This window comes from Helicobacter bilis ATCC 51630 (assembly GCF_000686565.1).
GTDB classification, from domain to species: Bacteria; Campylobacterota; Campylobacteria; order Campylobacterales; family Helicobacteraceae; genus Helicobacter_A; species Helicobacter_A bilis.
In genome coordinates, this window is the sequence record NZ_JMKW01000004.1 from 1 (window position 1) to 57,671 (window position 57,671).

Below are 57,671 nucleotides of genomic sequence, written 5' to 3' on the forward strand. Positions count from 1 at the left end.
AAGTGCTATCGCTTACTAATAAATCTTTATTTGCTTTATTATTAGCATTAGCTTTATTACTTGCTTTATTCATGCTATTTTCAAAGCTTGTTATAACCCTTTTTATATCATGTAACGTCGTGTATTGCATGTGTAATCATTCCTTATAAAATAGTCTTTGTTATCTACTTTATAAAGCATGTTAGTAGTGTTTGCATGTAAGGGTGTTATGCTTTGCATGTATATTAATGCTTTTGTATTGCATACTAAGAGCCGAGCATAAAAACACATAACATAAAAAGTAACACTAAAAAGCAAGTATTGCATACATATATACTTTAATTGCTTTATATGTTTTAAATATGGTAGAAATCCTAGTAGAAACTTAAAATCCACATAGATAATTAGAGTGCGGTATATAATGTTTTTGAAAAAATAGAAAGCAGTGTAGAAATACTTCCAAATTATAAAATGAGCAACACAATAAAGAAATATCAAACCAAAATTGAGATATTCCCTACAAATCCAAACATTACTAAGGCAGATATTTTAGAATTTTTTGAATTGAACATGTTGTATTATTATTGTGATTCCTATCGACATAGAAACAAATTTAAATATGATAAGTTTTTTTGGGGGATACTGGAGATCTAGTTTGAATGCCGCAAATCCTACCCATATCGGTAAACACATTGACATCATGGAAGAATTATTTCCAGCAGATTATATTGATCTTTTTATTATTGGAGTGATGATTTGGTAGGAAGACTACCCCTAGCAATCTATCATGTTATAAAGGATATAAATACCAAGCTTGGATATATTTTAGAGATAATTTCTTTTATCAAGGAAAATATAACGATAATTATATAGCAATTATACAAACTTCTTGGGATACACCTGAATTTTGGAGTGAATATAATATTTCAGTAGTTCATATATGAGGAAAGTATAAGATACTTCAATGAGATTTTAGCCCATAGATTTCATAAACTCACTTAGTTGAAAATTAAGTGGAGCATGAAGCTTATATACTATAAGACTGCTATGATTAAGGATACTAGTTTCTATCAACAAATATTCTACTTCTTCGTTTCCAAATACTCTTCATAGCTGCCGCGGAAGTCAATCATTTTTGTGCCGCCATTTTTAGAATCAATAACAAGTTCTATGATTCTATTTGCATATGCACCGATGAGTTCTCTATCATGACTTACACATATTACACCGCCTACATAGTTATAAAGGGCTTCGCCTAATGCGATGATGGCTTCTAGGTCAAGGTGGTTTGTCGGCTCATCTAATAATAAAAAGTTGCTTTTAGCAAGCATGAGTTTTGAAAGCATGATTCTATGCTTTTCACCACCACTTAATGCTCCCACACTTTTTTCTTGCTCTTCCCCATTAAATAGCATTCGCCCAAGTGATGTCCTAATCTCATTAGAATCTACACTCTTATCAAATGCCCTTAGCCATTCATATAGCGTTTCTTCACCTTTTATAATCTCGCTTGTATCCTGCGGGAAGTAGCCCATTTCAATAGTCGCTCCCCATTTTACCACGCCGCTATTTTGCTGTAATTGCTCTGCTAGAATCTTGCAAAGTGTGGTTTTGCCAACGCCATTTGCACCAATGAGTGCGATTTTATCACCGGGCAAGACATTGAGTTCTAGATTCTGAAATATGACTAAATCACCATAAGAGTGGCTAAGATTTTTAACATTTAAGACTTCATTGCCAATATTTCTTTTAATCTTAAAAGCAATGCTTGGGTCTCTTCTGCTTGATATTTGCAAGGCTTCAAGATTTAGTTTATCAAGCTGCTTTTGCCTTGAAGTTGCCTGTTTTGCCTTACTCGCATTTGCACCAAAGCGGCGGATAAAGTCTTCTAGTTCTGCTTTTTCCTTTAGCTTTTTATTTCTCTCCATTTCCTGCTGCTTTGCAATGAGTGTAGAAGCGATATACCAATCATCATAATTACCGCTAAATTCTCTCAGTGTTTTAAAATCAAGGTCTAAAATATGCGTGCAAACCGCATTTAAAAAGTGCCTATCATGGCTAATAACTACGAGTGTGCCCTCATGTCTTTTAAGATTTTCTTCAAGCCATGCAATAGCACTTAAATCAAGGTTATTTGTCGGCTCATCAAGCAGTAATACATCTGGCTTTGGAAATAAAACTTGTGCTAATAGAATCTTAAATTTATCCCCGCCTGTGAGTGTTTTCATAAGCTCATTATGTGTATTTGCTGGAAATCCTAAGTCTTCTAGAATCTTTTCAATCACAACTTCACATTCATACATAGGATCTTCTTCCACGCAAATCATCTCAAGCTCACCTAAACGAGAATTGATTTTATCATCGCTTAAATCCGCTGTTGCATAGAGATTCTCTTTCTCTTTTATTGCATCATATAGCCTTTTATTGCCAATTAGCACAGCATCTTTCAAGCTTAAATCTTCAAATGCGTATTGATTTTGACTTAACACACCAAGACGCAAACCGCTATTTAGCACAATATCACCACTACTTGCCTCTATCTCACCACTTAGAATCTTAAGAAAAGTCGATTTACCTGCACCATTTGCCCCAATAAGCCCATATCTCTTTCCACTATCAAGCTTTATATTTATATTTTCAAATAATGTTTTTGTCGCATAACGCATACTCACATTTATTGCTTGTAACATAGCATTCCTTAGTATTAATTTTAAATAAAGTTACAAAACTTAATACTTTAATGTAATTTTAACATTAAAATATGTATAATCATCAAATTAACCCAAAACTTTGATTCTAGCTATCAAAGACTATTTAAAGGATTGATTATGCAAGCCGCTTCAGATTCTAATACACAAAAAAATGGCGCTAAGGTTGAAAACTTTCGTAGAAAGCGACACATAGGCTACATTATACTCACAATCGTGCTTTTAGTCGTCCCTTTCATTCGCATTGGAGAAGCACAAAATCATATCTTTTTGCTCTCTTTTGACCATAAGGTATTGCATGTGCTAGGCATTGAGTATAGCATACAAGAATTTTATGTTATGACTTTCATGCTTATGGTGCTTTTTGTTGGTATCTTTTTTATGACCGTTATGGCAGGGAGATTCTGGTGTGGTTGGGGCTGTCCGCAGACTATTTTCCGCTCTGTGTATCGCGATATTATCCAAACTCAACTACTTGGATTAAGAAAGAAAATATCAAATAAGCAAGAAGTCTTAAAGCTTGACACACCGATGAAAAAGTTTAAATATGTGCTAGGCATTGTGCTTTTTGCATGTATTGCCCTTATTGCTACTGCTGACTTTTTATTCTTTTTTGTGCCACCAGAAGATTTTTTTGTATATGCTAGAGATTTTGGAGAACATAGAGTTTTGCTTGGATTCTGGCTTGTTGTGGCTTCATTTATGACGATTGAAGTCTGCTTTATTGCTGAAAAATTCTGTATCTACATGTGTCCTTATGCAAGGGTGCAGTCAGTCTTTTTTGATAACGATACGCTTATGTCTATCTATGATACAAAAAGAGGGGGATTGCTATATAATCCAAATGGCAGTGCAATAGGCATTGCACCCAAAAAGCAAGACCCGCATAATGAATGCACAAATTGTCAGAGTTGCGTAAAAGTGTGTCCAACACATATTGATATTAGAAAAGGCACACAGCTTGAATGTATCCATTGCTTAGAATGTGTTGATGCGTGTTCTGCTGTTATGGCGAAGTTTAATTTGCCAAGCCTTGTTACATGGAGTTCGCCAAATGCTATGGAGAAAAAGACAAAGCCAAGACTTTTAAGGGCTAAAACTATTGCGTATATGGTGATATTGACACTTATATTTGCATTACTTATTTTTGTGGGTAAATCTCATAAGAGTATGCTATTAAATATCACAAGAGCATCAGAGCTTTATATTGTGCGAGATAGTGGTGCAATCGATAATGTATATAAGTTTGTTGTGCAGAATGTCGATAAAGATCCACACACTTTTGCATTTGAAGTTGATGGCGACATGGCAGACAAATTTGAGATCATTATGCCAGATCATAGAGGTAAAAAGGAATTTTTAATTGAACCAAATGAGCCAAAATTCCTTGTTGTTATATTGCGTGCAAAAGGTGAATATAATGATTCCATAGACACGGATAAGAATATACCACTTACAATTAAGTCTTATGCGACCGATAATAAAGATAACATTAATATTAAATATAGCACGTTCTTTATATATCCAAGCAAAGCTATTATTGAGAAGAAGTTGCATAAATAGCACTAATATTTTGTTGCAGCCGGGATTCATAAACCACTTCTATAAATAGATTCCATAAATTAGAATCTATCTATATGCTAGATTCTAAAAAACATTCCACAAAATCCCATAAAGACCGATATTATAGAATCTACTTTTATAATTGCTATGACTATAGCATAGCAGGGAGTTTGTTTTGAGAGCATTTCTTATCACACGCTGTATTTATTTTTTTAAAAGGTTTTGTTTAGTCCTTTCTGTTGGCTTTATGCTGTGTTATAATTTGTATGCGTTTGATAGGCTAACTGAAGAAGAGTGGCATTATACATATAATTTTTGTATGCAAAATAATGCGAATGCATGTGATTATCTTATCGATAATGGCTTAGTTGGTCCGCAAGAATGCCTTGATAAACAATGTGAGATTGTAGGCATGATATACACACTTGCAGGCAGACACGATGAAGCACTAGCCTATTTTGAAAAGCTATGTGAGGGTGGAAATGTAGCAAGTTGTGGTAATGTCGGCGATATTTATTATTTCCATTTACATGATTATTTTCGGGCAAGAGACTTTTATGAGCGTTCATGTAAGCAAAAAAATAGCGCAAGTTGCTATGGTTTAGGCATTATGTATGGTAATGGAGAGGGTGTGAGACAAAGCTTTGATAAGGAGGATAACTTTTATAAACAAGCATGTAATGGTAAAGAGCCGCTTGGCTGTTATAATTTGGGCGTAATGTATCAGCAAAAAACAGATATGAAAAATCATCTAAGCATAGCAAAAGAGTTTTATGGCAAGGCATGTGATTATGGCTATCAAAGCGGCTGTGATAAATACAGAGAGTTTAATGAAGTAGGAATTAAATAGTCTTATTATAAGAGAAGCATTTTGAGACAATATGTAAAAAAATATATCGATAAAAGCACTATTATTTATGGTGTAGTGGGGATTATTAATACCATTGTTGGCTATGGTATTATGTTTGGCTTGACCTTTATGGGTGTTGTGCCAGAGATTGCAAATGCACTAGGTTATGGAATTGCTTTTATAGTTTCGTATTTGTTGAATAAAAGATTTACCTTTCAGTCAAAACACACTCATAAAAGGGATTTTACACGCTTTGTGATAGCAAGTTGCTTTGCTTATATGACGAATTTATTGACACTTATTATATGTTATAGAATCTTATCTTGGAATGAATATATAGCACTCATAGTTGCAAGTATAATGTATGTCATTGTTGGCTATTTGTTGCATAAATTTTGGACTTTTCGCTAAGATTATAAAGATTAAAATTGCTTTTAGATTCTATATCAAATCTAAAATAAGCTAATAATCTTAGTCCATATAGAGTGAGGGAAAAAATATGCGAGTTGATTTACATAATCACACCACTTACTGCAATCATGCAAATGGGAGTATGGAATCTTACATGCAAAAGGCAAGTAGTCTTGGTATAGATATCTTTGGATTTTCATGCCATGCCCCGATGGACTTTGATAAAAAATATCGCATGAGTTTTGCGGATTTACCAAACTATCTTGCACAGATTCCAAAATCTTATGAATCTATGGAAGTTTTGCGTGCGTTAGAAGTGGATTATATACTTGGTAGGGAAGATTTACTAGATAAATCTGTGCTAGATTCTGATGTGGATTATTTGATAGGTTCGGTGCATTTCTTAGATGATTGGGGCTTTGATAACCCAGAATTTATAGGTAAATGGCAAAAAATGGGCGTATTTGCCACTTGGGATAAATATCTCTCATCTTTGCAAGGCATGGCAAAAACAGGGTATTTTCAGATAGTTGGACATTTTGATTTACCAAAGCTATTTGGCGATATTATGCCGCAGAATCTCTACACAAAAATGGAAGAAACACTACATATTATGAAAGATATGGATATGGTGCTAGAGATAAATGCAGCAGGTTTGAGAAAAGATATAAAAGAGCAGTATCCTTCAAGCAAGATTCTAAAAAAAGCAAAGGAAATAGGACTTGATATAACGATGGGAAGCGATGCACACGATATTTGGCAAGTAGGCTTTGGTTATGAAGAATGTTTAAAGATTCTAAAAGATATTGGCTTTAACAAACTTACAATTTTTCGTAAAAAACAGAAGTTTTTGGTTGATTTAGATTAATAAAAATATCACTTGAAGTTTGCTATAATTCACTAAAAACAAGGCTATATAATGGAGAAAATTTCACTATTAAATAACGAACAAACAGAACGCATAATCGCTGGTGATAAGAAGACAATAGATTCTCAAAATGAAAATACCCTGCGACCTATATCATGGGAAAACTATATAGGACAAGACAAGATTAAGAAAAATTTGCAGGTATTTATTGAAGCAAGTAAGAAGCGCAATGAATGTTTAGACCATATTCTATTCTTTGGACCGCCAGGACTTGGCAAAACTACGATTAGCCACATTATCGCACATGAAATGGGGGCAAATATTAAAGTCAGTGCAGCCCCCATGATAGAAAAAGCGGGGGATTTAGCAGCAATTATGACAAATCTTAGTCATGGCGATATTTTGTTTATCGATGAGATTCACAGGCTAAGTCCTGCTATTGAAGAGATTTTATATCCAGCTATGGAAGATTTTCGCCTTGATATTATCATAGGGCAAGGGGCAGCCGCTCAAACTATAAAGATTGATTTAGCCCCATTTACTTTAATCGGTGCGACAACAAGGGCTGGTATGCTATCAAACCCCTTGCGAGATAGGTTTGGAATCAGTGCGAAACTAGAATTTTACAATGAAGATGAGTTAGCCTTAATCATCACAAAAGCAAGCCTTAAACTAAACACAAAGATTAATGAAATGAGTGCAAAAGAGATTGCAAAACGATCGCGTGGCACACCGCGTATTGCCCTGCGACTACTAAAAAGGGTAAGGGACTTTGCTGAAGTGCAGGATAAAAAGATAATCGATGAAGTCATCGCAAAACACGCATTAAATGAGCTAGGCGTAAATGAGCTAGGCTTTGATGAGATGGATTTGGGCTATTTGAAGATTCTATCACAGGCAAATGGCAGACCTATTGGCTTAAACACAATCGCAGCGGCAATGAGCGAAGATGAAGGGACAATAGAAGATGTGATTGAACCATACCTACTTGCAAATGGCTATATTGAACGCACTGCAAAAGGCAGAATCGCCACGCCTAAAACCTATACGCTTTTTCCACATTATGCTAAAAATGATGGTTTAAGTTTATTTTAACAGGGGGGGGGAATTGCTTTTGTTAATGTTAAAATCGGTGTTGTATGCAATACTTGAATAATACAACACTTTTCAAGCTTCAAACGCCCAAAATACCGATACTCTAAACACTAAGCAAAAAAAAACCCTTTTTACTTTTTATGTATCCTTTTTTAAAATACATTCAAAAACACACATAAGATATAAACAAAAAATCATGTGGAAGTAAGAAAAAGGAATTATAACATATAAGCATATTATTAAAGTAGCTTGTTATAAAACCCTTAATTTAAGGCTTTTGTGTGTTGGTGTGTTTATGTGTGTTAGAGAGAGTTGTTTTATGAGTGTTAAAAAATTTAAGTATTAAGCATGGATTAAAATCTAAAAAGACAATATAGAGGGTTGTGTTAAGAAGCATTTTAGGGAATGAAAAATGTTATAGGCTTTTTAAATTCTAATTGTCTTTTTGTGGGGTTTGGTGTTTAGGATTTTGGGGAGATTGGAATCTTATATTTGCTTTATAGTTTAGAATCTTGATTCTGTGTGTTGTCTTTTTGCGGGTTTGGACTGGTACTTCGCACAAGTGGCACTTTCAAAGAGAGTTGCTTCTCATGCTTCGTCATTTATATTCAATAAGCTTATTACATAAGAATCTACACAACCCTTGAATTATTTAAAAATACTTCTGCAATGGGTGTTTTAGATTGTTGAGATTCTAGTGTCAATTATGCGTTATCTTTAATGTTTAATTCTCTAAAATCTTTTATTATGGAATTTTTTGGATTCTACGCCTTATTTTAGTCTATTGGATTTAGGCATTTGTCATGTTAGATTTAGTTTGTGTGAATTTTATCGGGTTTTATATATTTTTGATTTAGATCTTTTTGTATTTGCATTTTTCAAACTTTAATATTTGAGATTGATTTAAAAGACTTGGTTGTAGTGATTGTGTTGTGTAAGATTGCAAGTTGCACAAATGGTTAAATTCCAGTCTAACATCTTGCTAATTCAAACCCCAAATCAACAAAAATTTAGCCTTACTTTGCCTTTTCTTTCTTCTCTTTATCCTTTAGGCTCTCGTATTTTTCACCACTTAGATATTCTAAAGCTTTACGCACGACGGTTACAACCGTGTCGATGCCACCTGCAAGGCTAAATAGCCAATATCTATGATGATATAGCCATTCTAGCTCTTTGCCCCTTTTATCATCTTCGTTATTAATAGGTCGCACTAGAAGCTGTGCTATGTCTAATTCTTGATGAAAAATATAGGATTGCAAGGCATCTGTGAAGTAGTCATGAAACACTCTTGAGTTAAAAATATCTTTAATCTCATCTATGGAATCTATTAATTTATCCATTGTTTTATAGTTAAATTTTTCTAGCTCATTCTTGCGATTTAGCTCTTCTATCTCTTGTAAAAACTCAACTAATTCTAAGAATACACTCTCAACTTTTTCTTGTTGTAACTCGCCATAATCAATCCAATTTTGACAAATCTCAATGGCTTTTTCCATATTCTTTTTTGCATGTGCTTTACTCGGGGCTTTAAGCTTTAGTGGCTTTTTCTTTACCTTTGGCACCAAAGCACAAGCTTCTTTAAAAGGCATTTCAATCGTCCCTCTTATCCTTGCTCCACCTTCAGTCGCATTAATCACTTCTATTTTATAAGGTGTATTTGCTATGTCTTTTTCATAGAAGTTTAAAAAGAGTTTCCACACTTCTGTGGTCTCTACTACACCACCACCGCCATATTTTTCCACATAGATTTTATCTTTTTTGGGTTTAATCTCATTTTCACCATATACCGCACCTTTAGAGTGACTTGAGCCATCTTCACCAAAGGCTAAATCCTGCCCTATGATAATGCAGCGTTTAAACTGCGAATGCACGACTAATTCATATGCCATATTTGCCGCACTCATGCCAATGCCAAGATAGCCATATTCATAGAAATTAAAAAGTGTTGTGTAGCCAAATGGGCGGAAGCTAAACTGCTTTGTGCCTTTTTGTATCGCATGTATAGTGTCCTCATGCACGATTGAAGTAAGGGAGAAAATCACATCTTCTTGTGCCTCCATAGGTGTATCTGTGTAGAATTTCGCACTCTCTTTCACTCTCTCTAAAGAGAACACAATATCTGGCTTTATACCATGCTTTGTAAGCACGGGAAAACTCGCATCAATGCAAAAAAGTGTCGCATAAGGAGCGATTTCTTTCAATGTATCAAGCTGCTTATAAAGGCTTGGTCCTGTGGAGACAATGATGGCTGTATCTCTGCCTTTAAGCTTACTATGGATTTCTACAAGGCTTGGGGCATAGAGTGAATATTTCATATTTTCAATATGCTGCTTTATCCCAACGATAGCATCTTTTGTATCATTGCCTACACTTATTACACCATGCTCGATGGCGGCTACAAAGTCCTTATTTATCCTTAGAATCTCTTCGCTATATTTTTCATAATAGCCATTTGGTAGCAACAAATCATAGACTTTAGAATACACTTTAGAGAATTTATCCATATCAAAAAGGGAGTTAATCATATTGAAATTACATTGTGGAGAATGAAGTAAAATCAGTCGATTGCTTAGAATCTCTTCACTAAAATCAATGAGATTTAGCACAATATAAATAATCTCTAATTCTGGCTCAATCACTACAATGCGTTTTAGAATCTCGCTGCCAAGCATCATGCGATATAAGATTCCATTCCCTAAACCATAGGCGTATAAATAGGGATAATAGCGATATATTTCATAGCTTTTTAGCACCTCTAGATTCTCTTGCAAGGGATCGCCTTTATAAAGCGGGATATTATTTTGCAATTCAACAATATTAAAGTTCGCACTATCATTTCCCATAAAGACTTCATATTGCGTATTTGTTTCTATTTTTAAGAGATTGTAGAAAAGAAGAGGATCGCGTATGCTTAATGCGTGCAGGTTTCTCTCATAAATGGAGTTTTCATTAATTTGTGTTTGTGCTTTTTGTGGCTCTGAATCTTGCATGATTGTGCTAAGTGGCTTACATACTGCTTCTTGTAATTCAGTTTCTTTTATTTCACTTTTTTGTGATTTGCTTGCTTGTGATACGCCTTTTTGTGACTCAGTTGTTTTTAACTCGCTTGCTTGTATTTTGCTTGTTTTCAACTCATTTGTTTGTGATTTAGCTTTTTGTGTTTTAGCCGCTCTTAACTCACTTTTTTGTGATTTGTTTGTTTTTAACCCACCTTTTTTTGACTCGATTGTTTTTATTTCGCTATTTTGTGCTTTGGTCGTTTTTAGCTCATTTGTCCGCACCTTAGCGTTTTGTGTTGTCTTGCTTTGCACTTCTTTTTTTGTGCTTTTTTGCGTGTCTTTTGTTTGCCCTTCTTTTGCCATCTCTTCCTCATTGCATGATTTTATGATAAAACAAGATGATATTATAATATATTTTTGTAGATTATCAAATATAGGCTTTTAATGATAGCTTATGCACTCTTATCCCATTTTGACTTTTTGTCGTTTCAAAGATGGAATCTAGTTTATATTTTATTCTTTAAGCATATAGAATCTATATATTAGATTCTATAATCTCTACTCAAAATATCGCATAATCGTATAGCCACCATCTTTTAAATATTTATCCTTTTGCATCAGCTTTAAATCGCTTTGCATCATATCAGCAACAAGCATTGATAAATCATATTTTGGACTCCAGCCTAGAATCTTTTGTGCCTTGCTTGGATCACCTAATAATAAATCCACTTCAGTAGGTCTAAAATAGCGAGAATCAATCGCTACGACTTCCTTACCAATAGGCAGCTTATAATCACCACTACATTTTGCTACAATGCCCACTTCATCTACACCACTACCCTTAAACTCAATATCTATGCCAAGTTCTTTAAAGCTTAATCTCACAAAATCTCTTACTTCTGTGGTAACACCTGTTGCGATAACAAAATCTTGTGCCTTGTCTTGTTGCAAGATAAGATACATCGCCTCTACATAATCCTTTGCATGTCCCCAATCTCTTTTTGCAGAAAGATTCCCTAAATAGAGTTTATCTTGCAGTCCAAGTGCGATTTTACTCACACCGCGTGTGATTTTACGCGTTACAAATGTCTCACCGCGAATAGGACTTTCATGGTTAAATAAGATCCCATTACTAGCAAAAATATTATATGCCTCCCTATAATTGATCGTAATCCAATAAGCATAGAGTTTCGCACAGGCATAAGGTGAGCGTGGATAAAATGGCGTATTTTCATTTTGTGGGACTGCTTGGACTAAGCCATACAGCTCACTTGTAGAAGCTTGATAAATCTTTGTTTTATTTTCCATGCCTAAGATTCTAATCGCCTCTAAAAGTCTAAGCGTGCCTATACCATCGGCATTTGCGGTATATTCTGGCGTCTCAAAACTAACAGCTACATGACTCATTGCGGCAAGATTATACACCTCATCTGGCTTTACAAGCTGCATAATGCGTATAAGATTTGTAGAATCTGTCAAATCCCCATAATGCAGGTGAAATCTCACATTTTCTGCGTGAATATCTTGATATATGTGATCGATTCTATCGGTGTTAAAAAGCGAACTTCTACGCTTTATGCCATGCACTTCATAGCCTTTATTGAGCAAAAACTCTGCTAAATATGCCCCATCTTGCCCCGTTATCCCTGTGATTAATGCGACTTTTGCCATATAGATTCCTTTAACTTTGAATAAAGCCTTGATTATATCGTAAAAAGATTGTGTTAATGGCTATTTAAACGATTTCATCTAAAAGTCCATATAAAACTTTATTAAGATTCGCACTTTGCGTATAAACTCATACCTTTAAAACTACATGCCAAAAAATGCAAGAGGCTGACACTCTACTGCGAATACACGCACATCTTTAAACTCTTCTTTAATAAGACTTGCAAGCATACCCGCAGCAGTGTCGTTTAAGTAAAGTTTAATAATAGCATAGTTTTGCCGCCCACTTACTTGCTCTTCATCGCTTAAAAGCATATTTTTTGCTGCATACTTCTTTGCCTCAATGAAAAAGAAATCATCATAGCCATTTGCAAGTAGCAAATCAATAACATTATCCTTTATCTCAAAACGCATATAAACATCAAGCACTATCATTTTATTTTCCTTTTATTGTAGTCGTATCGTATTTTAACAAGATTCTAACATTTTAGAATCTGTACTTTTTACAAATCTGCTACAAAAAAAGTTTGTATAAAAGCTAACAACCCACAATCGTAATTTTCAGATTGCAACTTCTTGCCTTATCTTCGCCAAAAAAAGACTGGGCTTTATCTTTCAAATCGTTCCCAAAAACTCTATTCCTTCATAGAAGCGATCTGTTCTTTTGTGATAAGCGAGATATTTGCTTCTTTATTATATTTGGATTCTTTAGTGTCAGCCAAAATGCGTTGCAAGGCGGTTTTATCCAATCCTGTTGTATCGATATAAATACCCTCAAACTTCTCTTTATTTACTGCGACAAAAAATTGTGAATCTTTTTTAGCAATCACGACATTATGATTTTTACTTTGACTCATAATGTCAATTTTTACATTGACTTCTACTTTTGGCTGATTTGTTAAAATAAGAAACTTTTTGACATAGTTTTTTTGATGGCTTGTATAGTATTTATACATAGCCTGTTCATTTGCTGCAGTGATTTTTCCTTTATCAAGCTTTTTAATCGTTTGTCCTAAGAATGTCATCATGCAATAAGGCTCATTAATGTCATGCTTGAAAAACACATTGCGTATAGAGACTGACTTCATGCCAAGTTCCCATATTTGATTATCAAGCTGTGTGGCGGTAACATTCAATGCTTCTTCTGTTTTTTCTCTTAGCATATTAATAGTTTTTCTAAACACGGCTTCAAATATCTTTAGATTTTTTTCTGCAAAACTTTTGCATAGCCCTTCTAGATTCTCATGTGCTTTTGTAAGCGTTTTTGTCTCTTCATGTGCTTTATCGGAGTTTGCCCTCATTCTTGCGATTTTTTCTTTTATCTCGTTTTCATCGCCCTTTTTTGCTTCAAGTCGTTTATAAAGGATTTTTAGGTCATGTGCGGTTGTGCGGATTTTATTTTGAAGTTGCATAATGCGTTCTTTTATGCCATTTGCAGCACGCACCGCCCCTTTATAATTAAACTGATATTCAAGAAATGCTTCTTCAAAGATTCTCTCTGGATTAAGCTCATTTTTTGTAAAAAAGTTATGGGAATATTCAAGTGTGCCAAGCCTTGAGTGATACTCTGCAAACATATCAATATTGAGTTTTCTATCTGAAAAGATAAGGTGATCTAATGCCTTATTTAAGAATCTTTTGCTAATTGAGAAATTAATGAGTGGCGTTAGCGTTGATAAATCAAGCTCTTTTAAAAACTCTACACTTCTAAGCTCTGTCCCAAAAAATTCCTTGATACAATCTTGCACACTGCGATTGATTTCAATCTCTGTTAATTTCAAATAGTTTGTTTGTGCGAAAATCTTTTGCACTTCTTTTGCGCGCAATTCAGATTCTTTATTTTGCAACTCTTCATCAGTATTACTTTTCCAAAAGTCTATCTCTCTAATAAGCGCATCAGGCGGAAAAGATTGATATTTTGAAGCACGCGCATCGGTTACTTGAATGCCACCATCATTTGTTCTAAATTCCACATACATACCAACGGCTGGACGATTTCTGCCATCATGCCAACTATCTTTTTTTAGCTCAAAAATCTTTTTTGAAGCATTCATAATGACGCCTGAACCAGTCGTAGCGGTATAGCGCGTTATTTTTCCGTGCATCAAAACTCCTTATCAATCTAAAAATCGTAAATCATTTAAGACAAAAAATTGCTATAATTTTAACAGAAAAATTACATTTTGCAACAAGGATTTATCATAAAAAAAATCTATATATTCGTTTTCATTAGCTGTTGTGTGTTGTATTTATGGTTGGCAACTATCTTTGGTTATACCCCGCCTGATGCGGCTTTGAGTGGAGCTGCAGTGTCAAATAGTTTCTTTAAAATAGGTGGCTTTGGCAATAGTTTTGCAAACTTTAATCGCGGTATGTTTGGTTATCTTGCTTACATTTATTTGCCTTTGCTTTTATTGCCTATTTATAGATTCCATGATGATACAAGCTATTCTTTTCGCAAGATTCAGTTAAGCTTTGCATATTTACTGCTTTTTATCGGGCTATTACTCTTGCAATCGCTTGTATTTCACAGCGGTCAGTTTGGCAACTATTTGCAAGAGGTGCTTACACCTTATATTGGTCTATTTGGGGTTGCGATACTTACATTTATTTGTATTAGCACTGCATTACTACTTATTGCTGAACGCACAGCGACTTTTATTTTAGGCTATCTTGGCGGAAGTTTGCAAATGGCTTATTCTGCCACAAGTAATTTTGCAAAAAGAGCGTTTCAGCAACTCAAATCAAAATATACTGATTTTAAATTAGATTCTATACAAAGGGAAAAGAGAAAGATAGTCAATCAAGAGTTAAGTGAGAAGGCCACGACGACAAAAAGTAAATATATAGATCGTGAGCCATTACTTGAGACTGCCCTTGATGAATATCCACGCACAAATACCAACAATGGTTACACAGATACAAACATGCAAAATCTAGCAAGAAATGAGAATCTAGTACACAACAAAGATATGCAATCTAGCAACACACAAACAACAAACAAACAAGAAGCACCACAAGATTCTAAAGAATTTAGTATTCAAGTAAAACCTAGCAATAACATAAATACGACACAAACACTCTCATATCAGCAATACGATGATAGCAATATCTCACCTATCACACACACACCACGCACACAAATGAAAAATAATGATGAAGAACTTCTAAGGCGATTCCAAAAAGCAAATCTCTATCCAAAGCAAAAGGACCAACAGACATTTCATACAGACTCTCCAATGACTTTTAGACTAAAACAAGAAATGGGTGAAGCAAATCCGCTTGAAAGCTTTGCAAAGACACAGCAGCCAAAAATACTACCTACAATAGATGACTGGCAAACCACAGATATGCCACCACGAGAAGTAAAGACTACAAATCTAATCAAACCAAAAGCACAAGGAAGAGAGCAGCCAAAAACAGAGACTTTTAGCGTAAAAGAGGGTATTACAACACAAGATAATGCAACACCTACTACACCAAAAATCTTAGAAACTTTTAAGGAAGATAGCACAGCCCAAATACAGCCAAAAACCATCACGCAAGAATCCCCTACTATACGCATAAAAGAGTCAGAAATAAAAGATAGCACCAATACTCATTTAAACACGCCAAAGTTAGAAATAAATCCAAATCAACAGCACACCGAGCAAAAAAAAACGATAAAAATCCAAGCGATTAACACACCAAAAATAGAGCAAATGCCAGCACAAGCAAACTACAAAACACTTGATATGAGCTTTACACAGAAAGAATACAAAACTACAAATCCTAGTATTAATGAAAGCACAATAACGCTAAGTCAGCCTAATAGCACAGACTTTAACCAAACTACACAAGAGACTACAAATTTTAATCAAACACAAATTACAGAATCTAATCTCAATGTAGCACAGACTTTAGAGTCGCAACATATAGATTACACTTCACAGCAATATGATTTAAACACACAGACTCTACAACAAAACACATTAGATTCACAACCAAGTGAGCTAGTTTTACAACAAGATATACCAGAAACAAATAATCTACAAGATAGCCCTTTTATAACACCTTTAGAATCTACCCAAAACAATATAGACTATACAGAAACTACCACGATAATAATCCCGCCTTTGCTAGATTCCAATGAAGATTCTAGAAATGATTTTAGAGAGGAATTTCGGGGGGATTTTAATACACAAGATTTAATTATACAAGATTCTATAAGCAAAGATTCTAATATAAATAACTCACAGGATTCTATAATTATAGAATCTATCCCGCAAGAATCCACACATTCACTAGATTCTACAGAATCTAATCATACTTTACAAGATGATATAAGAGAAGAGATAAAAGAAATTTTTATTGAGCCATTAGAGTCGCTTGAAGCACACACACAAAGCATCTCGCAATCTAGCCAAATAGATTCTAAACAGACTGATTTTATATCAACAGAATCTAATATGCTAAACTCCAACAAATTAGACACTATTCACATAGATTCTATACCAACAGAATCCAATGTATCAAACCTTAATCAAATAGAATCTAGCTATACAGATTCCATAGATTTGCTTAAGACAAACTCTAGCGTAGAATCTAAACAGGCAGAATCTATCCCACAAGATTCCATATTAATAGAAACTACTCAAATAGAATCTAATATCCAAACACAGCATACACAGGATTTTGAGATAAAAGAGATTACACAAGAGAATACAGAACATGTAGAAAATATAGAATCTAGCATTACAGATTCTAATCTCACAAAAGAGCTAAAAAATAAAGATTATTTACAACAAAGCACTATGCAGGATTTAGAGCAAAATCACACAGGCAGCAAAATCGCACAGGAAATAACACCAACACAACAAAACATTACAATCAATACATACACACCACAAATGACACATTCACATTTTCCAACACACACAAACCCGACAAATTACTTCACAGGTATGCCAACGCACTCTCAAGCACAACCTATGAATTATATCTTTGATAGCACGACACATACACAAACAAGCACAATAAAGCCAAATGTAGAATCTAGCACAATAGAATCTAATAACCAACAATTTCATAACACAGAATCTAATCCTGCACAACCAAATAACACACAATCTAACGAAATAGAAAACAACACAACACAACACAATCTAGCACAATCAAATAATATAGAATCTACACATACAAACCCCACCACACAACCAATAAAAATAAAACTCTATGATGACAAGCAAACAAGTCGCACAATCACACATAAAGACATAATACAGAACAATATATCTACACAAACAAAAGACACAGCGCATTCTTTTACAATCAAAGATTCATCACCACATATAGAATCTAAAACAACACAAATCACAGAATCAAACGATAATGAAAACAGAGAAGATATGATTATAAGGCAAATCGCACAGAAAAAAGAAGAGGCAAGGCAAGAGAGCAATATGCTTATTGCAAACCACGACACAAATATAGCACATCTAGCACAAAGCACAAATCTACCGCCATTCATACTTCCACCGCTAAAGCTACTCCAAGAGCCAATCGCCCAAGATAGCATACAAGATATTGAGCTAGATTCTAAGATTGATAAAATGTTGCAAATCTTTAACGCACACAAAATTCGCGGTGATATTATCGCCACGCTTACAGGACCGGTTGTAACAACCTTTGAGTTTCGCCCAGAAACCCATGTAAAAGTCTCAAAAATCCTAAGCCACAAAAATGATTTAGCAAGGATTCTAAAAGCAAAAAGCATTAGAATCCAAGCCCCGATACCCGGCAAAGATGTCATCGGTATCCAAATCCCAAATAGCAAGGTAGAGACGATTTATCTGCGAGAGATTTTGCATTCACAAGCCTTTTTAGATTCTAAAGACCCACTTACTATTGCTTTAGGCAAGGATATTAGCGGCACGCCAATTGTAGCAAATCTAGCAAAACTGCCCCATTTACTTGTAGCAGGGACCACAGGTAGCGGTAAGTCAGTCGGGGTAAATGCGATTATCCTTTCACTTTTATATCGCAATGACCCAGATAATCTAAAGCTTATGATGATTGACCCAAAACAAGTAGAGTTTGCTCCTTATGAAGATTTGCCACATTTAATCACACCTATCATAAATGCCCCAAATAAAGCTATAAAAGCCCTGCAAGTCGCAACGATTGAGATGGATAAACGCTATGAGCTATTCTCACAGATTAAAGTCAAAAATATCGCTTCATATAATGAAAAAGTAAGTATCAAAATGCCAAATTTTGTAATCATAATCGATGAGTTAGCAGACTTGATGATTACAGGTGGCAAGGAAGCAGAAGCCTTTATCGCAAGAATCGCACAGATGGGAAGGGCTGCTGGTATGCACCTAATCATTGCTACGCAAAGAAGCAGCGTAAATGTTATCACCGGACACATTAAGGCAAATCTACCCTCACGCATTAGCTATCGTGTCGGCAGCCGCATTGATTCTAAAGTGATATTAGATGAAATGGGTGCTGAAGACTTGCTAGGCAATGGCGATGGGCTTTTCACAACGACAAATGGGCTAATGCGTATCCATGCCCCATGGGTGAGTGAACAAGAAGTAGAGCATATCGTAGATTTTATCAAGGCACAAAGAGAGCCACAATATGATGAAAGCTTCCTTAGTGAGACAAAACCCGGGGCAGTTTCTGGTGATAAATTTAGCGGTGATGGCAGTTTGCTTGATAAGGCAAAAGAAGTTATGATGCAGGATAATAAAACCTCTATTAGCTATCTACAAAGAAAGCTTGGTATTGGTTATAATAAATCCGCATCACTTGTAGAAGCACTAGAAAAAGAGGGCTTTCTCTCTCCACCAAACAGCAAAGGCGAGAGAAATATCTTAGTTTAAACTTGCTTGTATCTTAATTTTATTTGAATTGCAATTCTATTTCATTTTTATTTGAAGTTGAATTTTAATTTCATTAGCTTCTAAAGAAATTTTGAAAATAAAATGTAATATGAATTTTTAGAGTCTGGCTAGGAAAATCCATAATCGTTTGTAGTACAATCTCATATCATCGCATTTTGTAATTTTAGATTTTATGTGTTGTGTTTTTTTAGAGTGTAGAAGAAAACTTAGGGATTTTATGTTTTCAATGTGCGAATTAAGAGATTTTAGACAGAAAACTCACATTCAACATTTAATATGCCTTTAGCATAAAGTGGAGACAAGCGAGTGTTTAATTTGTTTTTTCAATTAATTGTTGTGCGATTAGCCCACGCCTTATCTTGCGTGTAAATCTTTTGCATACTTTGCGACACTCTAATAACTTAATATAAATATTGTTTATTTGCTTCCAAAGTTTATAAAATGATTAAACTTTCATCATTATTCTTAATTATGTATTGTTATTTGTTTCACACATATTCACCTACAAATATATTAAGGTGTAAAGCTTGTTATAATCTATTGCTTCTAAAGGATCAAGACTTTAAGAGTGGTTCTGTCTGTTATTTTTCACCATATATTGTAGATTATGTGCAGTTTTATGGGGCTTTTGTAGGCTTAATTAATCTTACAAATGCCCTTTATCTCAATTCTTACAACATATCAATATTGAAAATATTAGTAACACTATACTTATATTTTATTAAGTTTGTATTGAGTTTTTCACGATTCTGCATTGTGTGTAATTCTAATTTGTATCCAAATCTTAAAAGTTTGTAATTTTGTATTACTTAGTTTGTAACATATTAATGATGGCAGACCGATTATCTTTGCTAAAGACTATGGACTGAAGGGCTTTTGCACCATTATGGGCGGAAAGATTGATAATATTTATGAAATAATGGAATTACTAGATATGGAAAAATTCTAAAAATTACAAAATCTACCACTATATATTAATATAGAAAATTTCAATATTCTTAATAAAATGTAAAGTAATCATTACATTTTATGTAGTTTTTTACTTAAAGTAACGATAATTTAAGAATTTTGTATTATTTTTGTTTTTTTTTTTTTGGTTTTAAGTTTGAGTTAAATTTTTTTCATTTACAATACGAACAAGTTTATATTTTTTGACAATTAGTCAATCAAATATAAACGAAATAAATTTTACATAAAGGAGGAAATCATGAAACAGGTGATTTCAGTAAATACATATAAAAAATTGGGTTTAAGCTTCGTATTAGTTGGGGCTTTGGGAGTGAGTGCAAATGCAATATGTGCATCGGAAAACTACTGCACAGATTTCTATATAGGTGCTGGTGGATACTATGAAAAGATAGAGGGAAATGGGGCAAACATAAATAACGCTTTGGGCTTCTTGTCTTTGGGTGGGGCTGATATATTTTTTAATCGAGTGCAATTTGGTCTTGATGCAAAGATTGGCTATGGTAGCAATAGCGTGAGTGGGAATAGTCTTAGCACACTTAGCAAGGATAATAGATTATTTCAAATCGATGGGATTGCTAAACTTGGTGTGAATGTAGCGGGAGTAAATTCGCCTTTGTTTATCAACTTTCTTTTAGGCTATGATATGGCAAAGACTAATGGCGGTGTCGGTAGGGATTTTATGATAATTGGAGCGGGGTTTGATGGAAAAATCGCTTTAAGTGAAAAAATGAAGCTTATATATAGTGCTGGATATGGCTATGTGTTTAATGGAGCGTATTCTTTTGGTAAAGCTTATGCTGATATTAATGAGAAAAGTCATGTCATTATGTTTAGTCTTGGGACGTAGGCTAAAGTGAGTGAGCATGTAAGTCTTTATTTCAAAGGTTTTGGTAAGTATTATAATCTCAATGCAAGTAATACGGCAAATAATGTAAGTATGCCAAAATCAAATGGCTGGCAGGCTGGATTAGAAGCTGGTATTGCGTTTTAATGTTTTTACACCAAAAGGTTGGCTTAAGCTTAGCTTTTAGATGATAGAAGATTTCACCCACAAGGTATGATGTCTAGGCTCTTAGGCGTTGGTTTTTGTCAAGCATGACAATTATTAGAATCTAAACCTTATAACCTTACACGCAAAAAACTAAAAGGCGGTAATTTAAAAGGCAATGCAATGGGGTTTGTATTGCCACTATGTATAGAATCCACTTCTTTTCCATTTTGCAGTAAGATTCTATGTAATCGCAAATAATATCTACCATCAATGCAACAAATAATGCCATTTTCATTACTTTGTGCAGTAAGCTTTTCTATCTCATTAGAATCTAATGAGATAGAATCTTGTGTGCTAAGATTTTCTGCCAGATTAGAATCTTTTGAGATAGAATCTAATGGCGTAGAGTTTATGGGGGCTTGTATATCTAAACTAGATTCTATACTATTTGGGCTTTTGGAATCTTGTATATGTGATAATTCATCTAACTCCATAGATTCTGCGTTATTTTGTTTTGCCACTGCATGAGAGTGTATCCCAAACTGCGTATTTGGATAGTAATGCAATGGGGCAATAATCTCTAATAAATCGCCTTTTCTTATCGTATGCTTACAAAGGCAGTAAAGCCCACTAGAATCAACCTCTGCACACACCTGATAGCTGCCCTCACTTATCGCACTAAAATGATTCTGTGTATCAAGCCGCACAAATGGGCGATGAATGATATATCCATCAGTAAAGCCTCGATTTTTTAGCGTATGCAGCTCGTATTGATAGAGAGTCAGACGAGAAACTTGCCTCTCATAATCCTGCAGGGCAAGGCGATATGTGCGCGCTGTGATACCCGCATAATATGTGCTTTTTGTGCGACCCTCAATCTTTAGGGCGTCAATCACGCCTGATTGCATAATATGGTGCAGATGACTTGCTAGATTCAAATCTTTTGCATTAAATATATGCGTGCCAACACCCTCTTCTTCTTGCAAACGCAAAAACACATTATTGTCTGGATTCTTTGCATAAAATTCATTTGGATTAAAGCGGATAAGCTCCCCACTTGTCTCATCACGCACAAAGTATTCATAATCAAAGCGGCAGTCATTCGCACAACTCCCACGATTAGGCACTCTGCCATGCTGCAAGGCAGAAATCAAACAACGCCCAGAAAATGCAAAGCACATGCTCCCATGCACGAAAATTTCAATCTCTAAGTCTGGCAGCACCTTTTTTATCTCTTCGCAATCACTAAGGCTTATCTCCCTTGCTGCGACAATCCGCTTCACGCCCATATCATAAAACACCCCTGCATCAAGCACATTCAGCACATTTGCCTGTGTGGAAAGGTGTATGGGGATATTTGGGGCAATGCTTTTTGCAAGTTTTACAACACCGGGTGCTGCTACGATGAAAGCGTCTGGCTCTAAATCACGCATTTTTGCGATATGAGTTTTTAAAGATTCTATCTGTGAGTTAAAAGGGAAGCCATTAATAGTAACATAGACTTTTTTGCCAAGATTGTGCGCATAGACTATGCCCTCTCTAAAGTCGTCATAAGTGAAATCTTTACTTGCGCGATTACGCAGTGAAAAATGACTTACACCGCCATATACCGCATCTGCTCCATATTGCAATGCGATTTTTAACTTTGTGAGATTACCTGCTGGTGATAGTAGCTGGACTTTATGTTTGATGCTATTTGTATGTGTGAAACCTAGCGTTATGTCTTTTATGACTTCATCTTGTTGCATAGTTTTACCTTTTTTATTGAATCATTTTTTATCTGTGATATTCTATCTAAAACTAAATAATGTATTGTATTGTGTGTGAAGTGCAAGGGATTAGATTCTGATATTAACTCATAAGTTTATAATGATTTTTTTAAATTATATGAAAATTTTGTAAGATAATTATAGTTAAATGCAATGATTTCAGCGGTTAGCTTTATTGGTAATCCTTAAAAATTCTCTTACCCGATCTTTCCTATACAACTTTGTAGTTTGCTAAGTTTTGCGTTATATAAATTATTATGGGGTATAAGCTAAATTACTATTTATTTTCAGTTATATTTCTTGGTTGAGTAAGCTTTTTCGTGCTATATAGAATATGTTTTTTTAACGCGATAAAATCATAGTCACTAATACCTTTTCTACATATAAAAACAAAGGCATATCCCCTGTATTTTGTGCCACATTCCTGCATAACTGCCTTAATCCTGCGTCTAATGAGATTTCTTTTGTATGCTTTTGCTACTTTTTTATTAATGCTAAATCCCAAAAGCATTTTAGATTCTATAAAACGATTGTATTGTTTTTTTTTGCGTAAATGAAATATAAAATCACGCAAAGGCATAGCATAAATTGCCATGAAATCCCTATTAAAACGCAAACCATTTTTAAACACTATATCAAACTCATAGGAATTTTTTAGCGTGTCTGTTTTCTTATGTTTTGTATTTGTAGATTGCTGCATGAATATCGCTTAATATTATAGATGTGAATCTTGCTTATTAAATACCCAATGATAAAAATAAACCGGGATTTCTTTATCTTGTGTCGCATTTTTAACATTAATCTTAAATCTAGCTTGATAATACCCTTGCATAGGTAGTGAAAAAGTTTTAGTGGAATATATATTTTCCTCACTCTTTTCCATAGGAATGGTAAGCACACTCACTTCCTTTTCACCTTGGTCAAGTCTTACAAACTCTAATCCGACAGATTCTATAGGCATATCTTGTATATTATTGCTATCTTTTTTCTTTTCAACATATATTGTGATTACATTATCTTTACTTTGCAATAAACCCTCTTTTTCTGGTGTGTCTCGTGGAACGGGGGTTACATAATAGGGATTTTTCATAATCACTGCATTCATGCGATCTCCAATGGTGCTGATACGCACATTATAAAGACTTTCAAAGGCATTTTGTTGTTGCATAATGGCATTAATTTTTTCATCTAGCTCTATGCGTTTTAGGTTAAAAGTGCGATCTGTATCAATGCTTTGCTTACTTGAAATCCTAATGCTTATCACAATGAGAACAATGCCCAATGCGATAACAAGCAAGATCCCAAGTGGCCATAATGTGCGTTTTTTTTCCGTCATTTTTATCCTTTTTTCTTAAATGCAAGTAGCCCAAATCGCACTAAAATGAATAAGCCGATGAGAATGAGTAGCATGGCGTATATGACAACTTTCGTTGCATCGCTTTGTTTTTCCATAGGTTTTGGTGCGTTAAGCTCGAAATTATAATGCTTTGCAATTTTATGTGTTAATGCAAGATATAGATTTGATACCCCTTCATTTACCCCATCATTATATCGCAATGTCCCAACGGAATCAGCGGGTAAATAAGGATAGGCATAGTCTTCTAGTAACTCTGCTGCATGAGTATCGTTTAAAAAAGGCAAATTGCTTTTTAGCGTTATGGCATGGTCATTATAGAAAAGAAATATAATAGCATAATTACCCTGTATTTGTTCTGTAATGTGAGTCTCATAGGATCTTCTGTTTTGAAATTTTGCATTTATATCTGTCTGTGTATCATTTTGCGGCGTATTTTTAACAACATGTAAAAAGACTTTTACGCCTGTTTTTTCATATATAATACTAGAGAGTTCTTGCACGATTGTAGGTGCATTTTGCGAGAGTATATCAATATCCCCTTGCAAATATGCACTAGCACCTTGTGCTAATTTTTCATTAGTTTTAGAATCTTTGCTAGATTTATCTAGCAGAGTAGATTCTATATTTGCAATGCTAGATTGCTTACTACCATTTGCAAACATAAATGTTTGCAGTATGGCTAAATGAATAATATATATTAAAATATATGCTTTATTCAAACTGCAACTCACTTCTTGCTTCATACTGCATGCAAAAATTCATAAGGCATAAGCGTAAGCGCGATAGTAAGTAAGCCAAATCCAACAAGCACAAGTGCTACAAATTTTTCAAGTCCTGTAAATTTCATCATAAACTCCTTCCTATTCCTTGCTTTCTACAATTTTAAACGCATCACGATTTGCAGTGTCATTCTTTTTTAGATTATGTGAATCAATGCTATAAAATGTCGTAGCACTTGATTGCTGAATCTTTACAGCATTATAACCGCCAATCGCTGCTGCAGCCACTACAAGCAACACGGCAAGTAAAAAGCCAACCAAACTATTTAGAATATTTATAATCGCTTGCATACATTCTCCTTAGATTACTGAATCTTTTGCTTTGCTGCGATGAATGACTGCAAAGCTTCTACTTCTTTTTGACTTAGATTAAGATATTCAAAAGATGGCATAAGTCCTATTTCGCCTTTTTTGCCATGCTTCAAAACATTTGCTAAAAACTCAGTTTTTCCATAGGTTTGAAGTGATGGACCCATATCTTCTACACCCTCGCCATTAGCACCATGACATTGAAAACATGTGCCATTTTCTTCACTATGATAGATTTTATTTCCAGCTTTTACTAGCTCTTCATCATATTTCATAGAAGTGTCTTTAACGATTTCACTCATTACATAGTGAGCAACTGCTTGAATATCTTTTTCTTCACTTAAAAGACCCGGAGGCATACCACCAAACTCTTCGCCATTCTCTTTTGTAAGCCCTGTGCTACCATTGCGGATAGTATCCATAATGCCATCGATCTTGCCCCAATGAGTAAGATTCTGTGCTTTACCATCATTGCCTTCAGCTGTTAAACCATGACATTGTGCGCATTGCACAAGGAAGATTTGCTCACCCATTTCACGCAATTTATCTGAATCTAGATTTGCATGCACGGTTTCAAACTTTTGATTATAGGCATGAGATTCCTGATTGTATTCACCAATTTGTGAGTAAGCGTTCAAAGGATAGCCAAAAAGGATATACCAAACAGCCCATATCATAAGTCCCAAAAGGGATAAAAGCCAACCTGTTGGGATATTATTATTAAACTCTTTAATACCATCCCATGAATGCTCCGTAAGCTCTCCACCTACACTCTCTGTCTTCATCTTTTGAATGTAAAACCACGCTATTGCAATGGTTAGCAAAAGAATCACCACAGCACCAATAAAGCCAAGTAAATTGACATGATCGCTTAACCAACCCATTATTATCTCCTTTCTGCTGTCTTGTCGTTTTTGTCATCACAAGATTCTATTAACGCATCGTCTAAAGAATCTTGAAGTGCAAGTTTGCCATACTTTTCATAATCTATTTTTCCAGTCGCTTGAGAGCGATAAAGATGATAAATGTAAGCATATAGCCAAACTGCTAGAAAAATAGTAGAGAGCAAATAAGCCCCCTTTAAACTCAATAAATCAAAACCATATATTACAAGACTCATACAAATCTCCTTTTAGATTCCAATCTATTTAACAATTCTACTTGAACCCAAACTATTAAGATAGGCAATGAGTGCGACAATCTCAGTAATCTTACCATTGCCATCATCAAACATTTGAGCGGTTTGACTATGCTTCATCTCTTCTACAATCTGTGCTGCATCAGTCTTAAATTGCTCTTTTGCCTCTTCTATAGTCCCAAGCTTAACGCTAGTCTTTAAGCCTTCAACATCATAAGGCACATTAAAGACTTTCTTTTGAGTTAATGCTTCTGCATACGCAGTTTCAAAATCTATTTCCTTATCATACAAATGTTTATAAGCTGGCATAATAGACTTAGGCACAACAGAGTTTGGATCATACATGTGATTAGCATGCCAGTCGCTACTGCTTCTATCGCCAATTCTATGTAAGTCAGGTCCAGTTCTCTTAGAACCCCATAAGAATGGTCTATCATAAGCATACTCACCACTAAGGCTATACATACCATAGCGCATTACTTCGCTTTTAAACTCACGGATAAGCTGTGAATGGCAGTTATAACAACCTTCTTTAATATATACTTGTCTCCCAGCAGTCTCAAGCACTGTTAGCGGACGCAAACCCTCTATAGGTTGCGAAGACTTTCTAAAGTCAGGGATAATCTGCACCAACCCAGCCACAGAAAACACAACAACAAATGCAATTGTGAAAAAGAAAGGATTTTTCTCTAACCAAGCAAACATAAAGCCTCCTTAAGATGCCATAGGTGAAGCATACTCAGGCTCTTTATTAAGAGTTCTAGCAGCCACCATAGTCATTACAACATTATAGATAAACATTACAAAGCCAACAAGATATAGCAATCCACCAATACCCCTCATGATAAAGTATGGTTTTAACACCGCAACAGTATCAATGAAAGAATATTTAAGCTGACCTAAAGGTGTAATATCTCTCCACATCATACCTTGCACTATACCTGCAATCCACATGCTCGAGAAGTAGAATACAATACCTATTGTCATAATCCAAAATTGTGCTTCAATAATCTTTTTAGAATAGATTTCTCTACCATAAAGACGAGGCAACATGTGATACACACTAGCAATAATAGTGAAAGCAACCCAGCCAAGTGCCGCATCATGCACATGCCCTACAATCCAATCAGTAAAGTGTGCTAAAGCATTAACTGATTTAATAGACTGAATAGGACCCTCAAGTGTCGCAAGCATATACCAAGTAGATGCTAGAATCAAGAATTTGATTAATGGTGACTCTTTAAGCTGATGCCATTGCCCTCTCATGGTTAAAAGCATATTTACAGCAGTTCCCCAAGAAGGTAAAATAAGCACAACAGAGAATACAGACCCAAGAGTTTGCACCCAATCTGGCACGGTTGAGTAAATAACATGGTGTCCGCCGGCCCAAATATATACAAACATTAAACTCCAGAATGAAAATAATGTGAGTTTATACGAGAATACAGGCTGTCCAGATTCCTTTGGTAAGAAATAATAAATCAAACCAATAATACCAGAAGTGAAAACAAATGCAACCGCATTATGCCCCCACCACCACTGAATCAGTGCATCATTTGTCCCCGCATACATAGATATACTATGCCAAAAGCTACCATAACCTGTAACTAATTGTGTAGGAACAGAAAGGTTATTAAAGATATAAAGCACAGAAATAGCAGTAAAAGTAGCAATGAAATACCACAAAGAGATATAGATAACCTTCTCTCTTCTAACTGCCATAGACCCAAACATACTCATACCCCATAGCACCCAAGTAACTACAACCAAAAGATCCACAATCCATGGAAGCTCTGCATACTCTTTTGATTGAGTAATCCCAGAAAACAATGTATAAAGTGCTAGCACAAGCACCACAAGATACATGAAAAAGTGCAACATACCAACAAGTTTTAAAAACGGATGGTCATGATATGTGATTTTAAGCACCCTTTGCCCTAAATAATACCAGCCAGCCCAAATACCGCTCAATGTAAAACCATAAATAATCACATTTGTGTGTAATGGTCGCAATCTACCAAAAATAGAATATTCCCCAGCGATATAGTTTAAATCTGGAACTGCCAACTGAAATGCCAAAACCACACCTATCAACATACCTAGAAAGCCCGTTGCTATACAAACAAGCAAAAAAAGCTTCGCAAGTGAGTAGTCATACTGCTTTATGTCCTCTTGCATACAAGTCTCCTTCTTCCAAAATTTTGAGTCACATGAACACGAGTGTAATTTTAGTATTCATTTTATTAGTAATAGCTTAAATAAAGGAAATAGTTAATAAAAAATTAACGACATTACACTACAACAATTTAATGCAATGCTTTGAGATAGTTATGGCGTTACCTATTGCAATAAAGTTACTTGCTTTACACCACATGCTAATGCAGCTAGAATCTATCATCTAAAACACAAAAAGGTAATCCTAAAAATCACGCACATAATAATTGATGAAACCAAATGTATCTAGATTATGTTGCACAATGTATAAAAATAAACAGCAAAACTTAAAAATTGAGTAAAAGCTTAATGTAGCAAGATATGCTAGATTCTGTTATCCCAAGAAGATTTGCTTTTCAAATGTCCTGCAATGATCTCAAAAAAACATTAGAATCTAACTTGTAGTCATAAGGCGTGATTAAGATAATATGCGATTACACCTTATCTTTAATATTCAACGCTTTAATAGTTTTAATGTAGCTTTCATATTTATTTTTCTTTAAATACTTCAGCAAACTTTTTCTTTGTCCAACAAGCTTTAAAAGTCCCAATCTACTTGAGTGGTCCTTTGGATTGCTTTTTAAATGCTGTGTGAGATTTGCAATCCTATGCGTTAAAAGTGCGATCTGCACTTCACTTGAGCCTGTATCCTTAGAATCTCTAGCAAATTGTGAGATAATCTCTTGCTTATTTGCCAATTCAGTAGCCATGATGACCTCCATAAATGGTAAAATGAAATTAAAGATTGGATTTTAACATATTTTTCAATATTTTTGGTAAAATATGCAATTTATTTCTAAAAACTTAAAGGAAACTAGATTCTAAAATAACTTGTTTATGCTGAGCGAAGTGGAATATCCGTTTATGGATTTATAAGGTAGTTCGTCTTTTTCAAAGGATCAATATGACAAGAAACAGGAATTTAAGGTAAAAATTATTATGGCAGACAAAGAACAAAATGGTGGTATTCTACAACGAGCTTTTCCGTTTCTAAAGCTCATTGGGAAGTCAAAGGATCTTGGTGTTGTGGTGTTTGTAGTGATGATTCTAGCAGTCATCATTGTGCCACTACCAGCACCTATGCTTGATTTATTATTAACCATTTCTATTGCCCTATCTATTCTTATTATCTTAATCGCACTTTATATTAATAAACCTATGGATTTTTCTACTTTTCCAACTCTGCTTTTATTTGTAACGGCGTATCGACTCGCCCTAAATGTAGCTACAACGCGTATGATTCTTAGCGAGGGTAGCAATGGTGCAGCACATGTGAGTCGCATTGTAGAGGCATTTGGCGAGTTTGTAGCAAGTGGTAGTTATACGATTGGTGTTATTATCTTTGTGATTCTTATTATAGTGAATCTGCTTGTTATCACAAATGGTTCAACGCGTGTAACAGAAGTTAGAGCGCGTTTTGCCCTTGATGCGATGCCCGGTAAGCAAATGGCAATTGATGCGGATATGAACGCAGGGCTAATTGATGAGAAAGAAGCAAAGCAAAGGCGTGAAAGTCTAGCACAAGAAGCTGACTTTTATGGTGCAATGGATGGTGCGAGTAAGTTTGTAAAGGGCGATGCTATCGCTGCTATTATCATTACCATCATTAATATTATCGGTGGATTTTGTATCGGTGTATTTCAAAATGATATGACAATGGCAGAAGCGGCAAAAGTATTTACCATTCTTACTATCGGTGATGGTCTAGTAGGACAAATCCCAGCCCTAATTGTAGCCACTGCCACAGGTATCGTAGCGACACGGACTACAAAGGGTGAAGAAGAAAACTTTGCAAACAATCTTGTAAAGCAATTAACAGACAAATCAAAAACACTCATTATTGTAGGTTTTATCCTATTTATATTCTCACTTGCTCCAAGCTTTCCTACCTTACCACTTGCATTTGTTGGTGCTGTGTTTTGGTTTGCTGCATGGCTTATTAATAGGGATAATGAATATTCTGTATTTGCGAAATTCAATCAATTAATAGGCGGTTTTGGCAATAAAAAAGCAAAAGAAAAACAAGCCGCAAAAAAAGCAGCACAAGCAAGCGGGGAAAAAGTGCCGATACAAGAACCAGCACCAAAACGACCACCAAAAACACAAGAAGAAATCAAAAAAGAAGAAGAAAAAGCAATTAATGAAGTGCTAAAAGTAGAATTTTTAGAGTTACATTTAGGCTATCATTTAATCCGTCTTGCCGCAGTAGATCAAGGCGGAGATTTACTAGAGAGAGTGCGTGGGATTAGAAAAAAGATAGCAAGAGACTATGGCTTTTTAATGCCTCAAATCCGCATGACAGATGACCCGGGCATTGGACCTACAACTTATCAATTTTTCTTAAAAGGCATTGAAATTGGTAGCGGTGAAGTCATGCCTGATAAATTCCTTGCCATGAATACAGGCATGGTAGCAAAAGAGATTGATGGTATCCCCACAAAAGAGCCAGCCTTTGGGCTTGATGCTATGTGGATTGATGCGAATTTAAAAGAAGACGCGATTATTCAAGGCTACACGGTTATTGATCCATCAACGGTTATTGCAACTCACATGAGTGAGCTTGTGAAAAAATACGCTGAAGAGTTTATTACAAAAGATGAAGTTAAAAAACTTATGGATAGACTTGAAGAAGAGTATCCAGCCGCAATAGAAGAGGCAAAGAAAGTGCCTTCCAGCGTTATCCGCAGCGTGCTACAAGCCTTGTTGCATGAGGGCATACCGATTAAAGATATGCTTACAATCCTTGAGACAATCACAGATATTGCCCCAAGCGTGCAAAATGATGTGGCAATTATCGTGGAGCAAGTAAGATCTAAGCTTTCACGCGTTATTACAAATGTCTTTAAATCTGAAGATGGTAACATAAAGCTTGTTACACTCTCTCAAGATTCTGAGCATTTCTTATTAAATAAGCTAAAAGACCAGCATGGTGCGAAATTCTTACTACTGAATACAAGTGAAATGCAAAAGCTAATTGACGCAGTAGAGCAAGAAAGCGTAAAAATCCTGCAAAGAAATATCACGCCTGTTATTTTGGTGGTTGATCCACAATTACGCATGCCTTTAAGCATTAAATTAGAGCAATTTAAGCTAGATTCTGTCGTGGTATTAAGCCACGCTGAAATCGATCCAAATGCTTCATTTGAAGTGCTTGGGACTATTGAAGTTGGATTTTAGAAACTCAACCATTTGGGCGGGTGCAGGGCGTAGGGGTGCAAGATAATGAGAATTTAGAATCACTAGAGACTAAGCATTTGAGCTTAATATGTGCTATAATACGGAGTTGAATTTATGAGAAAATTGCGTTTAAATCCATTAGGCGGTGTGAAAAGAAGATTAAATGGCGTTAATGAAGGTTTGCATGCTTTGCAGAGACTTACTAGCACAAGCCATGCGATACAAGCTTGTGTGAAAAATGAAGAACATAAAGATTTACTCTTTGCAATGCTTCAAATGGGATTATGGGTATCAGTAGATTCTCGTAAGTCTTGCATTGAAAATACAAAAAAATATCTTAATGCTGTGCGTCCTGCAAAACTTGATAATCTTGTGCGAATAGGTGGCAAAATGGATGGTGGATATGTGATGTTACCCCCCCCCCCCCATTGTCAAACTCACAACCAAAGGCAGTCTCTCTAGGCGTTTCCGACTTTTCCCCTTGGGATTTAGAAATGGCAAATATGGGCTATCAGGTATTGCAATATGATGCGAGCATAGAAAAAGCCCCAGATACACATAAAAACATGATTTTTCATAAAAAATTTGTTGGAGCGACAAGAGATCATCAAACAATAACTTTTGATGACATTATGCAGCAATATAGCTTCAATGAAAAAGATCATAATATATTGCAAATAGATATTGAAGGGGCGGAATGGGAGATTTTTGAAAAGCTTGATTTTAGCATACTTGAAAAATATTTTTCACAAATTATTTTAGAATTCCATGATTGTGATCCTAGAGCCTCATTGCAAACAGAACGACATGTAGCCATACTAGAAAGGTTTCATCATGCCTTTCAACCGATACATTTACACTTTAATCCATATGGACATAATTTTTATGTCAAGGATCGTTTTATGGCAAATGTGTTTGAGGTGAGCTACGCAAGAAAAGACTTGCTACCAAATGATTTTATCTTACGAAATGAATGTGGTGATATACCAAATCTTGATTATCCAAATGGTGAGAAATTGCCAAATATTCCAATTTCATTTTAATAATCTTTTACCATAGAATAGGCAAATAGGGCATGTGAAATGTAGTGCGTTAAAAGCAATAAAACATGATTACGATACAATCCACGCGGAACTGAAATCTGTTTGCATGGATATGAAAAGTTTAATCTTGTAAATTAGGGTCTTTAACAACAAAATTTTTCGTTGTTGATTATTGCATATTAAAATCTTTTTGATTTCGAAAGCTCTACGCCTAGCGTTCTAAGAGAAAATTTTCCTAAGTAAAATGCGGTGTATATCACACTTGACTTAGTATATAGCAGTCTCTTGAAAGGATAAGGCATAAGGGAGAAAAATGCCCCACTTATAAACATGATGGATATATCTTGCAAACTTTTAGGGATATTCACAAGTGCCATTTCTGTCATTTCAATTTTAAGTGAGAGTGGGGGCAAGTGTGCATTTTATAATAAATCTAATATAGTTGCTATTGGGTTTTACGGAATCAAAGTGTGTCCATATTGAAATTAGATGTTCTTTAGTTGGTAAGCCCACAATAAATATGCTATAATTAATCTCATTATTATTCTAAGGATATGCTATGACAAGATACATGCGGATATTTGATTCTTTTTATTTATTATTGCTTGGTGTTGGGGTTGGCGGTATTATCGCCTGTGGGGCGTTTGCTGCACCGATTATTTTTAATATTGATGAGTTTATCCCCACATTTTCAAAAATGGATAGTGGGCTTGTTATGGGGAAAATATTTGTGCGTTTGAATGCGTATTTGATGTTTTTAGCGATTGTTATGGCGTTATATGAGGGCTTTAGTTTCTTTGCGAAGATTCTAAAACTTGATATTTTGTATTCAAATTTTTGGCTTATTTTAGGCGTGTTTAATATTGTGCTTATCGCCTTGTTTGTGTATTATTATACGCCTTTTATTTTAGACACCCAGAATCTTTTGAGTGATAATTTTGCGAGTATGCACGAACAAAGTGTGTGGGTTTTTAAAGCTTTAATGTTTGGCTTAAGCGTATTGCTTATATGGAGGGCTTATCTTCTACACTATGTTCCACAAAGCCCTAAAAAGTAGCTTTAATGTTGTAGCTTATTAATTATTTTATTCTACAATATGTGAATTTAGATTTAAGGAGAAGTCATGTTTCATGAATACAGAGAAGAGATCACATATCTCAAACAGCACAACGCACATTTTGAAAAGATTTTTAATGAGCATAATGACTTAGACCAAAAGATACAGAATGCGGAAAATGGTATAGAACATCTAAGCAATCAAGAAATCGAAGTGCTAAAAAAGCAAAAATTGCATTTGAAAGACCAAGCTTATGCAATGATACTTGAGCATAGAAAAGCCCATCCAAAAGCCTAGCATACGCAACACACAACCATAAGATAGCAGATCTGCTATCGCCCCGTTTTATTCCATAACTCTCGCACAATATTTAGCTTTTATGTAATGTTAGCTTTCATACAACACTAAGGAAAGACATGAACTTTATCATTTTATTTAGTCCCAGTGAAGATAAGATTCTAGAAAAAGATAAGATTCTAAACAATGATGATTTTCTCAAAGAAGTATCTATGCCAGAGATAATGCCACCCGCTTTTTTAGAATCTTTATGGGAAAATGAGATATTAAATACTCATAGAACAAATATTATGCAATGCTACTATGAAAACTTATGTAAGATTTTAGAACATAGAGATAAGGCTTTGCTAGAATCTATGTATGGTGCAAAAGGATTTAATGATAAAAATATTTTTGATTTATATGCTGCCTTGCATTCTAAAAAACTATTAAAGGCGATAGAGCTTTATAGTGGCGTAGCATTTCAAGGATTATCTTTTAGCACATTAACACAGAATGAAAAAGATTTTATCTTAGAAAATGTGCTTATTTTTAGCAATCTATTTGGTGTGATAAGGGCTAGTGATTTGATCCCCTATTATAAACTAAAGCAAGGCACAAAGACAAAGTCTCTCACATTAAAAGACATTTATACCCCATTTATCCTACCTTTAGAAAAAGCAATGCAAACAAAAGATTATGTGATTGATTTGCGTGCTGGAATCTATACGAAACTTTTTAAGCCAAAGTTACCCCATTTCTTTTTTGAGTTTCAAAAAAATGGAAAAACCATAAGTCATTATGCAAAGCTATATCGCGGAAAAATATTGCACTCAATCGCACAAGATGGGTGCAATCAATCTGCATTAGAATCTTTTGAAAAGTGCTTTGAATATCTTTGCTCTCTACATAACACAGACTTTAGATTCCATAGTCATACGCAAAAGGCTAATTGTTTTACTCTGTGTTATGAGATTCTATCTTAAAGAGAGATTATATAGTCTTACTAAACTGCTTTGTGATATTTTTCACAAGATAAGTATCAAAAACCATTGCGATATTTCTAATCAGCATTTTTCCCGTTGGGCTTATTTGAATGCTATTAGAATCTATTGTAAGCAACCCAAGCTCACACATAGGCTTTAAAGATTCAAATTCACTTGAAAAATGCGTGATGCAATCAATACCAAAATTCTCATTAATCGCTTTAAAATCAAGCTTTGCATTATTCATCAAGCTCATAATCACTTCTTTACGCAATATATCTTCAGGGCTTAAGAGAATGCCTTGTGCTACAGGCAAAGTGTTGTTATCAAGGCTATTTTCATAACTCATCATATCCTTATGATTTTGCGTATAGTAATCCACCCCTTCGCCAATAGAAGTCAGCCCAATCCCAATAGTCTGTGAAAAGCCCTTTGTTGTGTAACCTTGAAAATTCCTACGCAATTCCCCCTTATTTTTTGCGATAGATAGGCTATCACTCTTTTTTGCAAAGTGATCCATACCTATCATTTCATAGTCATTAGCATGTAAAAATTCAATGGTGTTTTGCAATATCTTTAGCTTCTCTTCTGGGCTTGGCAGAGTTGTCTCATCGATTTTACGCATAGTTTTTTTCACCCATGGGACATGTGCGTAGTTAAATATTGCAAGTCTTTCTGGGCTAAGTTTTATAACAGATTCTAAAGTATTTGCAAAGCTTTTTTCACTTTGATAGGGCAAACCATAAATAAGGTCAAAATTAATAGAATCTATACCATATTTTCTAGCCAACGCCACGCTACTTTCTACAAGGCTAAAGGGTTGGATTCTATTAATATGCTGCTGCACTTTGTCATCAAAGTCTTGCACGCCAAAGCTTATGCGATTAAAGCCACAATCCTTTAGCACACGCATTTGGTCTTCACTAAAATGGCGAGGGTCTATCTCACAGCTTATTTCACAAGATTCACTAAAATTTGGGAAAGTATGTCTTATCATTTGCGTAATAGTTTGTAACTGCTTTGCATCAAAAAATGTCGGCGTGCCACCACCAAAATGAAATTGTGCCACCTTTCTCTTTGTATCCATAGAATCTTTAAGCAAAGCTAGCTCTTTTTCTAAGTATTTTATATAACGCTCTTTTTTATCCTCTTTGCTCGTATATATCACATTGCAACCACAAAAATAACACGCGCTTTTACAAAATGGCAAATGCGTATATAGCGATAAATCCTTGTCTTTATACTTAGAATCTGCTCGACTAAAAGATTCTAAAAGAGTGGTTGCATTAAAGTCTTTGTGAAACTCATTTGCAGTAGGATAGCTTGTATATCTTGGTCCGGGCTTTGAGTGCTTTGCTAATGCTGAAAAATCAATAGATTCATACATATTTTTCCTTTATTTCCTTGATTGCCTGTTGAATACTTTTTGGGTATTTAAGACTTGTAATTATATCCAAAGCAAAAAGGAATGTGTTAATACACAAAAGAAACATAAGAAAGCATTGGGGTTTTGTTTTTTAGTTTCTGTGTAGTTATTATGTCTTATAAAAATTGCAATATTTACAAGCAAACGACTCGCGTTAGCTATTCTAAACACATACTATAATCTGCCTGTTTTATCTTATAAAAATCTTTGCTTGAGACTAGTTTGCCATTACCACATACTGCTTGTATTATCTCATTATTTTCATACAGAATCTCAATGTTAAGTTTTTCATTCTCATCATAAGATTTTGTAACGCCATTTAGTTTTCCGTCTTTAAAAGTTTGTTCTATTATCATCTTTGCGTTTTCATCATAGGTTATTGTAAGCCCATGTAGTTTATCATTAGAAAATGTTGCACTCTCTTGTAAGATTCCATTTTTATAGTAACTTCTTCTCACACCTTCTGCCTTATCATTCTTATATATAGTTGTTTCTTGTATCTCTCCATTTTCATAATAGAGAGTTTCAATACCTTCTTTATTATTATCTTTATATCTTGTTTCACTGGCAATATTACCATTTTCATAATAGCATGTCGCTACACCATCAAGCATATCATGATGATAAGTAGCCTTGCATTCGATATTCCCATTTTCATGATAAAATATTGCTTCACCATGCAATTCGCCATTGCGATAGGGTATCATGTCTGCCAACTTCCCATTTTTATAATATGCTTTAAAAATGCCATTTACTTCATTGTTTTTAAACGGCAATTCTTCCTCAAGCACACCATTTTCATAAAATTTTCGTTCAATACAGCCCATCTGTTTATCATTATCGCTTTTACATTCTTTTAAGCTGTGGTATTCTTGTTGGTATTCGTTTAAGTTTTGATATTCCCATGCGCTTGGGCTTTGTAAAAACAAAAGTGTATAAAAAGCCTTTAGAATTATGTGTTGCATTGTAAATTCCTTATATTAAATGGATTTAAATTATAATGAAAGATTCTAAAATTTCATTTATTTTTCACATATATCATACCAGTAATCACCACCAGAACTACCTTGATTTATTTCGTTTGTTAATCTTGTAAGATGTGCATTTGTTAGGGCTTTACCATTAGAGCATTTCCCACTAGTAAGTTTTCCATTTTGTGCGTTTGCTTGCCAAATAAGCTTTTTTCCTTTATCATAGAGTTTTACAATATCATTAACTTTACCACTTGTATATGGGATTTCTGCCGCCAGTTCTCCAGTTGGATAATAATGTTTTAATATGCCTTCTATTTTATCATTTTTAAATGGTATTTCAAGCACAAGATTCCCATCTTCATAGTATCGCCTCGCAATACTCTCTTTCTTTCCATTTTTATGTGGTATTTCAAACTGAAGATTCCCGCTTTCATAATAAACTTTTTCAACACCATGCTTTAAATCGTTTGTATATGGCGTTTCAAACTTAAGTTTTCCGCTTTCATAGTATTCCTTATAGATACCATTTTGTTTTCCATCTTTCAATGACATTTCATATAGAATCTTTCCATTGTCATAGTAATGTTTCCACACACACCCGTTTTTCATATCCTTTTCGCTTTGACATTCCCTCAAATTATCCGCATGTAAGAGTGAAAAAGAAACAACACTACATAAAATCATCGATAAAATCGCATTTTTGCTTTTAAACTTTTTAAATCCCATGACTATCCTTTAAGCTAAAATAAAACTAGATTCTACAAAAAACAAATATCAAGCAATATATAGAAACCAAAAGTTTAGAGTCTAAATTTTATTAGATTTTTAGATTTTACATAAATTAGATTCCAAGTTACTTAAATTTAGACACTTAATTTTAGATTCCCTAGTGTTAGATGTTTCGCTACGCTCAATATGACAATTTGTTATAGAATCAAAATATAGCCTACTTTTTAGCTATGAAAGCTTTTTACTCATTCTACTTTTTCGTAATAATATACCCATCACCAAAGAGACCGGGCTGCATAGAATCTGGCACAATAGCTTCAGCACTCACTTTTCTTGTATTCACATCAACAGCTGGGTATATCTTATAAATCTTTGCTTCTCTCTCCACGCCCTTACCATCGATTTTATAGCGATAAATATCACCGACTTTTACATCTGGTAAATATTTAGAATCAAACTGGATAATCATCTTTTTTTCATTGCTAATCAGGCGAAAAAGCTTCGTTTGATTTGCCCCCACACCATCGCCTAGCTCGATATTGCGACTAGCGATCACCCCATCAAATGGTGCGATAAGCGTTGTCCGCCGTAAAAGCTCACTTTGATATTTAAGACTATATTGCAGGTTGTTATAGGTGCTTTCAAGATTCTTATAGTTTGAGTAGTTTTGATCTAGCGTATTTTTATCGATAGCATTTCCACTCTTTTTGAATCTTTCATATTGTTTTTTTGCAAAAATGTATTGTGCCTTTGCGCCCTCTAGCTGTGCTTTTTGCATATTGACATTTTGTATTTTATCTTCATTTGAGAGTGAGAGAAGTGCATCATCTTTTTTGACTTCTGTCCCCACATCGACATAAATATTTGACACAATGCCACTTGTATCCATCATGAGATTAGAATCTCTTACTGCTGCCACATTAAACACCCCATAAATCTCTGCTCCAAGCATGATCTGCATACTTACAAAAAATGTGATAAATAACCGCATACTATTCCTTATGTATAGAATCTACTTTCATTCTATTTATGTCTTTGAAGGTGTTATTATATACAAAAATTTGCGATAGATTTTAAATTTTAGAATGTAAAAGTTATGCTAAAGTGTAGTTCGAATAGGGTTTGTTTGATAGCTTTGCGTATATGTTTAAGCTGTGCTGTCTCTTTATGCGAGTTATTGTATTGCATAGATTCTATTTTTTAGCTTTCTTCTTTATGTGATAAGTTTGGATTATTTTTTGCTTGTACGAGTGAGATTTTATAAACAAGGATATGTGATGAGACTACTTTTTATTATTGGTTGTATTGCAAGTGTTATAGCACTCTCTGGTTGTGCTGCAAAAAAGCAAAAGCCCTCTGGTGTGTTTGTCAGCACAAAATGCGATATGGTATGTAGCAACACAGAATGTAATCAAGTTTGCACACAAGTTGAGGGTACTTTGAAATAGAGAATATTTAAGTTCTGTGCTAGAAACATGCTGTCTTGTGAGTAAGGGTTTTAGATTCTATACCTTTATGGGTGGTGTGAGACTCCTTGTGTATTTTGATAAGATTTTAGAATAAAATCCTTGAATTCAAATGAGTTTAGAAAATAAGCTAGGAGTTGCATATACGAGCTTACGCAATCTAAAATGGGTGCATATTTAGAATCTTAGATTTTTCCATTTTGTATTAATATATCTCGACATTCATTTACTGCTGATACAAATTCATTGCCATTGTGTATATTGCTGATGAAAATTCTGCTAGATTCTGTGTATTTATTATTTATTGAAATCTTGTAAGCATGGAATATATAAGCAAAAAATCCTTGATAAAACGAAGCACCGCCAAAATCACTCCAAGTAATACCACGAATGCCCTTAGTCCATGGTAAAAAGCCACTATAATACCACACACCCCTTGTGTCAAAATAGACATACTGCACACGATATGATATAAAACATAAAGCAACGATAATAATTTGAACAACTAGCACACCAATAACAGCAACCATGTTTTTCTGCAATATAGACGATAAAATGAGAAACAAAAAGGCATGTATAAGACCAACTTTAACATACGCAATAAAAGATATGCCATACTTTTTAGAGACAAAATTATCTAAATCAAATGCTTGATTTGAGTTTAGTGCTTCTGTATTTTCCATGCTTTAATCCTTGTGTTAAAATATTAAAGCAGCGATTTTACAAAAAAAACAAGTCAAGCGATTTTAGTCGTTATCTTCTGGTTTCAATATATTTGTATTTAAATTTGTTGTTTGCGGGATTTTGGTATCAATAAGCCATACATAACTCAAGCGATTGCTGAATCTATGTGGTTTTAACTCGGCGTGTAAGTAGCCATTTTCTGGTTTAATACTGCCGATTGTGCCAACTTGCACATCTTCAAAAAAGATTCCATCTAGCCCACTTGTTACCACGCTATCCCCACTTTTAATGCTCTGCCATGCAGGGATATAATCAATGACAATCTCGCCATTCTCCATTGTGCGTAGTGTCCCCGGGACTCGATTTTCCCCAATATATACGCTATAACTGCAATCTTCATCGCCATTTAAGATTCCAAGCATGTGATTATCCACCATTTTAGCAATGCCGATTGCATAGCCATCTTTTACAAGTCCAAATATTTTTGGCTCATCGCTTATATATGTATAATCCATCCAAATCTTTGTATATGTCCCAAGTGTCTTGTAGGATAGCACTTTTACTAAATGCACATCTGGGTCTAGATAATGCCTTTCACTCTCAAGGGCGTAATACAGATTATCAAACTCTGCTTGCAAGGCTTTGTATTTTATAGAATCTGTTTCTAATTGTGTGATTTTTTCTCGCATATCTTTTATTTGTGCGGCTTGATTCATATAATCATTAATAAAGAGTGTTATGCCCTCTTTTTTATCATTGTAGTATTTTTTGATTTGTAGTGAAACATTAAGGGTGTATTGTTGTAAAAATGGCACATATCCAAATGCTATGGCTATAATAAGGCATAGTGTAGCAATAATAACATAGAATCTTCTCACACTACATGCCTATTTTAGAATCTAACTTCTTGCTGCAATCTTTTCAAGCATATCTAAATTGCCCATCGCTTCACCCGTGCCTTTTGCCACAGCGAGTAGAGGCTCATCGCCGACATATACAGGAAGCTTTACAATGTCTGAAAAATATTTATCAAGATTGCGTATTAAAGCACCACCACCAGTTAGCACAATGCCATTTTCTACAATATCCCCTGCTAAATCTGGTGGGACTTCCTCTAGCACTCCCCTTAGGGCATTTCCCATTTCTTTAATAGGATCTTTGATCGCTTCTCTTATATCTTCACTTGTTAATTCAATAGAGTTTAAAAGCCCGCTTACTTGATCTCTACCCTTTACTAATTTTACTAGTGGTGTATCAAGTGGTGCGGCACAACCAATCTCTATTTTAATCTCTTCTGCAGTTCTATCACCAATAAGCAGGTTAAACTTCTTGCGGACATATTCCATAATCGCTGTATCGAGTTTATCACCGGCGATTCGAATCGATTTTGAGATAACAAGCCCACCGAGTGAAAGCACACCAATTTCAGTCGTCCCACCGCCAATATCAACGACAAGGCTGCCTTGTGGCTCTTGTATAGGCAATCCCGCACCAATGGCTGCTGCAAGTGGCTCTTCTATAAGAAATACTTCTCTAGCCCCAGCACTCATAGCAGATTCTTTAACCGCTTTTCTCTCAACAGAGGTAAGCCCATAAGGCACACATACCATAATTCTAGGTCTAACAAATGACTTTCTTTTATGCGCCCTTTCTATGAAGTATCGTATCATCTTTTCAGTAATCTCAAAATCTGCGATAACACCATCACGCAAAGGTCGTATAGCACGGATATTATCAGGCGTCTTTCCTATCATTTCCTTTGCTTCTTTACCAACTGCTAGAATCTCCCCATCGCGATATTTATCGACTTTCACTGCTACGATGGAAGGCTCATTGATTAGAATCTCATGTCCTTTTATCATCACAATCGTATTTGCAGTCCCCAAATCAATCGCAATATCATGTGAAAACCAACCGACTAATTTATTTAAAAACACTTTGTAATCTCCTTATTAATAACTATATAGCTTTTGTCTTTTTCTTTTTGATTAAAATAGGCTTTTCAAGCTTATCTACGCATTTGCGTGTAATGATGACTTCATATCCGCTAAGATTAGGCAGGTCAAACATAATATCAAGGCTAAAGTCTTCAACAATAGCACGCAAACCTCTAGCACCCGTCTTTCTCTCCATAGCAAGCTCTGCGATACGCTCGATCGCGTCATCTTCAAATACAAGCTTTGCTCCATCAAGCTCAAAAAGCTTTTGATACTGCTTTATAATCGCATTTTTTGGCTGTGTTAGGATTGAAATCATAGCTTCCTTACTTATAGAATCTAGCGTTGCAATAACATGTAATCGCCCTATAAGTTCTGGTATTAAACCAAAACTTACTAAATCATCAGTTTCAATCTTATGCAGGATATTATCTTCATCTACTTGTTGTTTGGGATTAGAATCAAAGCCTAAGACATTATTGCCTAGCTTTCGTTTAATAATATCTTCTACCCCATCAAATGCACCACCACAGATAAAAAGAATATTGCTTGTATCCATTTTGATAAACTCTTGATTTGGGTGCTTTCTCCCACCTTTTGGAGGGATATTTACAACACTTCCTTCAATAATTTTTAATAAAGCTTGTTGCACTCCCTCGCCCGATACATCACGCGTAATAGATCTATTTTCAGAAAGTCTAGAGATTTTATCAATCTCATCAATGAAAACAATGCCCATTTCAGCGCGTTTTAAATCATAGTCTGCGGCTTGTAAAAGACGCGTTAAAATATTCTCCACATCTTCGCCAACATATCCAGCTTCTGTAAGAGAAGTCGCATCAGAGATTGCAATAGGAATATCAAGGAATCTTGCTAGAGTTTGTGCCATAAGAGTTTTACCGCTACCTGTTGGACCTATAAGTAAAATATTTGACTTTGATAACTCTACATTTTCTTCTAAATCTGTTACATTGACGATATTTTCATCTGTTTTAGCGGCTACTCTTTGTTGGTGTAATAATCTTTTGTAATGATTATAGATTGCTACACTAAATACCTTTTTAGCTTGTTCCTGCCCTACTACATATTCATCTAAATGTGCTTTTAGTTCTTTTGGTGAAGGCACATCATCTAAGCCCCAAGATTCTGAATTTGTAATGCTATTTTCACTGCTAAATAGTGTTGTATAGATAAAAACCGCACATGCTTTACATATATAAGCTTTTGTTCCAGTAATTTTTTCATTACTTGATACGATAGGATTTGGTTTAGATTTCTTTTTGCCACAAAAGCTACATGTTTCACTCATTTAACTCACCTCTTTTATAGGGTATGCCTCTCTCAGATGCTAATATAAACTCACAGATTTTAATAATATGCGTATTATTTTGCATACCTTTTGCCACCTCAAGTTCCATAACGGCTAAATCACGCAAACTTTTATTTCCAGAAAATAAACGCTTATAGAGTGCATCAATCATATCAATTTCATCTCTTTCCATAATCTTTCGCATACGGAATCTATTAAGCCCGATAATACGCGCTCTATTGCCCTCCGCCATGCAATAAGGCGGGATATCTTGCGACAGGGCAGAAGCCCCAGCTACCATTGCCCCCTCGCCAATCTTTACAAACTGATGCACAGGTGTCATACCGCCTATATTCACATAATCTGCGACATGGATATGTCCGCCAAGTGTTGCATTGTTTGCTAAAATATTATGACTACCTACAATGCAATCATGGGCTATATGCACATACGCCATGAAAAGATTATCATTGCCTATTTTTGTGATATTGCCACCACCTTCTGTGCCCGGATTAAACATGCAAGATTCTCGAATCGTATTACTATCTCCAATCTCTAGCACACTCTCTTCACCCTTATATTTTAAATCTTGCGGCGGTGTGCCAATCACAGCATTAGGAAATATCTTATTATTCTTACCAATAGTTGTATTTCCCATAATTGTTACATGATTATAAAGATAGCTTTTTTCACCAATGCTTACATTACCTTTAATTACACTATAATCCCCTATTATTGCGTTTGCTCCAATCTTAACATTCCCCTCTATAACCGCTGTCTTTGCGATTACAGCAGTTGGGTGTATAACGACATTATTAGTCATATAAAACCTTTTAAAATCTTAAACTTATTTATTATGTGAATCTGTTACCATAGCCTTTAATTCCGCCTCACTCACAAGAGAATCATCAACATAAGCCCTGCCTTGCAGCTGCCATACATTACTTCTTTGCTTCATCACTTCCATATGATAGGTCAAGCGATCTCCGGGTCGCACAGGCACACGAAATTTCACATTATCAATTGTCATAAAATACACAATCTTATCTTTACTCGCGTCAAAGTCAAGCCCCCAAGTGCTAACAAAAGCTAAGATTCCACCAGCTTGAGCCATTCCCTCAATAATCATAACGCCCGGATATATTGGCTCTTTTGGAAAATGCCCTAAAAATACTTCCTCATTAATCGTTACATTTTTATAGGCTTTAATCTCTTTATGTGGATTAAGAGAAAGCACCCTATCTACAAGCAACATGGGATAGCGATGCGGTAAAACTTGCATGATTTTGTCGATATTTAGATTCTCATAAATTTGTAGTTGGTTTTCATTATCCATGTGGTAACCCTAAAAAGTGAAAATTTTTGGCTAATTGTAACACAAAATATTTTTAAATTGATTATTTTTCTATGCTATATAAGCGAAAAACAATGTGTTTTATACAAAATGGAATAAAACTTTTGAATATTGTAAAACTTTTAGATTCTATCCTTTGTTATTTTCGCTAAATATGACTTAATGAAAGTCTATACACACCAAAAACTTGTAAGCAAAATAAAAAGCTTGTCTTGTAGATTCTATATTGTATTACATGTTTCTTGTAGAGAAAATACAAAATAATCATAAATATAATAAAGTGATTTTATAAATAGCACATGGATATTAAATCAAATCACAACAAACAAAGCAATCAAGTATAACCCCACATTAAATACTTCTTTCATACTCTCAAAACAATGATTTTATCCATGATAATTTGGAGCTTCTTTCGTAATCACTACATCATGCACATGGCTTTCTCTTAAACCTGCTGAAGTGATTTCAACAATGCGTGCATTCTCCCACAACGCAGGAATATCTTTTGCACCAAGATAGCCCATACATGAACGCAATCCACCAACAAGCTGATGCAATACACTAGCGATTTTACCACGATAAGGCACTCTGCCTTCAATCCCTTCTGGCACAAGCTTTTCTTGTGCTGTTCCCTCTTGAAAATATCTATCGCTGCTGCCCCTTTGCATTGCCCCAATGCTTCCCATACCACGATAGCTTTTATATTGTCGTCCTTGAAAGATGACTAAATCACCCGGACTCTCTTCTGTGCCTGCAAGCAGTGAGCCTATCATAACGCTTGATGCACCAACTGCTAGGGCTTTTGCTACATCGCCACTATACTTAATCCCACCATCTGCAATGATTGGAATCTGATATTCTTTTGCTACTCTAGCACAACCATCAATGGCAGAAACCTGAGGCATACCAACACCCGCTACAATCCTTGTGGTGCAAATACTGCCCGGTCCTATGCCAACCTTTATTGCATCAGCCCCCGCCAAAATTAAATCCTTAGTCGCTTCACCTGTAACGACATTGCCAACTATCACATCAACATCAAGCTTTGACTTAATCTCTTTTAGCGTATTAATCACATTTTTAGAGTGTCCGTGTGCTGAGTCAAGCACTAAAACATCAACTCCAGCTTCAACCAATGCACTAGCCCTATCAATCTGATTCACACCAACAGCTGCCCCAACTCTTAATCTACCTAGAGAATCTTTATTTGCATTTGGGTATTCAATACATTTTTGAATGTCTTTTATCGTGATTAAGCCATGCAAAACATTATTTTCATCAACAAGCGGTAATTTTTCAATGCGATTTTTATGCATAATGTCCTTTGCTTTCTCAAGGCTAATGCCTACATGTGCGGTAATAAGGGGGGATTTTGTCATCACTTCGCCTACAAGCTTATTAAAATCTGTTTCAAAGCGAGTGTCTCTATTTGTCAAGATTCCAATAAGACATTTATTAGAATCTACCACAGGCACACCAGAGATACTATAGGTTTGCATAATGAGTTCCGCATCATTTAAAGTCTTATCAGCAGTGATAAACACAGGGTCATTGATAATGCCGCTTTCACTCTTTTTTACCTTGCGGATTTCTTTTACTTGAGATTCTATATCCATGTTTTTATGTATGATACCTATGCCACCAAGCCTTGCCATAGCAATGGCACTTTTATGCTCGGTAACGGTATCCATCGCAGCACTTACAAATGGAATGTTAAGACTTATATTTCGTGTAAGCATGGATTGCGTGCAAACTTCCTTTGGTATCACTTCAGAATATGCGGGAATGAGTAGAATATCTTCAAATGTCAATGCCTTTGTGATTAGATTCATAATGTGCCTCTCTTGTAATGTGGAATGAATGCAAATATTTTACTTTATAAAAAATAATGATTAGTTTTTCATTTTTTTAAATCAAATGAAAATGTGCTAGAATCTTGCTTTATTTTACACTTAAGGAAATCTATGGTTTTAGCAGATGGGGTTTTAATGGATGGCAAAAAGCTTGCAAGTAAGATCGAAGAAGACATTATAAAGGAAACAAAAGAGTTAGCCATAAAGGGCATTGTCCCAAGTCTTGCTGTGATTCTAGTAGGCAATGATAGTGCTAGTCAAACCTATGTTACAATGAAAGCAAAGGCATGTAAAAGGGTAGGAATAACTTCTATTCTTTATGAAATGCCTACAAACACAAGTGAGCAAGACCTGCTTAAAACAATTGATAGCCTAAATAAAAATGATCAAATCGATGGAATCTTAGTCCAGCTACCCCTGCCAGAGCATATTAATGCCTCAGAGATTCTTGATATGATCACACCGCATAAAGATGTAGATGGATTCCATACGCAAAATAGCGGTAAGTTACATAGCGGCTTAAAGGGCTTTGTGCCTGCTACACCACTTGGGGTTATGACACTACTTAGGCATTATAATATTGATATTAAGGGCAAAGATGTGTGTATCGTTGGAGCTAGTAATATCGTGGGTAAGCCACTTTCAGCCTTAATGCTTAATGCAGGGGCAACAATTAGCGTGTGTCATATTCTCACAAAAGATTTGAGTTTTTATACAAAAAATGCGGATATTGTATGCGTTGGTGTTGGTAAGCCAAATCTCATTACAAAAGATATGATAAAAGAGGGGGCTATCGTAGTAGATATAGGTATCAATCGCTTAGAGAATGGAAAGATTGTAGGTGATGTAGATTTAGAGAATCTTCGCTCACATTGTTCCTACATTACACCTGTGCCGGGCGGTGTAGGACCTATGACTATTGCATCTTTACTGCAAAATACACTAGAGAGTGCAAAAAAGCGACCTAAACGATAGGTTAAAGGTATATTTTATGCTTGAAAAAAGGCTTTAGATTCTGGAGGTTTATATGCGTTTTAAAATATTATTTGCATTATGCGTGAGTATGGTATTTTCTTATGGTGGGGCTGCATTTGAGAGTGATAGCTATTTGATTTGGATTAGCTCAAGGTGTCCAGAGCAAAGCACAACTTGCACAAGCGTTACCTATAATCAAACAAGTAAAAGCAATGGAAAAACAATTGTGATTGAAGGCGGTGAGCCAATAGTTGGCTCACTCTCTAAGAATCTTATCGGCTATACTTTCTATGATTTACAGACAAAGCACTCTTATGAACTATCAATGGATTTAGATGGATTCTATATGCTTTATATTAGACGCTACCCTAAACCATCAACTAAAGAAAAAGTTAAAAGGATTAGTGATAATGACTATCAAGCAAAGTTAGCTAAGATTAGAAAGTAGTTTTGTTTTTGTTTTAAAATTAACACTTTAAAGTCTTTCTTAAGTATTCTTTATGAAAGTAGATTTAGCAATACTATTTGAGAGACATGGATTCTATACTTCTATTATGATTTAGAATCTTAATCAATTAGAATCCAAACAGGATAAAGCAATGAAGTCTTTGCAAAATCTTTTACAAACCATCTCACAAACAATCCAGCACAAGTTGCGACAAATCTATTTTATAAACACAAGACAGAATAAGACAAACTTTTTTGCTATAGAGATTCCATTAAAGCACTACATTATCCTTATTTTCATATTACTTGTGCTTTGTTCTTACAATCTTTTTACAAAATATCAAACTTTTCTAGCCCTAAAGCAAGGGCATGTCTTTGAGGCGACAATACTTTTGCACTACACAAAAAAGGAAAATAGCGAGAGATTTAAGCTACAAGATTCACAAGGCAATATATTCTATGCGACATATAAGGGGAAGTTTAAGCAAATAGCAGGTAAAAAAGCTCTTGTGTATGGCAAGATTTATAAATGCAGTTTTTTGCAATTTTTGCGTAGTTGTAATATCTATAACTCAAGCCTTTCACTTCTCCCAAGCGTTGATAAAAAGCAGTTTTTGCGACATTTTATCAATGCTCAACATGAAGATAAACTAGCAGCAAATCTATATAATGCCCTATTTTTTGCAGACCACTTAGAAAAGCCCTTAAGGCAGGGGGCTATTGTATTTGGATTAGCCCATTTAATTGCCATTAGTGGCTTTCATCTTGCTATCTTAAGCTTTATATTTTATGCTCTTATTTGCCCTATCTATTTTATATTTCATCGCTATTTTTGCTATCGTAATGCGGTGTATGATTTAGGCTTCTTAGGGCTTATTTTTGTATTCTTTTACCTTGTATTGATTGATTTTCAGCCTAGTTTCTTACGGGCATTTATCATGGCATGTTTTGCATATATGATACTTCTTTTTGGATTGCAAGTTACAAATTTTTTGAATCTTTTCTTATGCGTTTTATTTGGACTTGCATGGAATGTTAGCCTTTTGTTTCATATTGGCTTTTTGCTCTCTGTGGCAGGGGTATTTTGTATCTTTTTATTTATGCGGCATTTTGCTAGTATGAGTGCAAACTATAAGGGGCTAAAAAAGTTTGTATTTGGCGTTGTGCTATTTAATTGCATTATTTTTTTGCAAATGATTCCTATTACGCATTACTTTTTCCCGCAATTCTCACCTTATCAAATCATCTCAATACCGCTTAGCATTCTTTTTGCCTTTATCTTTCCATTTGTTATCATCGCACATATTTTTGGCTTTGGGGATATATTTGATTCTGTAATTTTATGGGTTATATCACATGAGTTTTCTTTATCCATGCTTTATACACCTTTATGGTTTTTGCTCTTTTATCTTTTATTATGTCTGTTTGCTATGCGATTTTTATGGGCGTATGTTGCAAGTCTTATTTGTGCGTCTATATTTTATGTGATAAATTTAGTATTGTTTTTTAGCTAGATTGTTTTATCTTATATGTATCTAAGCTATAATGTCAGCTTTAGATTCTAGAATATGAGACAAAAAATGCAAAGCAAAATAGTTTTTGGTTTATTGTTTGGTGGTGTGTGTGTGGCGACACTTATGCTGTATCAAGCCTATTTATTTAATATATTGATTGCATTTTTGCTTTGTGTTGCTACGATTTGGTTAAAACATTGGTTGCAAAACTATGTAAAAAATGCACTCTTAGCATCTCTATTTGCACTTTTGCTTATGATAGGACTAGTATTTATACCCGTATTATTTGTGTGTTATCGTGCGTTTTTAGGTGTGAAAATGATCAATTGGACTACTTTGCAAAGCATGTTTGACCAATCAAAACTAGCATTACAGAATCTTGCTGAAAAACTGCCCTTTATACACGATTATTTGCCTTCATTATTAAATGAAATCTCGTTTGGTAAAATCTCTGGCATAGTCTTAAAATTATCTAGCATAGTGGGAGAGAATGGCTTAAAATTTATTATCGATGGCTTTGTTATTATTGTATTTTTATTTGTGTTTTTTTACTTTGGAGAGCGGCTTTATGCGTATATGAAACGCATATTGCCTTTTGAAGAAGCACAGATTAATGAAGTGGCAATGGAAGTTAGCGGAACTTTGCGACTTGTATTTCTCTCTACTTTTTTTAATGTTGTTATGCAGGGGACTGCATTTGGGATTATTGCGTATTTTTTTGGCTTTGATGGGGTTTTGCTTGGTATTTTGTATGGAATCTGCTCTATGATTCCAATTGTTGGCGGGGTGATTGTATGGCTGCCAATATGTGCTATACTTGTATATCAGGGCGATTTTAAAGGTGCGATAATTGTTGGGCTTTATAGTGCGGTATTTATCGGCTTTATAATCGATAATATTGTGAAGCCATGGCTTATAGGCATTGTGAATAAACGCATTTTACGCACACCTTTACAGATTAATGAGTTTGTGATATTCTTTGCGATTTTAGCGGGTATTGGGGCGTTTGGCTTTTGGGGCATTATTATTGGACCTGCGATTACAGCGCTTTTTATTGCTTTATTGCGTGTGTATGAACATGAATTTGTAGATGAAAATAAGGAAATGATATGATAAAAGTTGCAGTTTTTGGGACAAGTGGCTATGGTGGTGCAGAGATTCTTAGAATCTTAAACGCACATGATGAAGTAAAACTCAATTATTTTGGGGCAAATACACAATCTGGGCAAAGGATAGATAAAAGCTTAGGGCATTTTTATAAGCACTTTGATTCTATTATGGATAATAAAGACTTAGAATCTGTGTGTGAAGAAAATGACTGCATTCTAGCAGCAACCCCGCATGATTTTTTAGCAAAAATACTTACAAAAGATATGCTAAAAAAATGCGTAATTATTGACTTATCCGCAGATTTTCGCTTAAAAAATGCTAAGAAGTATGAAGAGTATTATAACTTCACTCACCCAAATATTTCTTTACTACAAGATTCTGTATATGGGCTAAGTGAGCTTTATAGAGATAGCATTAAAGAAGCAAATCTTATAGCAAATCCGGGCTGCTATCCTACTTGTAGCACATTGTGTATCGCTCCATTTTTAAAGCATGGAATCATTGATAAAAAAAGCATTATAATCGATGCAAAAAGTGGGGTATCAGGGGCTGGTCGTAGCACAAAGCTAGATAATCTCTTTTGCGAAGTGCATGAAAATGTGAAAGCCTATGGGCTTATAAATCACAGACATACAGCAGAGATTGAAGAGAATTTATCTATCATTTCAAATAGTGAAATTACACTTAGCTTCACACCACATTTAATCCCCATGAATCGCGGCATTTTAATCACTGCTTACGCACAATTAGAGAGTAAATATGAGAGCATTACAGAGAAAGAGACACAAGAGATTCTTACAAATTTCTATGCCAATAGCTATTTTATTAGAGTGCTAGAATATGGCGTAGCACCGCAAACGCGTTGGGTTAAAGGGAGTAATTTTGTCGATGTGAGTGTATGTCTTGATAAACGAAATAGGCGATTAATTATGATGGGAGCTCTTGATAATCTTGTAAAAGGTGCAGCAGGACAAGCAATACAGAATCTTAATATCCGCTTTGGATTTACAGAACATAAAGCTTTGGGGCAATTGCCTTTGTTTCCTTGATTCATAAGTATATTTTTAATCATTTTGACATTTACAAAGAAATTAGCAATATGCAAATCTACACACAGGGACTTTGTGAATAGAGTTTTAGATTCCCCATTTTTCATAATTACCTTTACAATATATTTTGTATTATGACTTTTACGCCACCTCGGACATAGCATATAGAATCCATATCTTATACTTCAACAATAATGAATGTGTTTGTAAATCTAGATTCCGCATATCTATCAAAACATTTCTACAATATTTTTTTATAATTCAAATATTATAGTAAAAAGTGGATTACATATTGACTTATTATCATTTAATATACTATAATGATAAAGTTAATTTGAAATTGTATCAAATTATCAAAATATTTTATTATATAGGAGCATAGTATGTTATCAGCTGAAGTTACAAAAAAGTTAAATGAGCAAGTTGCAAAAGAAATGTTTGCATCAAATCTGTATTTAAGTATGAGTTCATGGTGTTTTCATAACAGATTAGATGGTGCGGGGCAGTTTTTATTTTCACATGCAGGACAAGAAAGCGATCATGCTAAAAAGCTAATCACTTATCTTAATGAAACAGATTCTGTTGTGGAGCTACAAGCGATAGAAAAGCCAGAATCTAACTTCAAAAATTTACTTGATGTGTTTGAAAAAACTTATCAACATGAGCTATCAATCACAAAATCGATTAATGATCTTGTAAGTTTTATGCTAGAAAATAAGGATTATTCAACTTTTAACTTTTTGCAGTGGTATGTAGCAGAGCAGCATGAAGAAGAGGCGTTGTTTCGTGGCATAGTGGATAAAATAAAGCTTATCGGCGAACAAAGCAATGGGCTTTATTTAGCAGATCAATACATTAAAACACTTATAGGCAAGTAAGTATAGATTCTGTGTAACTCTCAAAGTCCTAATCTAGATTAGGACTTCGCTTTTTTATAAATTTTATTGCATTGATGGAATTAAAAGATTTTAATTTCATTACTCTCATTGTCATCATCTTTCTAATCGCATAATATCTGTCAATATAGATTCCAAACATATTTAATGCAGAGAATCCAAGCCATTTTAAGTCATATATCTTAATTAGAATCTATTTTCCAAAACTATCTTAACTTGATAACTTAAGCATAGTAATTATATATGATTCTGAAAATATATACAAAATAGAGAAATAAAAACACTCTATGTTTCTCACTATCTTATTGCAAGAACCACAAAGTCTTCTAATGCAAAATAAATAATTAAAAAGTATAGGAATACATGAGTACATAAGTAATATCTGTCGATGTTTGCCCTGCTGTGCCAATAGTATTATATGGTATCCTAGTAATACCATCAAGCCTACTTCTACCACCATCAAACACCATGCCTAGCCCCACATGAAAGTATCCCAAAAATCCACCATTCTTATAAGTGCCATACCGCTCTGTATATCCAGCACTACTGCCAACAAGCACACCAAAGCCAAATGGCTCTGTCTGGATAAAATCCCACATAACATCCAATCCAACCCCACCAAAATAGCTTGTCTGCGTATTATCAAAAATGCCATTCAGCCTTACGCCAAAAGTCTTATGAAAAAAGTAGCTATATCCAAGTGCTACACTCGCATTTACCTGCAATGCTTTCGTATCAACATTATGTGTGAAATTTATACCCACGCCAACTTGCACACTACTTTTTGCCCTACGGATTTTATTGTCAATATCATATTCAAACGAATCTCCACCAGCAAGCTCAAGCTGTTCCACATCAGCTTTTTCGCCCACAGATAAATCACCTTCAGCAAACAACAAAGAGACTACACATAAACATATAAACAGCACTTTATAACAACGCACAACACACTCCAACCAACAAAATCACCAGATTCTAAAATACACTAACTAAACGCCTATACAAGCAAAAGAGATTCCAAAATATCAATCCAATTACCAATCAATGTATCATTCTGTATTTTACACATATATGTCAAAAATATTTACAAATACAGCGGTTTGCTTGCAAAACTATGGAACGACTAAGCAAAGAAGATTCTAAACTTACATTGATTTAAGCAAATAGTATTTCTCTAAGAAAATCTATGAAATCCTACTATAAAATAACTCGCAATGCAAGTGTTTTGCATAAATCCTTATTTAAATTACTCATATTTGAATCTCTCTATTAGAATCTAAAGCACATTGCCTACTATAATCACAACGGATTAATTTATAACAAAGCCATTCTCTTAAAACAAACAAATGCTATAATAGACAGATTCAAATCTATGGGGGTTATCATGTATGCTACTTTATAATAAACTCTACAAACATATATTATACATTCTTATCATAAGTATCTTTATAGGCAATAGCACTAGGGCTTGTGAATCTTTTATTCGCTATATATCCGATGGGGATTTGTTGAATGAAAACATGCCTTTTTCTGAAAATATGACCTATTTGAGTGCTATTATCAATATTTTTGGAGCAGAATATGGATATGGCTTTAGTCTATCTTCACATAGCACAGATTCTATTATGATGGATAGACAGCTTCCAGCCCATCATCTTGCGTTTGATATAGGGTGGATGGGGATTGGCGGGTCATCTTGTAGAATCTTAGATTTTGGTGTAAAGGGTAGATATGAGTATAGCTTTGATGTAAGAAGTTATGGCACACATAGATTTGGCATTGAGACATATTATCATCCGCCTTTGTTTAACATTCAAGGTTGGCAAATTGCAAGTGTAGTATTTGGGGTTGGTGGCAGACTTGATAATATAGGTATAAATGGTGGGACATATATAGATGCTGGTATGCTTATTTTACCAAGTAGCCCCGTGCATGCTTCACTTGTATTTAGAAGCGATTTTATCACAAATGCCCCCACGCAACACTCCGTTCAGCTCTCACTTCGCTTTCCATTTGCGGTATATCCAGCTGCTGCTATAACGGCTGTTGCCCTACCGATTTATATCCCAGCTGCTTTGATAGCACCAGCTTTTAATAAGTAAGTGATTAAACTTATAATCCCTAAAAAATCGCAAATTCCACAAGGAAATTATGCTCGATAGGCTGTATATTCAAAGCATTTGGTTGAAAAAAACTCGCACGATATAATAAATTTGCATTAATAACAAAGTATTTAAAAAGCCCAACACCCACTTCTACATAATACCCTGTTGTTTCGTTTAAAGACAGATTCTGTGCTTGAGTATTATTTTTTGCAAAGATTGCCCCACCGCCGATAATAAGCGAAAGGGGCTGTGGTGCATGACGAAAAAGATTAGTCGTGCTACATGGAAAATGAAAATAAAGCTCCGTCCCAACAAGATGGCTTTTAATAATAGAATCATTAAACATATATTTAACTCTTACGCCCATATCAAAAATATGATCGATGCCATCAAATGCGTTATAAAAACTCGATAGATAGTTCCACCCCACACTCCCGCCGATATTATAGCCTGTGGAATTGCGATTGATACTTGTATTTGTGCCAATGTGAAATGATACAAGCTGCAATGGTCCCCCACCAAGCATACGCCAATCATAATTTCCACCATAATTTTGCGAAAATAAATAATTTGTATTTATAAACATGATAAATAAAACAACATGCAGATAATATTTAAGCATATTGCGAAACATTGCATTCCTTTTTATAGATTTTTTGCAAAGGATTCTATATTGTTTTTGTAAATTTAACATATATTGTTTTGTGGTTGCATAAGGGGGCATTTTGTTTCCAATGAGTAAGTTTCAAAGAAATTATTCTATGTTAAGTTTTATTTTATTTCCCATGCAAATACTTGCTTTTAGGCATTTTGCGGCAAATATAAAGTTTATTTTATAGTTTTCCTATATATCGTATAGACATGTTGTAATGTATCATGCGATAGATTTTATTTCACGATCTTTTGGTAATCCAAATAGAGTGCCTTGCTTAAGATTTTCTAAATTCTCTATTTGCATATTAAATCCCCATATTCTCTTCTTTATTTTCTATAATCTCTAACTCAACCTTACCATAACTACAACTTAGAATCCTAACAGATAAAGCTTGACCTATTTGCAACTCTTCTTGCATAGAAATAGTCCTTAAGATTCCATTGCCACCTTGTGCTAAATCCACTAGAAAGCCAGATTCTACCTGCTTACTTACTACACCCTCAACACATTCGCCAACTTTATAGGGCAGCTCTTTTTTCTCTTTTTTGCGTAAAAGATCGAGTATGAAATTTTTTGCATTCCGCATGGAATCTTTATTATTTGCACTAATATGCACGATACCTTCATCTTTATCGATATTGATACTAACTTGAAAGCGAGAGATAATATCGCGTATAGTCCGCCCACCTTGCCCGATTATCTCCCCAATGCTTGTGTGTGGCACACAAAAGCTCTCTTTTTGCGGGAGTAACTCATAGTTTGGCTTAATCTCTACATTTCGCATGAGTGAGAGAATATGTAGTATCCCTTCCCTTGCTTGCTCTAGGCTTTGGTTTAGTATAGATTCACTAAGTCCATGTATCTTTATATCAAGTTGCAAGGCACTAAAGCCCTTTTCATTCCCAGCGATTTTAAAGTCCATGTCGCCATCAAAATCTTCTAAGCCCATAATATCGCTTAGTATCGCAAATCTCTCTTCACTCTCATAGATTAGCCCCATTGCAATACCTGCTACCATATTATGCATTTTTATATCCGCACCAAGCAGGGCAAGGCTAGCCCCGCATACACTTGCCATAGAGCTTGAGCCATTTGACTGCAATATCTCTGATACAAGGCGGATAGTATGCGGCGTATTTGCTACATTAGATTCTATTGCCTTTAATGCAAGATTGCCATGTCCTAACTCTCGTCTTGAACTTGCCCCAATAGGATAGGCTTCGCCGACGCTAAATGGGGGGAAGTTATAATGGAATATAATCTTACTTTTGCCCTGAGTTAGAATGCCCTCTTGTGTTTGTGCGTCGTTTTGACTGCCTAGAGTGCAGGTAACAAGGGCTTGTGTCTGCCCCCGTGTGAAACAAGCGCTGCCATGTGTCTTAGGCAAAAGATTAGATTCTATGCTAATCTCTCGTATCTCTCTCAAAGTCCTGCCATCAACCCTTTTGCCCTCGTTTAGAATCATGCTTCGCATAATCTCTTTTTTGATAGCAAATACATGCTTTGCTACAATTTCACGCTCAAGATTGTGTATCTGTGAAATCTCTTTAATAAGGGCTATAAGCTGTGTGTGTCGCTCTGTCTTTGACATGCTGCATAGACACTCTTTTATAGAATCTGTGTATTCTTTTTCTAAGCTTTCTTTCAAGGCTAAATCCAGCTTATTGCTACCCTCATATTCTCTTTTTTCTAAAACAAAAGGCTCAAAATGCTTCATATACAGCATTGACATAGTTTCTATGTGTTTTTTTGCTAGATTTATCGCTTCTAGTAAGTCATCTTTGCTAATTTCATTTGCATTCTCTATTATAGAATCTTTATTTTGTGTAGTTGTTTTTAAGCTTTGCATTTCTATCATGCTAACATTATTATTTATGCCACTTACAAATAAATCTAGTTTAGATTCTAAAAGATCATTTAAATCATCACAAAGGCTAAACTCATCATCACGCCGCATAATTCTTATGCCATTTAGAATCCCTTTTTGCGTTAGTGGAATGCTTGAGAGATACAAGCAAATACTTGCTAGATTCATAGCTTTTTGACATATATCAATCTTATTATCATAGCTCATTACAAGTATTGTGAT

51 protein-coding genes (1 of these 51 running past the window's edge) are annotated in these 57,671 nt (G+C 34.9%); 22 read left to right on the plus strand and 29 right to left on the minus strand.

Annotated features, from left to right (window positions below; translation table 11 throughout):
• Positions 1-1,061: 1,061 nt before the first annotated feature.
• On the minus strand, positions 1,062-2,669 hold the full coding sequence (abc-f, locus tag T368_RS0100665; protein ID WP_004088095.1) for a ribosomal protection-like ABC-F family protein: 1,608 nt from the start codon (positions 2,667-2,669) through the stop codon (positions 1,062-1,064).
• Between the two features lie 138 nt (positions 2,670-2,807).
• Between abc-f and ccoG the strand changes: the two genes are divergently transcribed.
• The 5 genes from ccoG to ruvB all read left to right on the plus strand — a co-directional run bounded on the left by ccoG (position 2,808) and on the right by ruvB (position 7,474).
• Positions 2,808-4,250 carry a cytochrome c oxidase accessory protein CcoG gene (gene ccoG, locus T368_RS0100670; protein ID WP_004088097.1) on the plus strand — a complete coding sequence of 481 codons (1,443 nt, stop codon included), beginning with the start codon at positions 2,808-2,810 and terminating at the stop codon, positions 4,248-4,250.
• Between the two features lie 175 nt (positions 4,251-4,425).
• Complete coding sequence (locus tag T368_RS0100675; protein ID WP_004088099.1) at positions 4,426-5,100, plus strand: tetratricopeptide repeat protein; 675 nt, start codon at positions 4,426-4,428, stop codon at positions 5,098-5,100.
• 21 nt (positions 5,101-5,121) lie between these two features.
• Positions 5,122-5,511 (plus strand): GtrA family protein, encoded by a 390-nt coding sequence (locus T368_RS0100680; RefSeq protein ID WP_004088100.1) that lies wholly within the window; start codon positions 5,122-5,124, stop codon positions 5,509-5,511.
• Positions 5,512-5,599: 88 nt separating this feature from the next.
• Positions 5,600-6,379, plus strand: a complete 780-nt coding sequence (locus T368_RS0100685; protein ID WP_004088101.1) for a histidinol-phosphatase — start codon at positions 5,600-5,602, stop codon at positions 6,377-6,379.
• A 51-nt stretch (positions 6,380-6,430) separates the two neighbouring features.
• Entirely contained in the window at positions 6,431-7,474 is a 1,044-nt protein-coding gene (gene ruvB, locus T368_RS12860) for a Holliday junction branch migration DNA helicase RuvB (protein ID WP_004088103.1), read from the plus strand.
• Positions 7,475-8,490: 1,016 nt separating this feature from the next.
• On the opposite strand, the gene T368_RS12865 is transcribed toward ruvB, so the two are convergent.
• From T368_RS12865 to T368_RS0100710, 4 genes are all read right to left on the minus strand, one after another.
• Positions 8,491-10,464, minus strand: coding sequence for a motility associated factor glycosyltransferase family protein (locus T368_RS12865; protein ID WP_138160764.1), 1,974 nt, complete (start codon positions 10,462-10,464; stop codon positions 8,491-8,493).
• A gap of 567 nt (positions 10,465-11,031) precedes the next feature.
• The gene (gene gmd, locus T368_RS0100700; RefSeq protein ID WP_004088107.1) at positions 11,032-12,144 is read right to left on the minus strand and encodes a GDP-mannose 4,6-dehydratase; all 1,113 of its coding nucleotides are present in this window, start codon (positions 12,142-12,144) and stop codon (positions 11,032-11,034) included.
• 141 nt (positions 12,145-12,285) lie between these two features.
• Positions 12,286-12,576, minus strand: a complete 291-nt coding sequence (locus tag T368_RS0100705) for a DUF3240 family protein (protein WP_004088109.1) — start codon at positions 12,574-12,576, stop codon at positions 12,286-12,288.
• A 200-nt stretch (positions 12,577-12,776) separates the two neighbouring features.
• The gene (locus T368_RS0100710; RefSeq protein WP_004088111.1) at positions 12,777-14,246 is read right to left on the minus strand and encodes a hypothetical protein; all 1,470 of its coding nucleotides are present in this window, start codon (positions 14,244-14,246) and stop codon (positions 12,777-12,779) included.
• Positions 14,247-14,324: 78 nt separating this feature from the next.
• Here T368_RS0100710 and T368_RS17360 point away from each other — a divergent pair, with 78 nt between their 5' ends.
• The 3 genes from T368_RS17360 (at position 14,325) to T368_RS15170 (ending at position 20,994) form a co-directional block, all read left to right on the plus strand.
• A complete protein-coding gene (locus T368_RS17360; protein WP_080628877.1) occupies positions 14,325-19,013 on the plus strand; it encodes a DNA translocase FtsK 4TM domain-containing protein in 4,689 nt (1,562 codons plus the stop codon).
• Positions 19,014-20,241: 1,228 nt separating this feature from the next.
• Positions 20,242-20,850 (plus strand): hypothetical protein, encoded by a 609-nt coding sequence (locus T368_RS0100720; protein WP_004088116.1) that lies wholly within the window; start codon positions 20,242-20,244, stop codon positions 20,848-20,850.
• A 6-nt stretch (positions 20,851-20,856) separates the two neighbouring features.
• Complete coding sequence (locus tag T368_RS15170; protein ID WP_004088117.1) at positions 20,857-20,994, plus strand: hypothetical protein; 138 nt, start codon at positions 20,857-20,859, stop codon at positions 20,992-20,994.
• Positions 20,995-21,122: 128 nt separating this feature from the next.
• Here the strand turns inward: T368_RS15170 and T368_RS0100730 are convergent, their stop codons facing one another.
• From T368_RS0100730 to rpsO, 10 genes are all read right to left on the minus strand, one after another.
• Positions 21,123-22,742 (minus strand): peptidase U32 family protein, encoded by a 1,620-nt coding sequence (locus T368_RS0100730; RefSeq protein WP_004088118.1) that lies wholly within the window; start codon positions 22,740-22,742, stop codon positions 21,123-21,125.
• Positions 22,743-23,040: 298 nt separating this feature from the next.
• Positions 23,041-23,463 (minus strand): ribonuclease P protein component, encoded by a 423-nt coding sequence (rnpA, locus tag T368_RS0100735; protein WP_004088119.1) that lies wholly within the window; start codon positions 23,461-23,463, stop codon positions 23,041-23,043.
• Between the two features lie 15 nt (positions 23,464-23,478).
• Complete coding sequence (locus tag T368_RS0100740; protein WP_004088120.1) at positions 23,479-24,099, minus strand: hypothetical protein; 621 nt, start codon at positions 24,097-24,099, stop codon at positions 23,479-23,481.
• Positions 24,100-24,101: 2 nt separating this feature from the next.
• Positions 24,102-24,863: a hypothetical protein gene (locus T368_RS0100745; RefSeq protein ID WP_004088121.1), complete on the minus strand. Its 762-nt coding sequence runs from the start codon at positions 24,861-24,863 to the stop codon at positions 24,102-24,104.
• Between the two features lie 117 nt (positions 24,864-24,980).
• Positions 24,981-25,190, minus strand: a complete 210-nt coding sequence (locus tag T368_RS0100755; protein WP_004088124.1) for a DUF4006 family protein — start codon at positions 25,188-25,190, stop codon at positions 24,981-24,983.
• A gap of 14 nt (positions 25,191-25,204) precedes the next feature.
• Entirely contained in the window at positions 25,205-26,092 is an 888-nt protein-coding gene (locus T368_RS0100760; RefSeq protein ID WP_004088125.1) for a c-type cytochrome, read from the minus strand.
• A gap of 2 nt (positions 26,093-26,094) precedes the next feature.
• A complete protein-coding gene (locus tag T368_RS0100765) occupies positions 26,095-26,328 on the minus strand; it encodes a cytochrome c oxidase, cbb3-type, CcoQ subunit (RefSeq protein ID WP_004088126.1) in 234 nt (77 codons plus the stop codon).
• Between the two features lie 24 nt (positions 26,329-26,352).
• Entirely contained in the window at positions 26,353-27,051 is a 699-nt protein-coding gene (gene ccoO / locus T368_RS0100770) for a cytochrome-c oxidase, cbb3-type subunit II (protein ID WP_004088127.1), read from the minus strand.
• A 9-nt stretch (positions 27,052-27,060) separates the two neighbouring features.
• Positions 27,061-28,524: a cytochrome-c oxidase, cbb3-type subunit I gene (gene ccoN / locus T368_RS0100775; protein WP_004088128.1), complete on the minus strand. Its 1,464-nt coding sequence runs from the start codon at positions 28,522-28,524 to the stop codon at positions 27,061-27,063.
• A 470-nt stretch (positions 28,525-28,994) separates the two neighbouring features.
• Complete coding sequence (gene rpsO / locus T368_RS0100780) at positions 28,995-29,270, minus strand: 30S ribosomal protein S15 (RefSeq protein WP_004088133.1); 276 nt, start codon at positions 29,268-29,270, stop codon at positions 28,995-28,997.
• 229 nt (positions 29,271-29,499) lie between these two features.
• On the opposite strand from rpsO, the gene flhA reads away from it, so the two are divergent.
• From flhA to yaaA, 6 genes are all read left to right on the plus strand, one after another.
• On the plus strand, positions 29,500-31,737 hold the full coding sequence (gene flhA, locus T368_RS0100785; protein ID WP_004088135.1) for a flagellar biosynthesis protein FlhA: 2,238 nt from the start codon (positions 29,500-29,502) through the stop codon (positions 31,735-31,737).
• A 114-nt stretch (positions 31,738-31,851) separates the two neighbouring features.
• Positions 31,852-32,199 (plus strand): hypothetical protein, encoded by a 348-nt coding sequence (locus T368_RS0100790; RefSeq protein WP_004088136.1) that lies wholly within the window; start codon positions 31,852-31,854, stop codon positions 32,197-32,199.
• 32 nt (positions 32,200-32,231) lie between these two features.
• Positions 32,232-32,780, plus strand: a complete 549-nt coding sequence (locus T368_RS0100795; RefSeq protein WP_004088138.1) for an FkbM family methyltransferase — start codon at positions 32,232-32,234, stop codon at positions 32,778-32,780.
• A gap of 559 nt (positions 32,781-33,339) precedes the next feature.
• Positions 33,340-33,837: a DUF4149 domain-containing protein gene (locus T368_RS0100805; RefSeq protein ID WP_004088141.1), complete on the plus strand. Its 498-nt coding sequence runs from the start codon at positions 33,340-33,342 to the stop codon at positions 33,835-33,837.
• Between the two features lie 66 nt (positions 33,838-33,903).
• Positions 33,904-34,134, plus strand: a complete 231-nt coding sequence (locus tag T368_RS0100810) for an HP1242/YdcH family protein (protein WP_004088143.1) — start codon at positions 33,904-33,906, stop codon at positions 34,132-34,134.
• Positions 34,135-34,253: 119 nt separating this feature from the next.
• Positions 34,254-35,099 carry a peroxide stress protein YaaA gene (gene yaaA, locus T368_RS14350; RefSeq protein ID WP_004088144.1) on the plus strand — a complete coding sequence of 282 codons (846 nt, stop codon included), beginning with the start codon at positions 34,254-34,256 and terminating at the stop codon, positions 35,097-35,099.
• A gap of 7 nt (positions 35,100-35,106) precedes the next feature.
• On the opposite strand, the gene hemN is transcribed toward yaaA, so the two are convergent.
• From hemN to T368_RS0100835, 4 genes are all read right to left on the minus strand, one after another.
• On the minus strand, positions 35,107-36,486 hold the full coding sequence (gene hemN, locus T368_RS0100820) for an oxygen-independent coproporphyrinogen III oxidase (protein ID WP_004088147.1): 1,380 nt from the start codon (positions 36,484-36,486) through the stop codon (positions 35,107-35,109).
• Between the two features lie 197 nt (positions 36,487-36,683).
• Complete coding sequence (locus T368_RS0100825) at positions 36,684-37,490, minus strand: toxin-antitoxin system YwqK family antitoxin (RefSeq protein WP_004088149.1); 807 nt, start codon at positions 37,488-37,490, stop codon at positions 36,684-36,686.
• A gap of 57 nt (positions 37,491-37,547) precedes the next feature.
• The gene (locus T368_RS0100830) at positions 37,548-38,225 is read right to left on the minus strand and encodes a toxin-antitoxin system YwqK family antitoxin (protein ID WP_004088151.1); all 678 of its coding nucleotides are present in this window, start codon (positions 38,223-38,225) and stop codon (positions 37,548-37,550) included.
• A gap of 253 nt (positions 38,226-38,478) precedes the next feature.
• Positions 38,479-39,219, minus strand: coding sequence for an efflux RND transporter periplasmic adaptor subunit (locus T368_RS0100835; protein WP_004088153.1), 741 nt, complete (start codon positions 39,217-39,219; stop codon positions 38,479-38,481).
• A 286-nt stretch (positions 39,220-39,505) separates the two neighbouring features.
• On the opposite strand from T368_RS0100835, the gene T368_RS15175 reads away from it, so the two are divergent.
• Positions 39,506-39,676 carry a hypothetical protein gene (locus T368_RS15175; protein WP_004088155.1) on the plus strand — a complete coding sequence of 57 codons (171 nt, stop codon included), beginning with the start codon at positions 39,506-39,508 and terminating at the stop codon, positions 39,674-39,676.
• 203 nt (positions 39,677-39,879) lie between these two features.
• Here the strand turns inward: T368_RS15175 and T368_RS0100845 are convergent, their stop codons facing one another.
• The 7 genes from T368_RS0100845 to guaB form a co-directional block, all read right to left on the minus strand.
• Entirely contained in the window at positions 39,880-40,377 is a 498-nt protein-coding gene (locus tag T368_RS0100845; RefSeq protein WP_004088157.1) for a hypothetical protein, read from the minus strand.
• A gap of 63 nt (positions 40,378-40,440) precedes the next feature.
• Positions 40,441-41,256 (minus strand): rod shape-determining protein MreC, encoded by an 816-nt coding sequence (gene mreC / locus T368_RS0100850; RefSeq protein ID WP_004088159.1) that lies wholly within the window; start codon positions 41,254-41,256, stop codon positions 40,441-40,443.
• 21 nt (positions 41,257-41,277) lie between these two features.
• Complete coding sequence (locus tag T368_RS0100855) at positions 41,278-42,315, minus strand: rod shape-determining protein (RefSeq protein WP_004088161.1); 1,038 nt, start codon at positions 42,313-42,315, stop codon at positions 41,278-41,280.
• 22 nt (positions 42,316-42,337) lie between these two features.
• Complete coding sequence (gene clpX / locus T368_RS0100860) at positions 42,338-43,624, minus strand: ATP-dependent protease ATP-binding subunit ClpX (RefSeq protein WP_004088163.1); 1,287 nt, start codon at positions 43,622-43,624, stop codon at positions 42,338-42,340.
• Positions 43,617-44,447, minus strand: coding sequence for an acyl-ACP--UDP-N-acetylglucosamine O-acyltransferase (gene lpxA, locus T368_RS0100865; RefSeq protein WP_004088165.1), 831 nt, complete (start codon positions 44,445-44,447; stop codon positions 43,617-43,619). The genes clpX and lpxA overlap by 8 nt, the downstream gene beginning before the upstream one ends.
• Before the next feature lie 24 nt (positions 44,448-44,471).
• Entirely contained in the window at positions 44,472-44,960 is a 489-nt protein-coding gene (gene fabZ / locus T368_RS0100870) for a 3-hydroxyacyl-ACP dehydratase FabZ (protein ID WP_004088170.1), read from the minus strand.
• A 404-nt stretch (positions 44,961-45,364) separates the two neighbouring features.
• Complete coding sequence (gene guaB, locus T368_RS0100875; protein WP_004088172.1) at positions 45,365-46,810, minus strand: IMP dehydrogenase; 1,446 nt, start codon at positions 46,808-46,810, stop codon at positions 45,365-45,367.
• A 132-nt stretch (positions 46,811-46,942) separates the two neighbouring features.
• Here guaB and folD point away from each other — a divergent pair, with 132 nt between their 5' ends.
• The 6 genes from folD (at position 46,943) to T368_RS0100905 (ending at position 52,804) form a co-directional block, all read left to right on the plus strand.
• On the plus strand, positions 46,943-47,806 hold the full coding sequence (folD, locus tag T368_RS0100880; RefSeq protein ID WP_004088174.1) for a bifunctional methylenetetrahydrofolate dehydrogenase/methenyltetrahydrofolate cyclohydrolase FolD: 864 nt from the start codon (positions 46,943-46,945) through the stop codon (positions 47,804-47,806).
• Positions 47,807-47,858: 52 nt separating this feature from the next.
• On the plus strand, positions 47,859-48,254 hold the full coding sequence (locus T368_RS0100885; RefSeq protein ID WP_004088176.1) for a hypothetical protein: 396 nt from the start codon (positions 47,859-47,861) through the stop codon (positions 48,252-48,254).
• 151 nt (positions 48,255-48,405) lie between these two features.
• Entirely contained in the window at positions 48,406-49,767 is a 1,362-nt protein-coding gene (locus tag T368_RS0100890; RefSeq protein WP_004088177.1) for a ComEC/Rec2 family competence protein, read from the plus strand.
• A 66-nt stretch (positions 49,768-49,833) separates the two neighbouring features.
• On the plus strand, positions 49,834-50,880 hold the full coding sequence (locus tag T368_RS0100895) for an AI-2E family transporter (RefSeq protein WP_004088179.1): 1,047 nt from the start codon (positions 49,834-49,836) through the stop codon (positions 50,878-50,880).
• The gene (argC, locus tag T368_RS0100900; RefSeq protein ID WP_004088181.1) at positions 50,877-51,926 is read left to right on the plus strand and encodes an N-acetyl-gamma-glutamyl-phosphate reductase; all 1,050 of its coding nucleotides are present in this window, start codon (positions 50,877-50,879) and stop codon (positions 51,924-51,926) included. Before T368_RS0100895 ends, argC begins: the two co-directional genes overlap by 4 nt.
• A gap of 383 nt (positions 51,927-52,309) precedes the next feature.
• The gene (locus tag T368_RS0100905; RefSeq protein ID WP_004088183.1) at positions 52,310-52,804 is read left to right on the plus strand and encodes a ferritin; all 495 of its coding nucleotides are present in this window, start codon (positions 52,310-52,312) and stop codon (positions 52,802-52,804) included.
• A gap of 362 nt (positions 52,805-53,166) precedes the next feature.
• Here T368_RS0100905 and T368_RS0100910 read toward each other — a convergent pair whose 3' ends face one another.
• Positions 53,167-53,766, minus strand: coding sequence for a hypothetical protein (locus T368_RS0100910; protein ID WP_004088185.1), 600 nt, complete (start codon positions 53,764-53,766; stop codon positions 53,167-53,169).
• Positions 53,767-54,330: 564 nt separating this feature from the next.
• Here T368_RS0100910 and T368_RS0100915 point away from each other — a divergent pair.
• Positions 54,331-54,924: a hypothetical protein gene (locus T368_RS0100915; protein ID WP_230455659.1), complete on the plus strand. Its 594-nt coding sequence runs from the start codon at positions 54,331-54,333 to the stop codon at positions 54,922-54,924.
• A gap of 19 nt (positions 54,925-54,943) precedes the next feature.
• On the opposite strand, the gene T368_RS0100920 is transcribed toward T368_RS0100915, so the two are convergent.
• Complete coding sequence (locus T368_RS0100920; protein ID WP_004088188.1) at positions 54,944-55,561, minus strand: hypothetical protein; 618 nt, start codon at positions 55,559-55,561, stop codon at positions 54,944-54,946.
• A 325-nt stretch (positions 55,562-55,886) separates the two neighbouring features.
• Positions 55,887-57,671: the 3' portion of a polyribonucleotide nucleotidyltransferase gene (locus T368_RS0100935; RefSeq protein ID WP_004088190.1), read on the minus strand. The gene runs 324 nt beyond the window's last position; the window shows 1,785 of its 2,109 coding nt (coding positions 325-2,109); the start codon falls outside the window, past its right edge — the gene reads right to left on this strand; its stop codon occupies positions 55,887-55,889.

Coding starts and splice junctions, on each gene's coding strand:
- rnpA (WP_004088119.1), bottom strand. CDS start 23,463: ATGCAGCAATCTACAAATACAAAACATAAGAAAACAGACACGCTAAAA.
- T368_RS15175 (WP_004088155.1), top strand. CDS start 39,506: ATGAGACTACTTTTTATTATTGGTTGTATTGCAAGTGTTATAGCACTC.
- lpxA (WP_004088165.1), bottom strand. CDS start 44,447: ATGACTAATAATGTCGTTATACACCCAACTGCTGTAATCGCAAAGACA.
- T368_RS12865 (WP_138160764.1), bottom strand. CDS start 10,464: ATGCAAGATTCAGAGCCACAAAAAGCACAAACACAAATTAATGAAAAC.
- T368_RS0100730 (WP_004088118.1), bottom strand. CDS start 22,742: ATGCAACAAGATGAAGTCATAAAAGACATAACGCTAGGTTTCACACAT.
- T368_RS0100890 (WP_004088177.1), top strand. CDS start 48,406: ATGAAGTCTTTGCAAAATCTTTTACAAACCATCTCACAAACAATCCAG.
- abc-f (WP_004088095.1), bottom strand. CDS start 2,669: ATGTTACAAGCAATAAATGTGAGTATGCGTTATGCGACAAAAACATTA.
- T368_RS0100760 (WP_004088125.1), bottom strand. CDS start 26,092: ATGGGTTGGTTAAGCGATCATGTCAATTTACTTGGCTTTATTGGTGCT.
- T368_RS0100720 (WP_004088116.1), top strand. CDS start 20,242: ATGAAACAGGTGATTTCAGTAAATACATATAAAAAATTGGGTTTAAGC.
- T368_RS0100810 (WP_004088143.1), top strand. CDS start 33,904: ATGTTTCATGAATACAGAGAAGAGATCACATATCTCAAACAGCACAAC.
- T368_RS0100895 (WP_004088179.1), top strand. CDS start 49,834: ATGCAAAGCAAAATAGTTTTTGGTTTATTGTTTGGTGGTGTGTGTGTG.
- T368_RS0100795 (WP_004088138.1), top strand. CDS start 32,232: ATGGCAAATATGGGCTATCAGGTATTGCAATATGATGCGAGCATAGAA.
- ccoN (WP_004088128.1), bottom strand. CDS start 28,524: ATGCAAGAGGACATAAAGCAGTATGACTACTCACTTGCGAAGCTTTTT.
- T368_RS0100830 (WP_004088151.1), bottom strand. CDS start 38,225: ATGGGATTTAAAAAGTTTAAAAGCAAAAATGCGATTTTATCGATGATT.
- T368_RS0100790 (WP_004088136.1), top strand. CDS start 31,852: ATGAGAAAATTGCGTTTAAATCCATTAGGCGGTGTGAAAAGAAGATTA.
- guaB (WP_004088172.1), bottom strand. CDS start 46,810: ATGAATCTAATCACAAAGGCATTGACATTTGAAGATATTCTACTCATT.
- T368_RS0100755 (WP_004088124.1), bottom strand. CDS start 25,190: ATGCAAGCGATTATAAATATTCTAAATAGTTTGGTTGGCTTTTTACTT.
- T368_RS0100905 (WP_004088183.1), top strand. CDS start 52,310: ATGTTATCAGCTGAAGTTACAAAAAAGTTAAATGAGCAAGTTGCAAAA.
- flhA (WP_004088135.1), top strand. CDS start 29,500: ATGGCAGACAAAGAACAAAATGGTGGTATTCTACAACGAGCTTTTCCG.
- ccoO (WP_004088127.1), bottom strand. CDS start 27,051: ATGTTTGCTTGGTTAGAGAAAAATCCTTTCTTTTTCACAATTGCATTT.
- clpX (WP_004088163.1), bottom strand. CDS start 43,624: ATGAGTGAAACATGTAGCTTTTGTGGCAAAAAGAAATCTAAACCAAAT.
- hemN (WP_004088147.1), bottom strand. CDS start 36,486: ATGTATGAATCTATTGATTTTTCAGCATTAGCAAAGCACTCAAAGCCC.
- argC (WP_004088181.1), top strand. CDS start 50,877: ATGATAAAAGTTGCAGTTTTTGGGACAAGTGGCTATGGTGGTGCAGAG.
- T368_RS0100825 (WP_004088149.1), bottom strand. CDS start 37,490: ATGCAACACATAATTCTAAAGGCTTTTTATACACTTTTGTTTTTACAA.
- yaaA (WP_004088144.1), top strand. CDS start 34,254: ATGAACTTTATCATTTTATTTAGTCCCAGTGAAGATAAGATTCTAGAA.
- folD (WP_004088174.1), top strand. CDS start 46,943: ATGGTTTTAGCAGATGGGGTTTTAATGGATGGCAAAAAGCTTGCAAGT.
- T368_RS0100740 (WP_004088120.1), bottom strand. CDS start 24,099: ATGACGGAAAAAAAACGCACATTATGGCCACTTGGGATCTTGCTTGTT.
- T368_RS0100710 (WP_004088111.1), bottom strand. CDS start 14,246: ATGCACGGAAAAATAACGCGCTATACCGCTACGACTGGTTCAGGCGTC.
- T368_RS0100885 (WP_004088176.1), top strand. CDS start 47,859: ATGCGTTTTAAAATATTATTTGCATTATGCGTGAGTATGGTATTTTCT.
- T368_RS0100845 (WP_004088157.1), bottom strand. CDS start 40,377: ATGGAAAATACAGAAGCACTAAACTCAAATCAAGCATTTGATTTAGAT.
- T368_RS0100685 (WP_004088101.1), top strand. CDS start 5,600: ATGCGAGTTGATTTACATAATCACACCACTTACTGCAATCATGCAAAT.
- T368_RS0100805 (WP_004088141.1), top strand. CDS start 33,340: ATGACAAGATACATGCGGATATTTGATTCTTTTTATTTATTATTGCTT.
- ccoG (WP_004088097.1), top strand. CDS start 2,808: ATGCAAGCCGCTTCAGATTCTAATACACAAAAAAATGGCGCTAAGGTT.
- T368_RS0100765 (WP_004088126.1), bottom strand. CDS start 26,328: ATGAGTCTTGTAATATATGGTTTTGATTTATTGAGTTTAAAGGGGGCT.
- T368_RS0100705 (WP_004088109.1), bottom strand. CDS start 12,576: ATGATAGTGCTTGATGTTTATATGCGTTTTGAGATAAAGGATAATGTT.
- T368_RS0100745 (WP_004088121.1), bottom strand. CDS start 24,863: ATGAAGCAAGAAGTGAGTTGCAGTTTGAATAAAGCATATATTTTAATA.
- T368_RS0100835 (WP_004088153.1), bottom strand. CDS start 39,219: ATGCGGTTATTTATCACATTTTTTGTAAGTATGCAGATCATGCTTGGA.
- rpsO (WP_004088133.1), bottom strand. CDS start 29,270: ATGGCTACTGAATTGGCAAATAAGCAAGAGATTATCTCACAATTTGCT.
- T368_RS0100920 (WP_004088188.1), bottom strand. CDS start 55,561: ATGTTTCGCAATATGCTTAAATATTATCTGCATGTTGTTTTATTTATC.
- gmd (WP_004088107.1), bottom strand. CDS start 12,144: ATGGCAAAAGTCGCATTAATCACAGGGATAACGGGGCAAGATGGGGCA.
- fabZ (WP_004088170.1), bottom strand. CDS start 44,960: ATGGATAATGAAAACCAACTACAAATTTATGAGAATCTAAATATCGAC.
- ruvB (WP_004088103.1), top strand. CDS start 6,431: ATGGAGAAAATTTCACTATTAAATAACGAACAAACAGAACGCATAATC.